This is a genomic window from Mycobacterium sp., assembly GCF_002863225.1.
GTDB lineage: Bacteria > Actinomycetota > Actinomycetes > Mycobacteriales > Mycobacteriaceae > Mycobacterium.
In genome coordinates, this window is record NZ_PKEK01000100.1 from 56973 (window position 1) to 106601 (window position 49629).

The window sequence follows — 49629 nt, forward strand, 5'->3', positions numbered from 1 at the left end:
TTCCTCGTCGTCGGGGTTGTCGTCTACCTCGAATACGACCTCGTACCAACGCTTGTTGGGCTGCACGCGTGTCTCGATGTCGCCGGTCGGGGTGGCACGCTTGACTTGGACGTTCTCCAGGCCGGGGTCGCGCCGGGAAATGAACAACTCCAGCGCCTCCGCCAACGCGATGCCACTGAGCGTGATGTCGGCGAGCGCTCTGCCTTGGTAGGTAGCCACGCCGGACATCTTGCAACGGAATGGCCGCGGACGCATTCTTTTCCGACGCGTGGCGCAGCCCCGCCGAAGACGATCGCCCCGACCGACCCCCGGCCTTGGCCGCAGTGGCGACGAAGGCGGGAGGCGCCGGTCGGGGCGAGGTCTACCTCAGGTCAGTACAGCGGAATCCAGATGCCGAAGTACCAGAATCCCCATCCGCCGAAAATCGGGTTGAAGACCGGTATCGCGTTGTAGCCGCTGTAGTTGAACCGACCGAAATCGCGCTGGGCGTAACCGAGGTCACGCGGCGGCCCATTCCAGCGGGTGTTCCAACCCCCGGGAGGAGGCGGTCCGTTCCACCCCCCTGGAGGCGGCGGCCCGTCCCAGTTCGGCGGTGGCGCTCCCGGCGGAGGCCCGCCGTTCCACCCGAATCCGTTTTGCCGCGGTGGCGGCGGTGCGCCACGATTGGGCGCACTGAAGCCATGCGGTGCGTCCCGCGGGCCACCCCAGTCGGGACCACCGCGGTCGTAGAACCCACGCTGTACGTAGGGAGGACCACCGGGTCCACCGGGTCCGCGTCCATTCCCGCCAGGTCCTCCGGGGCCATTCGGTCCACCGGGACCGCCAGGCCCACCCGGACCGTAGTTCGGACCGCCGGGGCCTCCCGTGCCGTTGTTCGCACCGCCGGGGCCACCCGGGCCGTTGTTGGGACCGCCGGGACCTCCCGGGCCGCCTCGTCCACCCGGTCCGTTCTGTCCACCGGGGCCACCCGGGCCATTGTTCGGCCCACCTGGTCCCCCGGGGCCGTTGTTGGGCCCGCCGGGACCGTTAGGCCCTCCCGGGCCGTTCTGTCCACCAGGACCGCCCGGCCCACCCGGGCCGCGTCCTCCGTTGGGACCACCTGGTCCGTTCGGTCCTCCGGGCCCGTTCTGGCCACCGGGAACACCGGGGCCACCAGGTCCACCCGGGCCGCCACCGCCTGGCCCACCGGGGCCGTTGTTGGCTCCACCAGGACCGCCCGGTTTCCCGGGGCCGCCTCCGCCCGGGCCGCCCGGGCCGCCACCACCCGGTCCACCGGGGCCGCGGGCACCACCCCCACCGCCGCCACCACCGGGCCCAGGACCAGGCCCGGGGCCGGGGCCGCCGGGCCCACCCGGACCTCCGGGTGGGTCTTGGGCGATCGGGCCGCAGTGGATGCAGGCCGGACCCGTCTTGAACGGCGCAGCATCGGCGAGGCCCGCACCGATGGTCAATTCCGATAAGCCGAGGGCTGCCGCGAAGGCCACTCCCGCCATTGCCTTCACATACATAGCTGTCGGTTCCTTCCGAGCTTGACGTACTGCGGCATGAGGCCGTTGCCTCGATCGCGCGGGACCTAGGGGCACGTCGCGTCTATCTCGAACGACTTGCTCAGCGCCTGTTGGGGATTGGCCGGATCCGCACCGGTGGCGGTGCCTTTGACCGTGTACGAGTTGCCGTTCTTGGTGGCCTGGGCGTTGCCCTGATTCGGTGCGCCCGCCGAGTAGCCCAGCGTGACGCCGGTCAGATTGCCCAGTCCGACCGCCTGCACAACGGGCGGGTCGGCGTTGCTGACGACAGCGCCGACGCCGGTCGACGGATCGCCTATCCCGATGCTGAGGTTGCCATTCACCTGGGTGCAACTGACCGGACCGGTGACGTTCTGAGCCTGGCCATCGACCACGACCTTGTTGCCACCTGGTGCCGGCGCGCCGCCGTTTGCGTTGTTGTCCGACTTGTTGCTCGAACAACCGACAAGCCCGGATGCGACGGCCGCCGCGGCAACCAGACCGACCACAATGCCCTTTGCCACTGAATTCCCTCCGCACTTCGCGATCGGCGCCCGAATGGGTGTCGCTCCCCCGGTGCCGCGTTGCCCTGCAATGACTCTGCTGATTCGAACCCTACGCTGAGCGCCGCGACGCAAGGGGCGCGCTGCGCTGCCATGAGTAGCTACCCGCGAACGCCGGGGTTAAACGCGCGCAGAACGGATTCAGCTCCCACTCCGGCGGGGCGCAGCATCCACGGTTGCCAAGTCGGTGAAACCGCTGATGTCGAAGACGCGCACCAGAAAAGGGTGGGCGATGACGCGGATCTTTTCGGCATGCGGAAAGAGCACGGTGACGCCGGCGCTGTCGAGGTATTCCACGCCGCTGAGATCAACGACCAGCTTGCCGCCGCCGGTGGTCTCGGTGACGGCCCTGCCGAGAGCCTCGGCAAACGGTTCCACCGTGCTCAGATCGATCTCCCCGACCGCCGTCAGCACGAGACTTCCGTCGGCGGAGCGCGCAGTGTCGAGAGTCAACGTCGCGGACATCAGACAATGCTCGCAGTCAAATGCACTGTGGTGCCGTCAGCTTCGGGATCGATGCGAACGTCCTGCATCAACGCTCGCATGAGCGCGATACCCCGGCCGCGGTAGGACTTGGTTGCCTGCAATGGCGGCTTCCAAGAACCGGTGTCGGTGATCGTGAGAATCAACTCGGCCGCAGTTACGTTCGCCCGCAACGTGATCGACCCGGCAGGGGTGTCGCGGTGACCATGTTCTATCGCGTTGGACACGGCCTCTCCGGCCGCGACGAGCACCGCATCGATCTGGTCCGCGTCCAGCGCGGCTCGGCGCAGCCAGTCGCGCAACGCACCCCGGACACCGGCGAGAAGGTTGGGGTCGGCCGGAAACTCGATCTCCAGCGGGCCGGGGTTTCGATACATCAGCAGAGCGACGTCGTCCTGGTAGCCACCGCTCGGTGCGAGCCCGTGCATGATCTGATTTGCCAGCTGCTCCAGGTCACCGTCGCGGCCGTCGTGCAGCAGCGAGCAGACGCGGTCGATTCCGTCGTCCAGGGAGCGGCCTCGACGCTCGACCAGGCCGTCCGTGTAGAAGAGCAATACGCTGCGGGCCGGCAGAACTATCCGGGCATCCGGCCGGGCCCGGTCAGGTCGCATTCCGAGGGGAATAGTGCGGCCGTCCTCGAGGATCTGAGTTGTGCCGTCGGCGTGCATCACGATGGGCGGCGGATGACCGGCAATCGAGTACACCAATTCACCGCTCTCGCGGTGCAGCACTGCGCACACGGCCGTTGTACAGAGAGCGCCGGGCAGACGGGCGGCGAAGCGATCCAGACCTGCGAGAGCCAAACGGGGACTTGGCCGTTCGAGCAACAGCGCACGACATGCGCTGCGTAGCTGGCCCATCACGGTCGCCGCGGCCAGACCGTGCCCGACGCAGTCGCCGACGATCAACCCGATGCGTCCGTCTTCCAGATCGACGATGTCGTACCAGTCGCCGCCTACCTGCAGGGGCCGGCTGGCGGCTTCGTAGCGCACCGCGAACCCTTGTGGAAGATGAGCCGGGCCGAGGATGGCATGCTGCAGCGCCAGCGCGGTTTCGCGCTGCTGGTCGAATTGGTGCACCCGCTGCAGACCCTGGCCGAGGCGGCCGGCTTGCATGGTCAGCAGCGTCTGATCTTCCAGCGTGAACGGGCGCTGCTCGGCCAGGTCGATCCAGACGACGAGCACACCCTCAGGATGTTGCAGCGCGATGCCGGCCGTTCCGGGCTCTGCGGTGTAGGGCCTGAGCAGGTCACCGTCCCGTAAGGAAGCCAGCGTTCGCCGCAGCTGATCGGGCAGGTCATCCCAACGGGTGGGCTCACCCACTGACACCATGTCGACGTATCCAGCGGAGTGTTCGGACGCCTGACGCTGGCTGGGAAATGTCACCGCGAGCACGCGACGCGCCCGCCACAGGCGGCGCAGTTCCTCGGTGGCGCCGCGGAGTGCGTCATCGACGGTGTCAGCCTCGGACAGTTGTCGGTTGAGCGCGTGCTCACGACCTGCCGCCAGAGCCAACGCGATTGCGGCGTGCCTGGCGAAGTCGCTGACGAGCTCGAGATAGTCCGGCCCGAACGCCGGCTGCTGCGGATTTCGGGCGACCGCGATGACGCCGAGCACCGCCTCGTCCGCCATCAGCGGGATGACGATCGCCGGCCGTTCGCCCACATCGGTGAAGCCCTCGATCGGGTACTGGAACGAGTCGGTGATCAGCGGGATTCCGCTGCGAGCGACACCACCGGTGGTCGAGCGATCCATCGGGACCTGCTGACCGATGACCTCGGAGGTGTACCGGCCCGCCGCGGCTGCGACGACCAGAGTGTCGATTTCCGCGACTGGGACGTCGGACTCGCGCGGGACTAGGAGAATCGCCTGCTCGGCTCCGGCCAATTCGAGTGCGCGGTTCACGATGAGCTGCAAGGGCCCGGTCTGCGGGTCCCCGGACAACAGTGCGGTGGTGATTTCACGACTCGCCGTTGTCCATTTCGCCGTTTCGCGTTCCCGCTCGAACAGTCGCGCATTGTCGATCGCCACGGCGGACGCGGACGCCAGGGCCCGCACCGCTCGGTCCTCGAAGTCGGAGAACGCATGCCCGGGCTGATCGTCAGCAAGGTACAAATTGCCGAATTCGGCGCCACGGACCGTGATGGGAATGGCGAGCAGGGTCCGAACCGACAGCGCCCCGAGATCCCACTCCGAGGCCCGCGGATCAGCAGCGATGTCGTCGACCCGCAGCCCGTCACCAACCGGCAGGTCGGCGAACAGGCACGCGGCATCCGCGTCGAGACCCGCGTGGATGAACGAGCCGAACCCGCCTTCGGCCCGAAGAATGCCGAGCGCCCCGATCCGAGCAGCGGTCAGTTCCATCGAGGCTTTGACGATGCGCTGCAACGTGCCGTGCAGATCGAGATCGGAGCCGATCGCCACGATGGCCTGGACCAGCTGCTCGATGTGGTCTTGGGCCGCCCGCAACTCGCTGGTCTGGTCAACCATCGGCTGACGCCGACCCGATCGCCGCGCTCATCTCAATGAGATTCATCTTCGCCAACCCTAATCACCTGGCAATTCCGGTCACCGTGGTTGCTGACGGCTGGTTCGTAACGCGTTCCCCTCAGACGCCGCCGAAGTGCGTGGTCGACGACGAGTCAGGGTTTGGCAGTTGACGGTGGTCCCGGCTGGGTTCGAACCAGCGACCTCCCGCGTGTGAGGCGGGCGCTCTTCCACTGAGCTACGAGACCGTATACCGAGAGGCGAACGACGTCGAAGGTTAACACGGACCGCATCTGGGCAGAACGTGCTGTCTGCGGTCAAATCACGGCGCGCCCATCGGCACTGAGGAATTTGTGCGGTCCCGCTCAGGTGGACTATCGTCGTGCTTCGCACCGGGCGACGATGTCGTCCGTGGCGCGCGGATGTAGCGCAGTTGGTAGCGCATCACCTTGCCAAGGTGAGGGTCGCGGGTTCGAATCCCGTCATCCGCTCGAAGGTGCAAAGGCATCAATCCAGCGGTGGAGTGGCCGAGTGGTGAGGCAACGGCCTGCAAAGCCGTGCACACGGGTTCGATTCCCGTCTCCACCTCCAGATTTGTTTCCCGGCGCGATTAGCTCAGCGGGAGAGCGCTTCCCTGACACGGAAGAGGTCACTGGTTCAATCCCAGTATCGCGCACCACGGTTCTTGCAGCTGAAGCTAGGTGGGTAGCTTGCCTAGTTATCCGAGACACGTCGGCCGAAGTATCCGGCCCTAGCCGCAAGCACGACGGCAACCCGCGCCTTCGACAAGGCGTATCACTGACGCGGCCCAACCTTGGCCGCACGCCGGAAATGACGCGGGTCTTATTAATGGCTCGTAAACGAATGCCAGGGACTGTTTCTGTGAGCACCATCGCGGCTATTCGATCTCAACGGGCCCGATCTTCCTTTCGGCAAGGCGGCAAACGAGCCACCTCACGACGCTGAAAGTCGGCCACATGAAAATCCTGAACAGGCGGGCAATTGCCGCCACCGTCGCGTTTGCCTTGATCGCGACTCCACTCACACCGGCGCACGCAGACCCGGACCAGCCGTGCGCCAGTTGCTCATCGGGCACGGGCCCGGCCGATCGTGGCGGAGCTCCTGGCGGAGGTTCGGGCACTGACGGGAAGCACACGATGGGCGGCGGCGGCAAAGGAGGCGGACAGGCACCCCCTGCGAAACAGCCCGCGCCCGGCAAGCGCTGAGCCAGCGGTCAGCCGCAGGCCGAATCCGGCCAATCCCATTGCCGCACAACCATTTTCGATAACTATCGGACGGTGGGCGCTGCTAGCGAATCGGTGTTACGGGCGCGCGTACGGTCTGCCACGCGTTATCGCCATCAGCAGGCCGTGCTACTTGACGGATAGCCTAGCCTGAAAGACCGTCTCAGGTGTTGAAGTCCGGCAGTGGCCCGGCGGGCTTGGTTTCCGCGGGCAACTCTTGGTCTTGTTCGGCCCCTTGCTCGATGACTTCTTCAGTGCGCCGAATGTCGTCTTCGGTCTGGTCGGCGCCGTCTGCTGGTGTGCTCATGCCGTGGTGTACCCGCGGCGAAGCGTTCCCAATATCGCGACGCTCAGACGCGGCCCGCGCATCGAAGTACCTCTGCATCGCCGGCCCGGTGTTGATCCGGACCTGCATCATCCGTCCATAGCCGCGCATCCACAGCTCCGCCGGGCTCGAAATGCCCCGCTGAGAAATCAACCTTCGAGCAGAATCTCCCGCCAATCAGCGCGAGACGGATAGTCACGGTCTGCGACACGCGAAACCGGTGAAACGGTCCGACTTACAGGACCCCTCTTCCAGCACGGCAGACCCATGCGGTTTCGGACACAGGGAAATTCCCTAGTTTCACGCCGTGAATGGTTCTAACAGAATCAAAAAGCGCTGAAAACAATCCTTAAAGTTTATTTGAGTTCAATATGCAAGAAGCATCAATGAGCTATAACTAAGCGAAGCCTGAGAATGCCGGTCTGACCTTGGGGGACTTGTTCAGACAACAGCGGCACCCGCTAGGCGACTCATCTCGGCTGGATCACACGCGATTTCACAATAGGGGGAACCAATGAAGAAAACGCTTCTCGGCGCCGCGCTCTGCGGGCTCGCCGTGGCATTCTCCGGTACTGCGAATGCCGACAGCAGTAGCAACGACTGGTGGTCCGGGTTGACCGCAATAGAGAATTGGTTCTCCGAGGTAAGTGCAGCCAGCAGCACCAACAACTGGTTGACGGCCTTGATTGACCTCGAAAACCTTTTCAACCCAGGCAACGGATCGTTACCCGCCCCGTCCGGCGGCGACGACGGAGCCGAATTCCTGTCAGGCTCGACCCACGCACTGGTGCTCGGCGCTACCGGCGTATCGACACCGAGCGCTGCCTACGTCAGTGACGCGTTGAACCTGTACCTGGAGCCGAACGGGTACGACGGCGATGCCGCTTCCGCATTGGCGTTGACCACGCCGGAGACATTCAGCTTCGAGTCAAGCGTGTCGCAGGGTGAGCAGATTCTGATCAACACCATCGTTGCCGACTACAACGCCGGTGATATGGGCTGTAACGCCGCCGGCATCTGCAGTGATCCGTTGACCATTTTCACGTACTCGCAGAGCAGCGCCATCGCGGCCCTGGCGGAACAGCAACTCTCCGTCGACAAGATCCCGGATGACGCACTCAGGTTTGTGATGCTCGGGGCCAACCCCCTTGGCGTTCCCAACGACCTCTTCCCCACCGAGATCTACGACATCAACGGTGACACCTGGGCCGAACCGGGCTCGCTGGGCACAAGCTGGCAGGACCTGCTGACCGGGTTGGCCTTGCATGAGGTTTACCTCGGGCTGACGCCGACCGAAATTGCGTCGGCCTCGACTATTGCCGACGGCATGACGACCCTCCACGAAATTCCGACGCTTACCGGCGGGGCATTCTGGGATGCGCTGATCGGTGCCTTCGGGGCAGGGGCCAGCTAGAGCAGGAAATTCCCGCGCTCATTTGCCCGGCCGTCGCATAAAGGGCCGATCGGGTAGCGAGAGTTGCGTCGTGGCGTGGCCAAACACAATGAGGCCGATCGCGTGGTCGCGTGTTGATCCAAGCACCCGTGTTGGTTCCGGGCAATTTCGGTGGGCGTCTCAAGACCCTGCGTGCTGACGCCGGTCGTTGCCAACGCCCATCGGCGACGTCTCGCGGCAGAGTCGGCAGACCCGGGTGGTCGCTTCTCGACGGCCGCTTGAGCGACCGCACGGCGTTGAGCAGGGACGACACTGTCGTGACGGAATGTATGTTCTGCCTCCGACCGCAGAACAATCGGTTTCGTCTCGTGCGCCCATAAACCAAGACGCACCGTCCAACTGGGCGGATCCGAGGTCCGCTTCTCCGGGATCACGGTCGTGTCGTCGCGACCCGACCGACAGGGAAAAAGATTTGCCAGAGCGGTGAAACCGTTTTGTCGGAACCATTTTGACACCAGAAAATTAATTGAGTTTGATGTGTATTCATATGTACTTGAGCATGAAATATGGGTTAGCTTAATAAGCACCAGGTTTGCTGCTTCGACTCCCGCAGCAGAGGTTTCGGCTGGTGGACACAATTTCCTAGGGGACGGCCCTTTGTCTCCTCGTCACCACGGGGGATTCAATGAAAAAAGTGATTCTCGGCGCTGCGATCTGTGGCGCCACACTTTACGGCGGCGCCGCAACATTTGCCGGCAGTGCCAACGCCGACACCGGCAGTGACTGGCTCTCGAGTCTGACCAACACCGTCGATGACTGGATGTCCGGCCTGACCGGATCCAGCGCGGCAAGTGTCCTCGCGCCCGACTTCGCCGCTTCCGCCGACGACGGCACCGATTTCCTGGCGAGCTCGGACCACGCGCTGATCCTGGGGCCTACCGGCATTCCGACACCGAATTCCGCCTACATCACAGACGCGGAAAACCTCTACCTCTACCCGAATGGGTACGAAGGCACCGCCGCGACGACTCTTGCCCTGACCACCCCAGAGACCAACGACTTTCAAACGAGCGTTCCCCAGGGGGAAGCCATTCTCATCGATGCGATTCAGGCGCAGTACAACGCCGGCGACATGGGCTGTGACGCCTCGGGCGTATGCAGCGATCCGCTGACCATCTTCACCTACTCGCAGAGCAGCGCCGTCGCCGCGTTGGCCGAACAGCAGCTCAGCGACGACAAGATTCCCGAGGATGCGCTGCGGTTCGTCATGCTTGGCGCCAATCCCACCGGCGTACCCAATGACCTGTTCCCGACCGAGATCTACAACATTCACGGCGACGCCTACGCCGAGCCCGGCGTCTTGGGTACGTCGTGGCAGGACGTCGTGTTCGGAATGGAACTTCACGAGGCCTACCTCGGCTTGACGCAGGCCGAACTCGATTCGGCAACAACGACAGTGGAAGGCCTGACAACAATCCACGAAATTCCGACGCTGACGTCGATGGAGCTTTGGGACGCGCTGCTCAGCGCGGCTGCCGCGGGGTCATTCTCGACTAGTTAGGTGGTCTCGCGGCCCCAGCCGGACGAGTCGACATTCACCTAGGCGTTGGCGGTGCCGGGGCGCCCATAGCGATGCGTTTATACGGCGCCCGGGCCGTGTCCGCCTGCTCCACAACGTGGCCAAAATGTCGAACCATTGAAACCTCGGGTCCAACATCCGGACTGCGCAACCGGCAAAAGATATCCGACAGCTCGCAGTGGCCCGATAGGCGCATGCGAAAGCGCCGGAAATCCTTCTATTGGCATCAATATGTGTCGAAAAAAGGCGTTCACGTTTGACGCCATTCGTATAACCCCCACAAACTTTGAGCGATACCTTAATCGCGGCTGAGAAATTCTCATCAACAGCCGACCGGGAAGAACAGCGCAGTTGCCCGCCTAACGGGGACGGGTTGGCGACGTCCGCTCTGATCATGAATACGAGGGGGAAAACATGAAGAAAGCAATTCTCGGCGCGGCGTTATGTGGCGCCGCCATAGCGCTCGCCAGTCCGGCAAGCGCCGATTCCAACAGCGACTTCTGGAACGCTGCCTCTGGCACCATCACCGATTGGCTACTCGGCGCGAGCAGCACTTCCGATGTTTCGGCCGAGGTTTCGTCGCTTGCGGCGCGCGATTCTGACTTTCTGGACGGCTCGACCAACGCTCTTATCCTGGGCGCCACCGGGATGCCGACGCCGACTTCGAGTTACATCAACGCGGCGGCATCGCTGTACATCTTCCCCAACGGGTATGAGGGCGACAACGGGTCGCTCACGGCATTGACGACGCCGCAGACCTTCGACTTCTTCCCGAGCGTGCAGGACGGCAAGGACGAACTCGTCAACGCGATCATGGAGCAGTACAAGGCTGGCGAGATGGGCTGCAACGCCGCGGGCATCTGCAGCGACCCGCTGACCATCTTCACCTATTCGCAGAGCGCCGCGATCGCGGCCCTCGCCCAACGTGATCTCGACGACATGAAAGTTCCCGACGACGCATTACGGTTCATCATGCTCGGCGCGAACCCGCTGGGCGTTCCGGACAACCTGTACCCGACGGAGATTTTCAACATTGACGGTGACGTCTGGGCGCAGCCGTTCACGCTCGGCTCAAACTGGCAGGAGATCCTGATGGGCTTCGCCCTTCACGAGGTCTATCTCGGCTTGACAGAAGAGCAAATCGGCTCGGCCTCAACGATAGTCGACGGAATGACGACTATTCACGAGATCCCAACGCTCACGTGGCCCGAGCTGATCGACGCGTTGTTCAACGTGTGGTTCGGGCAGTGATGACGACAGTCTGAGGCGCGGCGCTGACGGCCGAGTGTGCGGGGTGAAGCTCCATACTTCCGCCACTCGGCCGGCGCACCCTCGGTAACGTCGTCTCCATGCCGCTGTTCGGAGTGCAGCGTCGTCAATCGTGCGCCGGCGCGGCGCTGGCCGCGGTCCTGGTTTTGGTCGCAGGCTGCGCGACGGAACCCAAACACCAGCCGTCGAAAGCCGGCGCCGCGAGGAGTGGCACGACGTACACGGTCGAGCCGTTCGACTTCGACGGTGTCGCCGGCCTGTCGATGTCTGTCACACAGCGTCAGCTGGGCGGCTCGATGTGCCCCTGCGTCAAAGTGCACTACCCCGCCGACGGCTTGCACAACGACGAGGGAGTGACCGCGATCGACAAGGCGCCGCTGCGGGCAGGCGACACCGTGCTCGGCTTCAGCCTGGGGTCGCAGGTGATCTCGCTGTATCTGGCGAAACACACACCACCGCCCGGCGTCCGATTCGTCCTACTGGGCGACACATTCGCCCGAAACGACGAGCTGGTGGCCCGTCATCAGGGCATCCCGCCTGACATCGCCAACGCGGTCACGCTTGTGGTCCGTGAATATGACGGATGGAGCGACAAACCGACCCGCAAAGCCTCGCCCCACTTCGAACTCGCAATGCACAACGCAGAACTGGGCGCGGCAACTATTCATGACTATGTCCGCGCCCGCATCGAGGACGCGGCCAACGTGACGACGAGACGCGGCAACATCACCGCCGTACTGATCCCCACCCAGCATCTCCCGATCAACAAAGCGCTGCGAATGCTCGGCAACGGCACAAAGGCCGATCACCTCGACGCCGAACAGCGACCGCTCATCGACAGCGCCTACGACCGACCCATCCCCACACCGCAGCAGTTGGCCGACTCGACGGGCCAGCAAGTCAGCGGCTGAGCCGTCAACCCGCGATCTGCGCCTGAGCGACCGCGTTAGCGGTCTGGTCGGGGCAGTGCTGGCGGATCGTGGTGCCAGTCAGGACGCCGGCGTTGGTGGCGTTATAGCCGCGAGCCTCGAGGGTCGTCTCGATCGCGGCGAGGCTGGTGCCGCTCCGCAGCTCGGCGCAGATGTCGTAACGGGAGTCGATGGCGGCGGCCTGCGCAGGCGCGGCGAGCGTCAGCGTTGCGATCATCGCGGCTCCGGCCCCCAGAAGGGACGTGCGGATCAGGCTTTGCCTGCCGGCGTTGTTGTTACGACTCATGTCACCCTCGCTGTCTCGAGGTCACCGTTTCTGCGTTAGTGGCCGTTGCCGTCTACCAACGCGACTACCACCCCGATAGCTGCCCGATTCAGCGCAAAGGTGACCCAACTCACCGCGGGCGGACGATTCCAAGGAAGCGGCGGCGTCGAGCGCCTAAGCTGAGGCACGCCCGGAACCGGGCGGTGGGTTCACCGAGAGGCCTGCGATCATGCGATTTTTTCGCCGCCTGACCAGCACCTTGGCGGTTGCCTCCTTGCCGCTGGCGGGGGCGGCCCTGGCCACGTCCGCGATCAGCTCCGCGGGCTGCGATCCGAATTGGTCACGCAACGCGTGGACCGGCGAGTGCCATCCGCAGCCGGCGCCACCGAACTGGTACGTGGTGCGCCCCGCTTATGCACCGCCGTACGCACCGGTGGACGTACCACCGCCGCCTCCCCCGCCGCCCTGGGCTCAGAAAATGCAGCCCAGATGGGACGAGGGCAGCCAACGTTGGTTTTGGGCCGGGATCTGACGGCGCCGCAGCCTAATTCACAACTTCCGGATACCGCGCAACACCTTTGCGAACGGACCGCCGGCCGCGAGGCCGCGGCGAAGACTCGGCTGCAGCGTGCTCAGGTTCATCAGCACCGGATAGCTCAGCCCGTGATCGCGCCAGTCCGCGAGCTGCTCCACGATCTCGTCGTGAGTTCCCTGTAGGCAGGCATCTTTCAGCAAGGACAGTGGAACGTCCGCGGTGTATCTGAGCACCGATTCTTCGTCGAAGACCTGCGGGATGATGTCCTGAGAACCGGTGAAGTCGTCGCCGAGTGGGTGCGACACCCCGTGCCGCTTCCACAATTCCGCCGGAGCGTTCAGCGCGAACGTCTTCATCGCCGTCGACTCCAAGGCCTCGTCGATCTCCCCTCGGCTACGTCCAGTCACCGTGAAGAACATCATCGCGGCGCCGATCGACGCCGGATCCCGTCCGGCATCCGAGGCCGCCGTCCGAACCTCGTCCATGCCGCGCGCGTAGTCCGCGGGCGCGAACACCGCTGCGGGAAACCATGAGTCGGCGTAGCGCCCGGTGGCACGCAGCATGCGGGGCCCGTGCGAGGCGATCCAGATTTCGGGCCACCGGCCGCGATACGGCCACAGGTCGAACACCGCATTGCGCAGCGGGAAGAACGGCGAATCACGCGTGACGAGTTGCCCGCCGGAATTCCACAGCGCCCGGATGGTGGCCAACGCCTCTTCAAAGCGAGCCACCGGGCGTGACCACTCGACTCCGTAGGGCTCGTTGCCCTCGCGCTCGCCGGTACCGATGCCGAGGATGGCCCTGCCTCTGGTCAGCAGGTGCAGCGTCGCGGCAGCCTGCGCGGTGACCGCCGGGGTGCGCCGACCCGTGTCGGTCACTCCGATGCCAAGGCGCATGCGCCCCAGCCGATTTCGCGCCGCCAGATGCCCGAGCACAGTCCACGGTTCGAGGTTCGCGTCGACCTTGGGCGTCAGTCGTGCCGCACCGATGTATTTCGGTTGCGCCATCGAGCGGGGGAACAACGAATTCAAGTGGTCGGTGAGCCAGAACGAATCCGCGCGGGCCGCTACCGCGGACAGATAGCTGCTTCGCGTCACCGCCATCGGCGAAAACCGCATGGGCAGCGCCTGCGCCGCCAAACCGACCTTCACCGTTGACCCCCGACGGTCGTCGACCTACTGCTGCGCACCGCCCGATGCTCCCACCCCGTCTGTGCCGGGCTGAGGCTGGCCTGCGTTCACCCGCTGGAGGTATCGCGGGCAGTAAGCACTGGCGGCGATGGCGGTGAACTTGGCGGCGTTGACGGTGTTGGTTCCCGAATTCTGCTGCAGCACAAGCTGAACCACCTCCAGCTGTGACTTGCCCTGATCGAGCAAGCCGCAGGCCGCCTTGGCCGCTTCGACCGCATTTTTGGGATCGTTGAAACTGATGCCCGCTTTGGTCAGCGCGTCGACAAAACTTGCATCGACGTTCGGATCGGCATGGGCTGACACCGAGGCGCCGCCCAGTGCCACGGCGATGCCGAACAGGACGAACAGACGTCTCATCGATCCATCATCGTCCACGCTGGCGTCGTGACACTCAGCCCGCGGGCGCTAGCGCGGGATTCGGCGCAGACGGTTGGGCGGCGTGCAGGTGCTGTGGGCAGTACGCGCTCTCGGCGATCGCCGTGAACTGCGCGGCTCTGTTCGTGTCCAGACCCGGGTTCTGCCTACTCACGAGTTCGACCACGTCGAGTTGAGGCCGACCCTGATCCATCATTCCGCAGGCCGACTTGCCGGCCTTGATCGCGCCGCTCTCACTCTTGATGGTGATGCCCGCCTTGATGAGCGCATCGAGAAAGCTCGCGTCCAGCCCCGGGTCGGCGCCGGCCGGGCTGGGCTGCGCCAGCGCGGCCAGACTCAGCGCGGCAGCCCCCACCACCCACTTCACCCGAGGTGTCATCGGTACATCGTCGCGCATCCGGACGCCTTTGTCGCGATTACCGAATCGCCCCATCGACCGCGCTGCCCTGACAAGATCGGACAAATGGCCGACCGAATCGAAGTCCAGCGCACCATCAGCGCCCCGCCAGCCGACATCTTCGCCGTGCTCTGCGATCCCCAGGGTCACGTCGCCATCGACTCCTCCGGCATGCTGCAGGACGCCGATGGCACAGCGGTCGCCGCGGCCGGGGACAGTTTTGTCGTCCACATGGATCGGGAAGCGCTGAACGACTTTCCGGAACTCGGCAGATACGACGTCACCGTCACGATCCGCGATTTCGATAAGGATCAGCTGATCGCCTGGACGGTGCTGGGTCAGATCCGCCCGCAGATCGGCCATGTCTACGGCTACCGGCTCGAACCCGACCAGCAGGGCAACGGCACGCTCGTCACGTCGTTCTACGACTGGTCGGACATCGACGAAAAGTGGCGTGAGGCAGGCATTTTCCCGGTCATCTCGGAAGGCGCACTGCGGGCGTCGTTGGGCATCCTGGACCGCACGGTACGGCGCGGGTACCCGAAGGGCTGACCTCGTCGCGTCAACTCCGGGTTGACGCACGACTGCCGTCAACCTAGTGTTGACGCCATGGCGCAAGTTCAGCCCGTCCGCCTCGACGAGATGATCAACACGATCAAGAACGTGCACACCGACGTGCTCGACCAACTCAGCGACGCGGTGCTGACGGCCGAGCATCTCGGCGAGGTCGCCGACCACCTGATCGGTCATTTCGTGGACCAGGCGCGGCGGTCCGGCGCGTCATGGACCGACATCGGCAAGAGCATGGGCGTGACCAAGCAGGCCGCCCAGAAGCGCTTCGTGCTGCGCGCCGAGACCACGACCCTCGATCCGAACGGCGGCTTCGAGCGCTTCACCCCCCGCGCCCGCCAGTCCGTGATCGAGGCCCAGAAGGCGGCCCACGAGGCCGGCAACAACGAAATCACGCCCGATCACCTGATTCTCGGGATGTTGAGCGACCCCGACGCTCTGGTCACCAAGCTGATAAGGGCCCAGCGCGTCGACCCGGAATCGCTGCGCACGTCCATCACGCTGCCGCCCGCGGCCGACAAGATGCCGGCGCTGATCCCGTTCAGCGGCTCGGCACGCAAAGTTCTCGAGCTGACATTCCGCGAAGCACTTCGCTTGGGCCACAACTACATCGGGACCGAGCATCTGCTGCTCGCCTTGCTGGAGCTCGAGGACGGTGACGGTCCGCTACATCGGGCCGGCGTCGAGACAGATCTGGCCGCCGCGTTGCAGGCGCTGGCCGCCCGCACGAAACCCTGAGGGTTGTACAACCCGACAACGTGAGCTGCGCGGTGTGCCATCATGCGATGGTCGTCGAGGAGGAAAGATGCGCCGCTATCTGGTTGTCGTGATCACTGTCATCGCGGCCACGTTCATCGCGGTACCCCGCGCGTCCGCAGGCGACGCACCGATCGGTCATCTCGGTGACACGCTGCGGGTCGACACCGGAAAGATGGTCGCCGACGTCACGGTCAGCAGCGTGCAACCGGTAGACCCGCCACCGGGTTTCGGCTACAACCGAGTCGGCGTGCCGGTCAAGAGCTTCCCGAACAGCGCCGTGATGCGCGCCGACGTGGCGATCCACGCGGTGCGGATGCCGAACCCGTACCAGATGGCCACCGACTTCACCTTCGACGGCGTCACCCCGTTCGGCGACGCGTACAAATCCCGCGCGTCGGACGCCCCCGACGCACTCGACGCGGTGCTGACGAATGCACCCGCAGGTGCCATCGTTCGCGGCGGTGTCTATTGGGAGGCTTACCGCGATCCGGTCTCGACGGTGGTTCTGCTGGACAAGAAGACGGGCTACCACCTCGCACAGTGGAACCTGTAGCTCGTCTCGCCACCCCGGGTTCCATCGACGCTGTCGAGCTCGCGGCCGTCGCCGCAAAGACCTTCCCGCTGGCCTGCCCTCCGTCGGTCGCGCTCAACGACATCGCCGCCTTCATCGACGCCCAACTCTCCGATACACGTTTCGCCGAGTACCTCGCCGACCCGCGGCGGCTGATCTTCACCACCGCCGAGGAGGGCCGGATTACCGGGTACGCCATGCTGATCGAGGGTGGGCCCGACGACCCCGACGTCCAGCAGGCGGTGAGCATCCGGCCCGCGATCGAGCTCTCGAAGATGTACGTGCTTGCGGCCCAGCACGGCTCGGGCGCGGCGGCGGCGTTGATGCACGCCGCACTGACCGCGGCATCAGACCGCAGCGCCGGATGCGTATGGCTCGGTGTCAATCGGAAAAACCAACGCGCTCAACGGTTTTACACGAAGAGCGGCTTTACCGTCAGCGGCGGCAGGACTTTTCGGCTGGGCGACCACACCGAGAGCGACTATGTGATGGTTCGCCCGTGTTGAGGGCCGGCGCCGGCACTGAGCGCCAGCAGCCGCGAGGTGGCGCGCAGATATTTCTTACGGAAGCCGCCGCCCAGCATCTCCGGGCTGAAGACGCGGTCCAGCGCCTCGCCTGAGGCGAACACCGGAATGCCGGCGTCGTACAGCCGATCGGTGAGCGCCACCAGCCGCAGGGCCACGTTCTGATCCTCGACTGCGTGCACGCCGGTCAGGCAGACCGCCGTCACTCCGTCGATCAGCGACAGGTATCGAGAGGGGTGCATGGTGGCCAGATGGGCACAGAGCTCGTCGAAGTCGTCGAGGGTTGCGCCAGTCACCCTCACGGCGTGGCCGGCGACCTCCTCGTCGGACGGCGGTGGAGCCGCAGGCGGCAGGGAGCGGTGCCGGTAGTCGGTCCTTCGATCCGGACCACGTCGAAAATTGCTGCCAGCGTGCTGATTTCGCGCATGAAGTCCTGAGCGGCGAATCGCCCCTCACCGAGCTGCTCGGGCAACGTGTTGGAAGTGGCCGCCACCGAGACACCGCGCTCGACCAGCTGGGAGAGCAGCCGGGAGATCAGCGTGGTGTTGCCCGGATCGTCGAGCTCGAATTCGTCGATGCACAGCAGGATGTGATCGCCCAGCAGGTCCACGCATTCGGCAAAACCGAACACCCCGGACAGCTGGGTGAGCTCCATGAACGTCGCAAAGGCCTTCGGATGTTCCACACTTTCGGGTAGCCGGCGATAAGCGGCAGCCAGCAGGTGCGTTTTCCCCACGCCGAATCCGCCGTCGAGATACAGGCCGACACCCGGAAGCCGCTCGCGGCGACCGAACAACTTCTTGCGGCCGCCGCGCCGCTCGGCGGCGCGGTCGCAGAAGCGCCGGCAGGCATCGACAGCGGCCGTTTGAGTCGACTCCGACGGGTCCGGGTGATAGCTGGCGAAACTGGCGTCCGCGAACGTCGGCGGCGGTGTCAGCTGAGCAACCAGCCGCTCCGGTGACACCGTCGGCTGCCGGTCGACCAGCCGAGCAACCCCGTGCATGCCCGCACCCTAGCGACGTGCTGCAATCAATCGCATGGCCGACCAATCAGCTGACGACTCCAGCGCGGTCCAGATGCGTCTGCTCGGCTCCTCCCGCGACGTCGGCGCCGGCGACCTGCCGGCGCTGTACGCCTACCCGGCCGAGCACGCGGGCGTCTGGCTGCGGGCGAATTTCATCGCCAGCCTCGACGGCGCCGCGACCTTCGCCGGCAAGTCCGGCGAGCTGGGTGGTGACGGCGATCGGGCGGTGTTCGACGCCCTGCGGGAAGTGGCCGACGTGATCCTGGTCGGCGCCGGCACTGTCCGCACCGAGGGCTATGCCGGGGCGCGGCCGACCGTAACTCAGCGTCAGCGCCGACAGGAACGCGGCCAGAGCGAAGTGCCGCAGCTGGCGATCGTCTCCAATTCCGGCCGGCTGGACCGGGACATGCCGGTCTTCACCCGGACCGAGGTGGCACCGCTGGTGTGCACGTGCACAGCGGCGCTGGCGCAGACCCAGCAGACGTTGGCCGGCCTCGCCGACGTGGTCGACTGCTCGACCAACGACTCCAGCCAGGTCGACTCGGCCGCCGTACTCAAAGTGCTGGCCGACCGGGGCCTGCCGCGGGTGCTCACCGAGGGTGGCCCGAGGCTGTTCAGCTCGTTCGTCGACCATGATCTGCTCGACGAGTTGTGCCTGACGATCGCGCCGAGCCTGGTCGGTGGCAAGGCCGGACGAATCGCGACCGGATCCGAGCAGGTATTGACCGCGATGCGGCGCGCGCACATCCTCACCGACGACGACGGTTACCTCTACACGCGATACGTGCGGCGTCCTGCCGGCGCCTGACGGCCCGTCCGGCAATCGATTCGACCTGCCAATCGCTACTGTGGTCGGCATGACCAGGAGCGCCACGCTCGCCACGACGCTGATCGTGGTGACCGCACTGTTGACCGGTTGCGCGCCCGGTTTGGCCGCCAATCCGCGTTTCGCCACCAATGCCGGCGCCCGCCCGCAGGGCAAGGCGACCAAAACCACCACGCCCAACGGGCCGCCGCCGATCGCGAAGCCGAAGAACGAGTTGGCCTGGCACGACTGCACTTCCAAGGAATTCGTCCAAGCCGCCGCGCCGGCACCCGTCGGCGTCAAGCTGGACTGCGCGACATACGACGCCGACCTCGACCCGGTGAACGGTGCGGCCGGTTCGCTCAACATCGGTGTGGTTCGCGCCCGTTCGGCAGCGACGCCCGACGACGCCGGTCCGGTGGTGTTCACCACCGGTTCGGATCTGCCGTCGTCGCTGCAGCTGCCGGTGTGGTTGGCCCGTTCGGGCGCCGACGTGCTCAAGCGCCATCCCATCGTCGCCGTCGACCGGCGGGGCATGGGGACCTCGAGCCCGGTGGAGTGTCTCGAGCAGTTCGATCGCCAGGAAATCCACGACCAGGCGCAGTTCGAGGCCGGCAATGACCCGGTCGCCAATCTCGCGGACGTCGTGCAGACCTCGACGACGAGTTGCACCGACACCATCGCGCCCGGTGATTCGGCCTACGACAACACCCACGCAGCGACCGACATCGAACGGTTGCGCAGCATCTGGGACGTGCCGGCGCTGGCGCTGATCGGCGTCGGCAACGGGGCGCAGGTGGCGCTGTCGTATGCGGGCTCGCACGCGGACAAGGTCGCCAGGCTGGTCCTGGACTCCCCGGTGGCCCTGGGAGTGGGCGCCGAGGCCGCGGCCGAGCAGAAGGTCAAGGGGCAGCAGGCGGCCCTGGACGCCTTCGCTGCCCAGTGCGTGGCGGTGAATTGCCCGCTGGGGCCCGACCCGAAGGGCGCGGTGAGCGAGTTGCTGGCCGACGCCAAGGCCGGGCACGGCCCCGCTGGCGCGTCGGTCGCGTCGATCGTCAGCGCGATCAGCACCTCGCTCGGCTACCCCACCGGAGACCGGGTCGGGACCACCAACGATCTGGCCGCCGCGCTGGCCAGCGCCCGGTCGGGCGACACTAATCTGCTGGCCGGGCTGATCAACCGGGCCGAAGGCACCACCGGCACCGACGGCCAGTTCGTCAACACCTGCAGCGACGCGGTCAACCGGCCCACCCCTGATCGGATCCGCGAGCTGGTGGTCGCCTGGGCGAAGCTCTACCCCCAATTCGGAGTCGTCGGCGCGCTCAATCTGGTCAAATGCGTCTCGTGGCCCAGCACGACACCGCCTCAGCCGCCGAAGAAGCTCGCGTTCAACGTGCTGCTGATGGGCGTTCAGGACGACCCGATCGTCGGGTCGGAAGGCGTGTCCGCCACTGCCGCCACCATCATCAACGCCACCGCGGCCAGCAAGCGCGTGATGTGGCAGGGCATCGGCCACGGCGCCAGCATCTACTCGTCGTGCACGGTGCCGCCGTTGGTCGGCTACCTCGACAGCGGCACGTTGCCGGCCACCGACACCTACTGTCCAGCCTGATTCAGCCCGCCTTATAAAGTGCGCTCGTGACCCGCGCCACGACGATGCAGAGCGAGACGACGAGCGATGAGGAGGAGTGGCGCAAATGACCCGCGCCACGACGATGCAGAGCGAAACGGCGAGCGATGAGGAGGAGTGGCGCAGATGAGCCGCGCCACGACGATGCAGAGCGAGACGACGAGCGATGAGGAGGAGTGGCGCAAATGACCCGCGCCACGACGATGCAGAGCGAGACGACGAGCGATGAGGAGGAGTGGCGCCCGTGACTGACGTCGACTCCCAACGCGGCGGGGTGCGCAGTTGGGCGCAGACCATTTTCGCTCCGCGCACCACGGCCCCAAGCACCGCGACCGTGCTGCGCTCCGCGCTGTGGCCGGTGGCCATCCTGGCGGTCATCCACCGCACGATCGTGGTCACCACCAACGGCAACATCACCGACGACTTCAAGCCGGTCTACCGCGCGGTGCTGAATTTCCGGCGCGGCTGGGACATCTACAACGAGCACTTCGACTACGTCGACCCGCACTACCTGTACTTCCCCGGCGGCACGCTGATCATGGCGCCGTTCGGCTACCTGCCTTTCGCCGAGTCGCGTTACCTGTTCATCGCGATCAACAGCGCCGCGATCGTGCTGGCGGGGTACTTGCTGTTGCGGATGTTCAAGTTCAGTCTGACGTCGGTCGCGGCCCCGGCCCTGCTGCTGGCGATGTTCTGCACCGAATCAGTAACCAACACACTGGTATTCACCAACATCAACGGCTGCGTCCTGCTGGCGGAAGTGTTGTTCCTACGCTGGCTGCTCGACGGCCGGACAAGCCGGCAATGGTGGGCCGGACTCGTCGTCGGCCTGACCTTCACGCTGAAGCCCGCACTGGCGCCGCTGCTGTTGCTGCCATTGCTGAACCGTCAATGGCGGACCCTGGTGCCGGCCACCGTGGTACCGATCGTGGTCAATGCGGCCGCTTTTCCGTTGATCAGCCATCCGATGGATTTCTTCAACCGCACGCTGCCCTACATCCTGGGCGTCCGCGATTATTTCAACAGTTCGATCGAGGGCAACGGCGTCTACTTCGGGCTGCCGTTCTGGCTGATTCACCTGTTGCGAATCCTGTTCACGCTGTTGGCCGTTGGCAGCCTGTGGCTGCTGTACCGCTACTACCGGACCCGCGACCCGCTGTTCTGGTTCACCACATCCTCGGGTGTGCTGCTGCTGTGGTCGTGGTTGGTCCTGGCCCTGGCCCAGGGCTACTACTCGATGATGTTGTTCCCGTTCCTGATGACGGTGGTGCTGCGCAACTCGGTGATCCGAAACTGGCCGGCCTGGCTGGGCATCTACGGATTCCTGACCATGGACCGTTGGCTGCTGTTCAACTGGATGAACGTCGGTCGGCCGCTGGAGTACCTCAAGATCACCTATGGCTGGTCGCTGCTGCTGATCGTCGTGTTCAGCGTGCTGTATTTCCGCTACCGCGACGCCAAGGCCGAAAACCGCTTGGACGAGGGCATCGACCCGGTCTGGGTGACGTCTTCCCAACCTCGCGCTAGCTTGGTGACATGACCTCTTCACCGGCGCCGAAGGTGCAGCTCAGTGACGACGAATGGCGCAAGAAGCTCAACCCCCAGGAGTTCGACGTGCTGCGCCGCGCCGGCACCGAGCGACCGTTCGTCGGTGAATACACCGACACCAAAACCGAAGGCGTCTATCAATGCCGGGCCTGCGGAGCCGAGTTGTTCCGCAGCACTGAGAAATTCGAATCCCATTGCGGCTGGCCGTCGTTCTTCGACCCGGCGGACTCCGACGCGGTGATTCTGCGTCCCGACCACTCGCTGGGTGCCATCCGCGTCGAGGTGTTGTGCGCCAACTGCCACTCCCACCTGGGCCACGTTTTCGAGGGCGAGGGCTACCCGACCCCGACGGATCAGCGTTACTGCATCAACTCGATTTCGCTGCGCCTGGTCCCGGCCGGTTCCTGACCTTCGCCCGATCAGCGGATGCCCGCCAATCCCGATCCCGGGCTGCTCGACGACCCCGTCTGGCATGCCCTGACGGGACCACATCGCCGATTCGCGACAAGCGTCACCCAACCGGCGCGGGCCTACCGATACCCCGTCGATGTGGCGCCTTTCGGCGCCCTGCGCGACGCTGACGATGGCCAGGCCTGGGCGGAACTCGCCGAACTGTCCGGACCTGACGGCCGCGCGGCCCTCGAAGCTCCGGACGTGGTCGGCGTTCCACAGGGGTGGACGGTGGTCACGGTGTTTCCGATCGCGCAGATGATCGCGCCTTCGGTCGCCCTCGCCGCCGCTTCTTGGACGGATTCCGTTGTGCCGCTGGACAAGCGCGATGCCGCGGAAATGGTGAAGCTGGCCGAACTCACCCGGCCGGGTCCGTTTTCGCTCTCGACCGTAGAGTTGGGCGGCTACCTTGGTGTTCGGCGCGGCAGACAGTTGGTCGCGATGGCCGGACGGCGTATGCACCTCCCCGGCTGGATCGAGATCAGCGCGGTATGCACTCACCCGGACCATCGCGGCCAAGGCCTGTCCCGGTTGCTGATGGCCGGCGTCGAGGCGGCGATCCGGCAGGAAGGTCAGCGCGCGTTCCTGCACGTGCTGCACGAAAACACCCGCGCCATAAGCCTTTATCGCGGGCTGGGCTTCACCGTCCGCGCCGAGATGGCGATGACCGTGGTCCGCCCGGTGGGCTAGTCCACCCGGGTGGCGTGCACTTCCCAGAACGGGGCGTGCACGCGGCCGTCGGTCAGCCACGGCTCGATGGCACGGAAGCGTTCGGCCACGGCGTCCATCTGGTCCGCCCGCTCCGGGGCGCGCCGCCGCATCTCCTCGAAATTGTCCGAGCTCATATTGATCTGGTAGGTCGTCGGCCCCAGGTAGGTGATGTCCCATCCGGCGTTCGGTAGCACATCGCGAAAGTCGGACTCCGACAGCGACCGGGGCATGAAGAACCCGTTCACGTTGCCGACACCGAACTCGAACATGTACAGCCGAGCACCGGGTTTCGTTGCCCGGTGCAGCGCCCGCGCATACGACCGCTGCAGTTCTGGTTCCGTCGAAAAGGTATGGTAGAAGGCGCAATCGACCACGGTGTCGAACCGAGCGTCCAGCCCGTCGAGCTTGGTCGCATCGGCCAATTGGAAGTTCACCGAGACCCCGGCCTTTTGCGCGTTCTCCCGGGCCCGTTCCAGGGCGGTCTCCGAGCCGTCGATCCCGGTGGCCGAATAGCCTTGTGAGGCAAGGTAGATCGCGTGGTGGCCGGGCCCGGTGCCCGGGTCGAGAACTTCGCCTTTGATGGCACCCAGCGCAACCAGTTGTCGCACCACCGGCTGCGGGCCGCCGATGTCCCACGGTGTGGCGGCCGGCAGGCCGTGCGCGACACGTTGGTCGCGGTACATCTCCTCGAACCGGGCGGGGTCGGTCGGATCGAGCGTCGTCATCTGGCGCCGCTCATCCTCATCGCTACGCTCTGAATCGTCACCGGCGGTTGTCATGTCTCCCCCTTCGTCGCTGAGCTCAGGGCAGCGAATTCACCAACTGCTCGACCGGCACCCGCGGCCCGGTGAAGAACGGCGTCTCCTCGCGGGTGTGCCGCCGCGCGTCGGTGGCCCGCAACTCGCGCATCAGGTCGACGATGCGGTGCAACTCCGGCGCTTCGAACGCCAGCAGCCACTCATAGTCGCCGAGCGCGAAGGCCGGCACGGTGTTCGCCCGGACGTCCTTGTATTCGCGGGCCGCCATGCCGTGTTCGGCCAGCATGCGTCGACGCTCCTCGTCGGGCAGCAGATACCACTCGAGGGACCGCACGAACGGGTAGACGCAGATGTAGTTGCCGGGTTCTTCGCCGGCCAGAAACGCCGGGATGTGGCTCTTGTTGAACTCGGCCGGGCGGTGCAGGGCGACACTGCTCCACACCGGCGTCGACGCCCGGCCCAGCGCGGTGGTGCGGCGGAAGTCGGAGTAGGTGGCCTGCAACGCTTCGACGTGTTCGGCGTGCGTCCAGATCATGTAATCGGCATCAGCGCGCAGGCCGGCGACGTCGTAGAGGCCGCGGACCACGACACCGTGCTCCTCGCGCTGCTTGAAGAAGGTCGCGGTCTCGTCGACCAGTGCCGCGCGGTCGTCACCCAGTTCTCCGGCGCGCACCGAGAACACCGAGAACATCAGGTAACGGACGGTCGAGTTCAGGGCGTCGTAGTCCAGGCGTGCCATGAGAACTATCGTGCCACGGGCGTTTCGACCGCACGGACGGCGGCGGCAGCAGCCCGCCCGGCGCCCCCGACGCAGGCCGGAACCCCGATCCCGTCGAGGTAACTACCGGCCACCTGGCAGGTGGGCGGCAGTCCGGCCCGCAGCTCCGCGATCACGTCCCGATGACCCGGCCCGTACTGGGGCATCGCATCCGGCCAGCGCTGGATGTGAACGTCCACCGGCTCGACCGCGAGCCCGAACACGGTCGACAGGTCCTCGATGCTCCAGGCCAGCAACTCGTCGTCGGAAGCACGGACCGCCAGGTCGTCACCGAAGCGTCCGAACGACAGCCGCAACAATTCCACGTCGGTGCGCCGGCCCCATTTCCGTGACGACAACGTGATTGCCTTGGCGTGCAAACGTTCTCCGCTGGCCACCAGCACCCCGGAGTTCTGCGGGAAGTCGATGCCGCGAGGCACGGCCATCGCCAGCACCGCCGAGGAGGCACTCTCGATCCGCCCGGCGGCCGCCGCGGTGCGCGGCGCGACGCGCTCGACCAGTCGGGCGAGGCGTGCGGCCGGGACGGCGAAGATCACCGCATCGGCCGTCCACTCCCCGCCGAGCTCGTCCCGCAACGTCCAGCCCTGCGGTGCGGCGTCGATGCCGTCGATCGCGGCGTGCACCCAGTCGACTCGGCTGCGACGGACCAGCTCTTCGACCAGGACGGTGTAGCCCCCGCCCACGGCACCGAAAATCGGGCCCGCGGTGGTGCTCGCCAGAGCCTGCTGGACCGCGTCGGTCACGCTCGTGGCACCGGCGTCGAGACCGGCCGCCAGCGTCGGCGCCGCGGCGCGGAGGCCGATGGTCGCCGCCGATCCGGCGTAGACCCCGCTGAGCATCGGGTCCACCGACCGCGCGACGACCTGCTCGCCGAACCGGTCGAGGAGGAGTTCGGCAGCGGCAGGGTCGGCGCCGGGTTGCCAACTCAGCGGCCGATCAGCCTCGGCGGCGATCTTGGCGAGCGTGGCGTCGTTGACCAGACCGGCCATCGACTCCGCCGACGACGGGATGCCGATGAGCGTTCCGGTCGGCAGCGGATGTAACCGGTCCTGGCTGTAGATCAGCGGACGCGCGCCGGTGGTGCCCAGTTGCTCGTTCGCCAAGCCCAATTCGCCGAGCAATTCCGGTATTTCGGGCCTCCGCACCACGAATGCCTCGGCGCCGACATCGACGGCGACTCCGCCGACCCGCTCGGTGCGCAGCACACCGCCGAGCCGGTCTGACGGGTCGAACAGTGTGATGGTCGCGTCGTCACCGGCGTTCTGACGCAACCGGTAGGCCGCAGTCAGGCCGGAAATTCCGCCCCCGACAACACAATACGATCGCTTGGCCGAAGTCATAGCGAATGGATCAGCGCTACCAGGTCGGTGATGATGCCGGGGTTGGTTTCCGGCAGGACGCCGTGGCCGAGGTTGAAGACGTGTCCGGATGCACCGGCGTCCACAGCCCGTCTTCCGTCGTCGACCACTGCGCGGGCGGCGTGTTCGACCGTCGGCCACCCGGCCAGTAACACCGCAGGATCGAGGTTGCCCTGCAACGCTTTTCCGGCCTCGACCCGGCCGGCCGCATCGACCAGTGATGTCCGCCAGTCGACGCCGACCACCGTCGCCCCAGCCGTCGACATCGCACCGAGCAGCTCGGCGGTGCCGACCCCGAAGTGGGTCATCGGGACACCACGGTCGGCCAGCGCGGCGAACACCCGCGAACTGTGCGGCAGCACCAGCCGGCGGTAGTCGGCCAGCGACAGCACGCCGGCCCAGGAGTCGAACACCTGGATCGCGTCCACCCCGGCGTCGAGCTGCACCCGCAGGAAGCCGATGGTCAGGTCGGTGAGCTTCTCCATCAACGAATGCCAGCACTGCGGCTCGGACAGCATCATCGCCTTGGTCTTGGCGTGGTTGCGACTCGGACCACCCTCGACCAGGTAGGACGCCAGCGTGAACGGTGCGCCGGCGAAGCCGATCAGCGGCACCTGACCCAACTCGTGCACCAGCAGCGAGACCGCATCCGACACCGGTTGCACGCCGGCCGGATCGAGTGGTCGCAGAGCGTCTACGTCGGCCGCGGTGCGCACCGGCGCCGCGATCACCGGACCCACGTCGGGCACGATGTCCACGTCGACCCCCGCACCGCGCAGCGGAACAACGATGTCGGAGAACAGGATTGCGGCGTCCACATCGTGGCGGCGGACCGGCTGCAGAGTGATCTCGGAGATCAGCTCGGCGTTGAAGCAGGCTTCCATCATGGTGTTCTGCTTGCGCAGCGCGCGGTACTCGGGCAGCGAGCGGCCGGCCTGGCGCATGAACCACACCGGCACCCGACTGGGCTTGCGGCCCGCGGCCGCGGCCAGATACGGCGACTCGGGAAGCGTGCGACGGTCACTCATCAGCATCAATGCTGCCACGACCGGCTGAGTGACGGGTGCGGCGGGCAGCGCGGCGCCCCGTGCGTAACCTCGTCGTCGGTAATGACAATGCGCCAGTCGTCAGGAGCCCGGATGCCCGTCAGCCACCCAGCCGTCAGCTACGACGAGTTCCCCAGCCTTCGCGTCGAGCGCGCCGAACACGGAGTGCTGCATGTCATCCTCGACTCCCCCGGACTCAACTCCGTCGGGCCGCAGATGCACCGCGACCTTGCCGACATCTGGCCCGCGATCGGCCGCGACCCCGACGTACGCGCGGTGCTGGTCCGCGGTGAGGGCAAAGCCTTCTCCTCCGGAGGCAGCTTCGACCTGATCGACGAGACCATCGGCGAGCACGAAAGCCGGATTCGGATCATGCGCGAGGCCCGCGATCTGGTGCTCAACATCGTCAACCTGGACAAGCCGGTGATCTCGGCGATCCACGGCGCGGCGGTGGGCGCGGGTCTGGTGGTTGCGCTGCTCGCCGACATCTCGGTGGCCGGACGCACCGCCAAGATCATCGACGGGCACACCAAGCTGGGTGTGGCCGCCGGTGATCACGCCGCCATCTGCTGGCCGCTGCTGGTCGGAATGGCAAAAGCCAAGTACTACCTGCTGACCTGCGCGCCGCTGTCCGGTGAGGAAGCCGAACGGATCGGGCTGGTGTCGCTGTGCGTGGACGACGGCGAGGTGCTCGAGACCGCGACGCGCATCGCCAACGAGCTGGCACAGGGCGCGCAGTCGGCGATCCGATTCACCAAGCACAGCCTCAACCACTGGTACCGGACCGCCGCGCCGGCCTTCGAAACCTCACTCGGCCTGGAATTCTTGAGCTTCAGCGGACCCGACGTGCTTGAGGGTCTGGCCGCCCACCGGGAGAAGCGGCCGGCCCGCTTCACCAGCGATTGAGCGCCCGGACGATGTCGCTTTCCTGCGCTGTCGCCGCGCCCCGGCCTCACGAACGGCGCGCCTGTGGCCGCGTGTCGCCGGATAGGTCTAGCGTCAAACGCTGTGAAATGCCCGCAACGCTGCGAAGCGGAGCGAAGCGACCAGGAGGAGCGGCGCCCATGACAGCAGCCGAGCCTGCCCCGTTTCGCGAGGCCGTGGAGGCGATGAGCGGGGCGAGCGTCCGTTCCGAGATCGAGTTGGGACCCATCCGGCCGCCGCAGCGCCTGGCCCCCTACAGCTACGCGCTCGGCGCCGAGGTCAAACGTCCCGAGGTCGACATCGTCCCGGAGCGCTCCGACGGTGACGCGTTCGGCCGGCTGATCCTGCTGTACGACCCGGAGGGTGCCGACGCCTGGGACGGCACCATGCGGCTGGTCGCCTACATTCAGGCCGACCTGGATTCCAGCGAGGCCGTCGATCCACTGCTGCCCGAGGTCGCGTGGAGCTGGCTGGTCGAGGCGCTGGACGCGCGCGCCGAGCAGGTCACCGCGCTGGGCGGCACGGTCACCGCCACCACCTCGGTGCGCTACGGCGACATCTCCGGACCACCGCGGGCTCACCAGCTGGAGTTGCGCGCGTCCTGGACCGCACTCACCACCGACATCGGCACCCACGTCGAGGCGTTCTGCGAGGTACTCGAGCACGCCGCGGGGCTGCCGCCGGTCGGGGTGACGGATTTGGGCACCCGGTCCCGCGTTTGACATGGCCACCGAGCCGACAGAAGCACCCCAAGACACGCCCGACGCCGCGGAACCTGACGTCACGCCGCTGCTGCATCCCGCCGACGGGGTGCCCGACCTCTCGGTGACCGCTGACGAGATCCAAGCCGCCGCAACCCTATTGGCTCAAGGACACGGCCCCTTCGCGGTGGACGCCGAACGGGCCTCGGGATTTCGTTACTCGAATCGCGCGTATCTGATCCAGATCCGGCGGGCCGGTGCGGGAACCGTGCTGATTGATCCGGTGAGCCACGGCGGCGATTCCCTCACCGTGCTGCGACCGATCGCGGACGTGTTGGCGGACGACGAGTGGATTCTGCATGCCGCCGATCAGGATCTGCCGTGCCTGGCCGAAGTCGGCATGCAGCCGCCGGCGCTCTACGACACCGAGTTGGCCGGCAGGCTGGCCGGATTCGACCGGGTCAACCTGGCGGCGATGACGCAACGGCTCCTCGGCGTCGGTCTGGCCAAGGGCCACGGCGCGGCGGACTGGTCGCGGCGTCCACTACCGGCCGCGTGGCTGAATTACGCGGCCCTCGACGTCGAGGTACTGATCGACCTGCGTGCGGCGATCGCGGGGGTGCTGGCCGAGCAGAACAAGACCGGTTGGGCCGCAGAGGAATTCGACTTCCTACGTTCTGGCGCAAGCCAGGGTCCGCCGACGACCCGTCGGGACCGCTGGCGACGAACGTCGGGCATCCACAAGGTGCGCAATCAGCGGGGGCTGGCCGCAGTCCGTGAAATGTGGACGATACGAGACGAAATCGCCCAGCGACGCGACATCGCGCCGGGCCGCATCCTGCCCGACTCCGCGATCATCGAGGCGGCAACCGTCGACCCCAAGACCCTGGAAGATCTGGTCGCCCTGCCGATCTTCGGCGGGAAGCGGCAACGCCGCAGCGCCTCCACCTGGCTGGCTGCGCTCAGGTACGCCCGCGAAAACCCCGGTCCGCCAGAGGAAGCCGAGCCGCCCAACGGCCCGCCGGCACCCGCGCGCTGGGCACGCCGACGGCCCGAGGCCGCCGTACGACTGGACGCCTCGCGCGCGGCGCTGCGCGACCTGTCGGAGCGGGTATCGGTGCCGACGGAAAACTTGGTCACGCCCGATTTGATCCGGCGCCTGTGCTGGGACTGGGAAGAACCCGTCGGCGACGTCGCAACGGCGATCGACGAATTTCTCGCTGCCGGGCAGGCCCGAAACTGGCAGCGCAAGTTGGCCGTTCCCGTGCTGGCTGCGGCGCTGCAATCGCCGGCGCCTACTCCAGACGCTCAGTGATCGCGGCGCCGGACTCGTCGCCTTCGCGCGTCAACGCCGCAATCCACCCGGTGATGCGGCGCGAGACGTGCTGATCGGTCAGACCGGCATCGGCGAGAATCTCACCACGCGATGCGTGGCTGAAGAACTCTTGCGGCAGACCGAGATCACGGCACGGCACGTCGATTTCGGCGGCCCGCAACGCGGCTGACACCGCCGAGCCGACACCGCCGGCCACGCCGTTGTCCTCCAGCGTAACGACCACCTTGTGAGCGACCGCCAACTCCGCCAGCACCGTCGGCACGGGCAACGCCCAGCGCGGGTCGACCACGGTGACACCGATGCCCTGGTCACGCAGGCGCTCGGCAACCGCCAAGGCCATCGACGCGAACGTGCCCACCGACACCAGCAACACGTCGGCGCTGAGACTTTCGGCGGGCAGCGCGAGCACGTCCACCCCTGAACGCCGCTCGATCGCCGGAATATCTTCTCCGACATCGCCTTTCGGGAACCTGATCACCGTCGGACCGTCGTCGACGGCCAGCGCCTCGCCCAGTTCCTCGCGCAGCCGGGCACCGTCACGGGGGGCTGCCACCCGAATGCCGGGAACGATGCCCAACATAGACATGTCCCACATGCCGTTGTGGCTGGCGCCGTCGCTACCGGTGACCCCGGCCCGATCGAGCACTACCGTCACGGGCAACTTGTGCAGCGCAACGTCCATCATGATCTGATCGAACGCGCGGTTGAGGAAGGTCGCGTAAATCGCGACGACGGGATGCATGCCGCCCATCGCCAATCCAGCCGCGGACGTCATCGCGTGCTGCTCGGCGATGCCGACGTCGAACATCCTGTCCGGGAAGCGATCTCCGAATGCGCTGAGCCCCGTTGGGCCGGGCATGGCTGCGGTGATGGCGACGATGTCGCGGCGCTTGGTCGCTTGTTCGATCAGCGACTCGGAGAAGGTCGCCGTCCAACTCGGCCCCGGGACCATGGTGGCAAGCCCGGTCACTGGGTCGATCACTCCACACGAGTGCATCTGGTCGGCCTCGTCGTCCTCGGCCGGCCCGAAGCCCCGGCCTTTCTGCGTCACGACGTGCACCAGCACCGGCCCGTGGAATCCGCGCGCCCTGCGCAGCGCGGCCTCGACAGCGTGTTCGTCGTGGCCGTCGACCGGGCCCATGTATTTCAGTCCGAGGTCGGTGAAGAGCAGCTGCGGCGAAAGTGCATCCTTCACACCGGCTTTGACACTGTGCATGAACTGATACGCCAGGTCACCGAAGACCGGCATGCCCCGCACCGCGCTGCGGCCGCGCTCGAGCAGGTTCTCGTAGCCGGGCTGCAGTCGCAGCATGGCCAGGTGGTTGGCCAGTCCGCCGAACGTCGGCGCGTAGCTGCGACCGTTGTCGTTGACGACGATCACCACCGGTCGGCGGGCCGCCGCGATGTTGTTCAACGCCTCCCAGCACATGCCGCCGGTGAGCGCGCCGTCACCGACCACAGCGACCACATGCCGGTTGCGATGCCCGGTGAGTTCGAAGGCCTTTGCCAGTCCGTCGGCGTAAGACAGCGCGGCGCTGGCGTGGCTGGACTCGACCCAGTCGTGCTCGCTCTCCGATCGCGACGGATAGCCGGAGAGCCCGTTCTTCTTGCGCAGTGTCTCGAAGTCCGCGGCCCGACCGGTCAACATCTTGTGCACGTAAGCCTGATGGCCGGTGTCGAAGATGATCGGATCGTGCGGCGAATCGAACACCCGGTGCAGCGCCAGCGTCAGCTCCACGACACCCAGGTTCGGCCCGAGATGGCCGCCCGTCGCCGCGACCTTGTGGATCAGGAATTCGCGGATCTCAATAGTCAGATCCTGAAGTTCGGCCTGCGAAAGGTGCTGCAGATCGGCGGGGCCACGGATCTGTTCAAGCATCCGTCCAGTGTACGCAGAACCCCCGGGCAGGCGCGCGGACCAGCGCGGATACTGCCGCGGCGCGCACCGGTCGCGCTCAGAAACAACACAGACAAGCCTGCTAATCTACGCTCCGGTGTGCCGGGAAGCCTGGTCGGCGTTGTTTCGCGCTGTTCGGGTCTTCCTGCTATTACGGGCTATTCGGGAGTGCGGCATGACTTGCAGGGTCGGCGCCACCGCGCGTAGCGGACGGACGTCAGAGTTCGACCGCGTCGCCAGTGCGACGCGCTCACTGGCCTCGGTGCTCATATCTTGAGGGCCGCCACCCCGTCCATGCCGAGCCACGCGCACGCCCAACGGCTGGACCGCCGATGAGCAGCGCCCTCTTCCACGCGATCTACGCGTCTACCGTCTTCGTCGTTTGCTATGTGCTGATCACCACCGAGCGGTTCAACAAGACCAAGGTGGCGTTGGCGGGCGCGACGCTGATGTTCTTCCTGCCGCTGATCAGTTCTGAAGACGTCTTCTACTCCCGCGACACCGGAGTCAACTGGGACGTTCTGTTCCTGCTGCTCGGCATGATGATCATCGTCAGCGTTGTGCGTCAGACCGGCGCTTTCGAATACGTTGCGATCTGGTCTGCCAAGCGCGCCAAGGGATCACCACTGCGGATCATGATTCTGCTGATCCTGGTCACCGCGCTGGGCACAGCCGTTCTGGACAACGTGACCACAGTGCTGTTGATCGCACCGGTGACCTTGCTGGTGTGCGATCGTCTCGCGGTCAACCCTGCGCCTTACCTCGTCATCGAGGCGATCGCCGCCAACATCGCTGGTGCGGCCACCCTGGTCGGTGACCCGACCAGCATCATCATCGGTACCGGCGCACACCTGACCTTCATCGAGTTCAGCGCCAATATGGCGCCGGCGGTCCTGCTCGTGCTTGTCGCGCTGATCGCCATGCTGCCGCGGCTCTACCCGGGCTTTTGGGTCGTCGATCCGGATCGGGCCGCCGACGTCATGTCGCTCAACGAACGCGAAGCAATCCGTGATTCGAAGCTGCTGCTGCAGTGCGGGATCGTGTTGACCGTGGTTTTCACTGGATTTGTGCTGCACAAGCAGATCCACATGGAGCCGTCCATGGTGGCGATGGCCGGGGCCGGCATCCTGATCGTGATCTCGGGGTTGGAACGCGAGTTCTACCTTGCCAGCGTCGAATGGGAGACGCTGCTGTTCTTCGCCGGACTGTTCGTCATGGTGGGGGCCTTGGTGCGGACCGGCGTCATCAAGGAACTGGCGAAAGTGGCCAGCGGATTCGCCCACGGCGATGCCTGGACCGCGACGCTGTTGATCCTCACAATCTCCTTCACGCTCGGCAGCTTCATCAACAATGTTCCCTACGCGGCCGCAATGACGCCGATCGTCGCGCAGTTCGCCGACTCCATTCCCGGGCACGCGGGATCCGGTGTGCTGTGGTGGGCGCTGCTGCTGGGCACCGTGCTCGGCGGCAACCTCACTCCGGTCGGCGCCAGCGCCAACATCGTCGCGGTCGGGATCGCCAAACGCGCCGGCCATCCGGTGTCGTTCTGGGACTTCACCAAACGCGGAGCGGCAGTGACGGCCGTATCGTTCGTTCTTTCTCTCGGCTACCTGTGGCTGCGCTACTTCTGATCGTAAGGTGGCCTAGTGCGAGCAGAGGACCTCGACGAGCAATTCCCCATCGTGGATGTGGGTTCAGACGCCCTGGACGCGGCGCGCATGATCGCCGAGCACCACCTGCCGGGCCTGATCGTCACCGACGCGTCCCAGAAGCCGTACGCGGTGTTGCTGGCCTCTGAGGTGCTGCACCTGATTCTGCCGCGTTACGTACAGGACGACTTGATGCTGGCCGGTGTCATGGGTGACGCACTGGGCGACTACGCGCAGAACCTGGCCGGCAAGACGGTAGGCGAGGTCGTCTCCACGCCACCGAAAAAACTGCCCTCGGTCGATGCGCGTGACGGTGTCATCAAAGTGGCCGCCGAACTGGCTCGTCTTCGGTGCCCGCTGATCGCGGTGACCAAGAACGGAAAGCTGCACGGTGTGATCACGGCCTCACGACTGTTGGCCGCTGCGCTCAAATCCTGAGTTCGCTTTGGCGCCGACGCTGCACGTTTGCCTGGTCGTTTCGAACGCAACCTGAGAAAGCCCTTACGCCAGTCCCGTTAACCGATTCCTCGAAGCAGACGTATTGTTGCGGTGTGCGGGCAGAGGATCTCGACGAGAAGTTCCCGGTAGTAAAAATCGACTCGAATGCGCTGGATGCTGTCCGTTTGCTCGCTGAGCACCGGCTGAACGGATTGGTGGTCGTCACCGACACCTCCGAGACGCCGTTCGCGGTGCTGCCAGCTTCGCAGGTGGTGCGTTTCATCGTGCCGGGCTACGTCCAGGACGACCCCGGGCTGGCCAGCGTGGTCACCGAGACGATGGCCGATCACGCGGCGGAGAAGTTGAGCGGCAAGACCATTCGCGAATTGCTGCCCAAACAGCGCCAGCACATCCCGGTCGCCGAGGCCGACGACACCATCATCGAGGTGGCCGAGGTCATGGCGCGACTGCGCAGCCCGTTGGTCGCCGTGGTCAAGGATGGAAAGCTGCACGGCGTGATCACCGCGTCCCGGTTGCTGGCCGCCGCCCTGAAGGAATGACCGGGCCGCGCCCGCAACCTCAGCACCCGTCCGGCTAGGCCGCGTCGATGATTTACTACGCGATCGCGGTGTTCGTCATCGCCTACGCGCTCATCATCAGCGAGCGTTTCAACAAGACCGCGGTCGCGCTTGTCGGCGCGGGCCTCGTGGTCTGCCTGCCGGTGATGGACTCCGCCGACGTCTTCTACTCCCAGGACAGCGGAATCGACTGGGATGTCATATTTTTGATGTTCGGCATGATGATCATCGTCAGCATCATGCGCCAGACCGGGGCCTTCGAGTACGCGGCGATCTGGGCGGTCAGACGGGCCAACGGCTCTCCTCTGCGCATCATGATTTTATTGATGCTGGTAATGGCCCTGGCATCGGCGATCCTGCCCAACGTCGTATCGGTGCTGCTGATCGCGCCGGTGACCCTGCTGGTGTGCGAGCGCCTGGAGATCAACCCGGTGCCGCTGCTGATCGCGGAGGTCTTCGCCTCCAATATCGGCGGCGCCGCAACACTGGTCGGTGACCCACCGAACATCATCATCGGGGCTCGTAAAGGGTTGTCGTTCAATGCGTTTTTCGTGAACATGGCACCGGTCGTGCTGATCGTCATGCTTGTTCTGATCGCCTTCGTGCCCGTGCTGTTTCGCGGTCTCGGCACCGTCGATCCCGCGCGCGTCGCCGATGTCGTCTCGATGGACGACGATGACGTGCTGCACGATCGCGGACTCTTGATCAAGTCCGGTGTCGTACTCGTAGCCGTCCTTGCCGGGTTCGTCGTCTCCCCGAACATCCACCTGGCGCCGTCACTGGTGGCACTGCTGGGCGCCGGCGCCCTGATCCTGTGGTCGCGGACCGACCAGTCCGACTACCTGGCCAACGTCGAGTGGGACACCCTGCTGTTCATCGTCGGCCTGTTCGTCATGGTCGGCGCCCTGCTGAAAACCGGCTTCATTGGCACCGTTGGACGACTGGCGGCCAGCGCGATCGGCGGCAACATGCTGTTGGCGACGATGCTGATCCTCGTCGTGTCGACCGTGGCCTCCGGCCTGATCGACAACGTGCCTTATATCGCGACCATGACACCGATCGTCGACCACCTGGCCTCGACGATGCCCGGTCAGTCGCATCACGATGTGCTGTGGTGGTCGTTGGCGCTCGGCGGCGACCTGGGCGGCAACCTGACCGCTGTCGGGTCCACCGCCAACATCGTGATGATCGGCATCGCGATGCGTTCCGGCAATCCCATCTCGTTCTGGGAATTCACCCGTAAAGGCATCGCGGCCACCGCACTGTCCACTGTGGTCTGCGCGCTGTATCTGTGGCTGCGGTATTTCGTGTTCGGCTAGCGGGTGATCAACGCGACGCACTCGATGTGGTGTGTCAGCGGGAACGAGTCGAACACCGAAAGCTTCTGCACCGTGTATCCGTGCCGCTGGTAGAGCCCGACGTCACGGGCGAATGATGCTGCCTCACAACCAATGTGGATGATACGCGGCACTCCCGCCGCGGCCAGCAGGTCGATCACCTCGCGACCGGCACCGCCGCGCGGGGGATCCAGCACGGCCACATCGGCGCGACCGCGCTGCCCGGCCAATGCCCGCCGCACCGAGTCGCTGACCACCCGCACCTGCGGGTATTCGGCCAGCGTCGCCCGGGCCGAACGCGACGCGGCCCGCGCGCTGTCGACGGTGAGTACCTGACCCGACTCCCCCACCGCGTCAGCCAGCACCGCGGCGAAAAGCCCTGCGCCGCCGTACAGATCCCACGTCGTCATGCCCGGATCGGGTCGGGCCCAGTCACTCACGAGCTCGCTGTAGGTGCGGGCCGCGTCGCGATGAGCCTGCCAAAAACCCGTCACCGGCACCTCCCAGCGATGCCGGCCGACCCGCTGCACACCCCGAAGTCCGCCCTCGACCACGTCGGTGACGTTGCGGTGGCCTTGGCGCACGGTTCGTGCCACATGTCGCCGGCCGTCGTCGTCGACGACGACGTGCAGATGCGCGCCGGGTGCCCACGCGGTGTCGGTCAGCCCGTCCGTCAATCCCGGCGGCAGCTGACCGCAATTGAGTTCGGCGACCAGATCATCGCTGCGGTACCGGTGGAATCCCGGGCGCCCATCGGGGCCCACATCGAGCCGGATCCGTGTGCGCCAGCCGGTGGACCCGGTCGATCCCAGCGGCAGGACTTCACCGCTCCACTGGTAATTACCCAGCCGCGCAAGCTGATTGGACACCACCGCGGCTTTCAGCGCACGCGCAGCGACCGGGTCGACGAACGCGAGGTCGCAGCAACCGGCTCCGTCGACGCCCGCGATCGGGCACAGCGACGCGGTGCGGTCGGCGGACGGATCGATCACCTCGATGGTTTCGGCGTGCCAATACGAACCTCGGTCGGAGGTGACCCGCACCCGCACCTGCTCACCGGGCAATGCGTAACGGACGAACACCACCCGGCCGTCGTGGCGCGCCACGCAGCTACCGCCGTTGGCCGGCGCACCCACGGTCAGCGTCAACTCGCCCAGCGCCGGCGGTGGCGCCGCAGTGGTCTCCGAGGTCAATCGAAGATCCCTCGACGCGCATCGCCGGGGGCCGCGTGCGGTTGCATCGTCTTGATCCGCTCCGACGAACTGAGTTGCCAGGGAACCGATGTCACCATCACCCCGGGCATGAACAGCAGCCGCCCCTTCAACCGCAACGCACTCTGGTTGTGCAGCACGTGCTCCCACCAGTGCCCGACCACGTATTCGGGCAGGAACACCGTCACCACGCTGCGCGGCGACTCCTTACTGACTCGCTTCACGTAATCCAGTATCGGACGGGTGATTTCGCGGTACGGCGAGGCGATGACCTTCAATGGCACGCTGAGCTTGCTGTCCTCCCAGCGGCGAACCAACTTGCGGGTGTCGGCGTCGTCGACGCTGACCGTGATTGCCTCCAGCACATCGGGTCTCGTCGCCCGCGCGTAGGCCAGCGCCCGCAGTGTCGGCAGGTGCAGCTTCGAGACCAGGACGATGGCGTGATTCTTGCTGGGCAGCACCACGTCATGGCCGTCGGCGAGCTGGTCGATTTCCCGGCTGACCGTGTCGTAGTGCTTCCGGATCATCTTCATCAGCGCGAAGAGCAGCACCATCGCTACGATCGCGATCCAGGCTCCGGCGAGGAATTTGGTGACCATCACGACCAGCAGCACAGTGCCGGTCGCCACGAATCCGATTGTGTTGACGACCCGGGACCGCATCATCCCCCTACGGACGACGGGGTCGGTTTCGTTGCGTAACAAGCGAGTCCAGTGCCGGACCATGCCGATTTGACTCAGGGTGAACGAAATGAAAACCCCGACGATGTACAGCTGGATCAGCGCGGTGACTTGCGCCCGGAACGCGATGATCGCGGCGAGAGCCGCGACGGCGAGGAACACGATGCCGTTGGAGAACGCCAGCCGATCGCCGCGGGTGTGCAACTGGCGGGGCAGATAGCTGTCCTGCGCGAGCACCGAGCCGAGCACCGGGAATCCGTTGAACGCGGTGTTGGCGGCCAGTACCAGGATCAGCGCGGTCACGACGGCTATCAGCAGGAAGCCGATGTGGAAGCTGCCGAAAACGGCTTGCGCGATCTGAGTGACGAGCGTCTTCTGCTGGTAGTCGCTCGGCGTGCCGGTGAGCTGTGCGGCGGGGTTGTCGACGATCTGCACGCGCGTCTCTTTGGCCAACAGGATGATGCCCACCAGCAGGCTGACGGCGATCGCGCCGAGCATCAGCAGTGTCGTCGCCGCATTGCGCGACTTGGGCTTTCGAAAAGCCGGCACCCCGTTGCTGATTGCCTCGACACCGGTCAGCGCCGCGCAGCCGGACGAGAACGACCGCGCCACCAGGAATGCCAGCGCGAAGCCGGTAATCGAACCGTGCTCGGCGTGCATCGTGAACCCGGCGGACTCGGCACGCAGCGGCTCGCCCATCACGTAGATCCGGATCAAACCCCAAACGAGCATCGCGCCGACGCCGACGATGAACGCATACGTGGGAATGGCAAAGGCCACACCGGATTCACGGATACCGCGCAGGTTGAGCGCCATCACGATCAAGATCGCGCTCACGCAGAAGAACACTTTGTGGCTGGCCACGAACGGGATCGCGGATCCGATGTTCGACATGGCCGACGCCGTCGAAACAGCAACCGTGAGAACGTAATCCACCATCAACGCGCTGGCCACGGTCAGTCCCGCGTTGGCCCCGAGGTTGGTGGTCACCACCTCGTAGTCACCACCACCGGATGGATAGGCGTGCACGTTCTGCCGGTAGCTGGCCACCACCACCAACATCACTGCCGCCACCGCGACGCCGATCCACGGCGTCAGCGAGTACGCCGCCAGACCAGCCACCGACAGCATCAGGAAGACCTCTTCGGGGGCGTACGCGACCGAGGAGAGCGCGTCGGAGGCGAACACCGGCAGCGCGATCCGTTTGGGCAGCAGGGTGTGGCTCAGCCGGTCGCTGCGAAACGGCCGGCCCAGAAGCAGTCGGCGCGTCGCAGTCGAAAGTTTGGACACGAGAGCCAAGAGTAAGCGCAACCGTGCCTGCCGGTACGGTTCGGTAGACGAGAATGTCTCCCAAACCGGCTGGCCACTGCGGCTGACCGGGCCGAGAGGACGCATGCGTGCGAGTCGTTGTGATGGGCTGCGGCCGGGTGGGATCGTCGGTCGCCGACGGACTGTCCCGGATCGGCCACGAGGTCGCGGTGATCGACAGCGACGACACCGCGTTCACCCGGCTGAGCCCTGAGTTCGCCGGCGAACGGGTACTGGGCCTGGGATTCGACCGGGATGTGCTGCTGAAGGCCGGTATCGAGGGAGCCGACGCGTTCGCCGCGGTGTCGTCCGGCGACAACTCGAACATCATTTCGGCGCGGCTGGCCCGGGAGACGTTCGGAGTACGCCGCGTGGTTGCCCGGATCTACGACGCCAAGCGCGCCGAGGTCTACGAACGCCTCGGCATTCCCACCATCGCCACCGTGCCGTGGACCACCGACCGCCTGCTGCACGCGCTCACCCGGGAGAGCGAGACGGCCAAGTGGCGGGACCCCAGCGGCACCGTCGCCGTCCTCGAGGTGGCCCTGCACGAGGACTGGGTCGGCCGGCTGGCCACCGACCTGGAGTCCGCGACCGGCGCGCGGGTGGCGTTCGTCATTCGGTTCGGCACCGGGATACTCCCCGAGCCCAAAACGGTCATCCAGTCCGGCGACGAGATCTACATCGCCGCGATCTCCGGACACGCCGCCGAGGCACTGGCCATTGCGGCGCTGCCACCGAGCGAGGACTCCGAGTCATGAGACGCGCCGAAGCCGGGGTTGAGGAGTGGCGCCCATGAGAGTCGCGATTGCGGGAGCCGGCGCGGTGGGCCGCTCAGTGGCCCGCGAGCTGATCGACAACCATCACGACGTGACGTTGATCGAGCGCAAGCCCGAGCACATCGACGAGGACGCGATTCCCGCCGCGCACTGGCGCCTGGGCGACGCGTGCGAGGTGAGCGTGCTGGAGTCGGTGCAGTTGCACGAGTTCGACGTGGTGGTGGCCGCCACCGGTGACGACAAGGCCAACGTGGTGCTCAGCCTGTTGGCCAAAACGGAATTCGCGGTCCCCCGCGTGGTGGCCCGGGTCAACGATCCCCGCAACGAATGGCTGTTCACCGACGCGTGGGGCGTCGACGTGGCGGTGTCCACCCCTCGGATGTTGGCGTCGCTGATCGAGGAAGCCGTGGCGGTCGGAGATCTGGTCCGGCTGATGGAATTCCGGCGGGGTCAGGCCAATCTGGTCGAGATCACGCTTCCGGACAACACGCCATGGGGCGGAAAGCCGGTGCGCAAGCTGCAGCTGCCGCGAGACGTCGCGCTGGTGACGATTCTGCGTGGACCCCGGGTAATCGTCCCCGAGGACGACGAACCCTTGGAGGGCGGCGACGAGCTGCTGTTCGTCGCGGTCACCGAGGCGGAAGAGGCACTGCGTCAGCATCTGCTGCCGTCGCCGTGACTGCGCTGGCGTCCAGCGCGCGCTGCGCCGTTCGGATCGCCAGGAATGTCACCACCGCCGCCACCGCGGTCAGCGGCCAGCCCATCGCGATCCGCGCCACGACCAGCCAGCCGGTGTGGTCGCTGTCGTAGAGCACCCGCTGCACCACGAAGCGGGCCGCAAAGACCACCGCCCAGGTCAGAGTGGCGACGTCGAACGCGTAGACCGCGCGGCGCACACCGCGCCAGCCACGGTCGTGGCCGTGCAGCCAGCTCCAGATGTAGCCGACGACCGGTCGCCGCAGCAGGATCGACACCGCAAACACCGCCGCGTAGAGCAGTGACGTCCAAATACCCAGCAGGAAATAGCCTTTCGACTCCCCCATCACGTAGGCGATCAGCACGCAGACGGCCACGCCGATCAGCCCGGAGACGGCCGGCTGCACCGAGTCGCGCCGGGCCAGGCGCCAGACCAGGATCAACGCGGCGACGCCGAGGGCGGCGGCCGACGCCACCGCAAGCCCGAGCAGCCGCGAGGTGCCGACGAACACCAGCACCGGCAGCGACGAGTAGACGATTCCCGAGACGCCGCCCAGTTGCTGCATCATCCGCTCGGCCGGCGTGAGCCGGTCGGCGGCTAGTTCACCGTCGACGGCACCAGCCGTATCGCCGGCGTCCTCCGCACGGCTCACCGCTGAATCTCGTAGTGCGGGTTGTAGATTGCCTTGCTGCCGTTTTCCAGTTTGCCCAGCCGGCCCTGCACCCGCAGCGTGCGTCCCGATTCGATGCCGGGAATCCGACGCTGCCCCAACCAGACCAGCTCGATGGTGTCGGTGCCGTCGAAGAGTTCGGCCCGAACCCCGTCGGCGCAGCCCTTGCCGTTGCACTCGACACTGCGCAGTGTTCCTACCACCGTGACCTCTTGGCCGCGCTGGCAGTCGATCGCCCGCTGCGCGCCAGTCGTCACCGCCTCGTCGCGCAGTTCCTCGGCGTCACGCTGCTCGGGGTCCTCCGTCAGCCGACGAGTCAGCCGGCGCAGATAACCTTCCGCGGCCATGGCCTCTCCTGAGCGTCGTGAATTGCAGATCCTGTATTCCAACGGACACCGTAGACCGATTGGTTCCCCAACGCCACGCGGCGTCCGGGCAGTATCAAGGGGTGCGGATCGACCTGGACGGCGTGCGCGCCGTCGTGCTGCCGGGAACGGGTTCTGACGACAGCTACATCACCCGGGCCTTCGGTGATCCGCTGCGCACGGCGGGTGCGCAGCTGATTGCACCGAGACCTCAACCCGACCGGCTGATCGCCGGATACCTCGACGATCTGGATGACGCCGCGCGAGGCGCTCCGATTCTGGTGGGAGGCGTGTCGATCGGTGCGGCGGTGTCCCTCGCCTGGGCGTTACAGCACCCCGAGCACACCGTCGCCGTGCTGGCCGCGCTGCCGGCCTGGACCGGTCCGCCCGACGGGGCGACTGCCGCGATCGCCGCGCAGGTGTCGGCGCGCCAGCTGCGCCACGACGGGTTGGACGACACGACCGCGCAGATGCGCGCGACCAGCCCGCCCTGGTTGGCCGACGAGTTGGCCCGGTCCTGGCGCGGCCAGTGGCCGCATCTGCCCGCTGCCATGGAGGAAGCCGCCGGGTACGTCGCCCCGACCGAGACCGAACTCCGGCGCTTGGCGGTGCCGCTCGGTGTGGCAGCGGCCGAGGACGACCCGATTCACCCCGTCGACGTCGGGCGACGGTGGGCGGCTGCGGCGCCACGGGGGGCGTTACGCACCGTCACCCTCGACCAGATCGGCGCGGACGCCTCCGCGCTGGGCGCGGCCTGCCTGGCGGCACTGCGGTCGGTGTAGTCGCCGCTGAGCCGCTGCGGGCGGCCTTCGGCCCGGCTAGTTGCCGGTGCCGCGCAGCTGCTGCATCGCCGATCCCGAGGCACTGCGCCGCTCAGGCGCGGACGACTCCTCGGCGGCGACGTCGGCGTCGGCGTCCGGCGCCGCGACGGGCTGCGCACCGGCGGAACCCTGAGCGGCAGCGGCTTCGCGCAGCTGCGAGGCCATCGGCTCAGGCAGCTGCACCGGCAGTGGCGTACGCACCGGTAACGGAGTGTCACCACGGCGAATTACCGTATCCAGCAACGCGTTTCGCGCCTCTTCGGTCAGTGCGTCGATACTCTCGATCGAGCCGTTGACCACGCAGCGAATCATCCAGCGGTAACCGTCGACCCCGATGAACCGCACCACACCCGATGCGGTGCCGACCACCTCGCGGCCCCAGCGACCGTCCTGGATGGTCACCGACGCACCGTCGCCACGCAGCGACTCGGCCAGTTCACCGGCCACCTCGCGCCACAGCCCGCCGGTCTTGGGGGCCGCGTAGGCGGCGATGGTGAAGCGACCGTTCGCGGTCACGATCCACACCGCACTCGGGACCCCGACCTCGGTCAACTCGACCTGCAGTTGCGCCGCCGGCGGCAACGGCACCAGCACCGAACCCAGGTCGAGCCGACCCTCGGTCGCGACCACGGACTCGTCGAAATCCTCGATGTCGAACGGGCCGTCGAGGTCACCATCGACCACCGTGCCGACGGATGCGTCCGGCTTACTTTGAGTAGCAACGGTTTCCGGCTCGCCCGCCGGTTCGTCCTTCGATTTACGCCTGCCAAATGCCATCAGCTGCGCCGCCCCTCCTGCTCTTCAGGATCGCACTGCCCTGTTTATCGTCATCGGCGGTCAAAGGCTTGCATGTCCGCCAGAGGAGCCGTGGCCGCCGGCGCCACGGGAGGTATCGGCCAACCCGGCCTCGTCGAACGACGACACCTCGACCAAGTCGACCAGCTCGACGCGCTGAACCAGCAATTGGGCGATACGGTCGCCGCGGTTCACCACGATCGGCGTGGTGGGGTCGAGATTGATCAGTGAGACCTTGATCTCTCCACGGTAACCCGCGTCGACGGTGCCCGGACTGTTGACGATCGAAAGTCCAACCCTCGCAGCCAATCCGGACCTCGGGTGCACCAGGCCCACCATCCCGACCGGAATGGCCACCGCAATCCCTGTCCCGACCAGTGCCCGGTGTCCGGGCGCGAGTTCGAGGTCTTCGGCGCTGTAGAGATCTACGCCGGCATCACCGTGATGGGCCCGGGCGGGCAGCGGAAGCCCGGGGTCGAGACGAACAACCGCCAGACTGGTCGACACGGGGGCACAGACTACCCTCGACCGAGTGTCAGGGACGCCAGTCACGCCGCAAGGCGTGCGGTACAGCGAGCGGTTGTGGGTGCCGTGGTGGTGGTGGCCGCTGGGTTTCGCGTTCGCCGGGCTCATCGCCTTCGAGGTGAACATGGGCGTGCGGAGCCTGCCGCAGTGGCTACCGTTCGCCGTGTTATTCGTCGTCGCCGCGGGGACCTTACTGTGGCTCGGCCGCATCGAGGTCCGCGTCATCTCGGGTGCCGGTGAGGTCGAGTTGTGGGCCGGTGAGGCGCATTTGCCGGTCACCGTGATCGCCCGCTCCGCCGACATCCCCCAGACCGCGAAATCCGCGGCGCTGGGACGGCAGCTGGATCCGGCCGCCTTCGTCTTGCACCGAGGCTGGGTGGGTCCGATGGTGCTGGTGGTGTTGGACGATGCAGACGATCCGACGCCCTACTGGCTGGTGAGTACCCGCCATCCGGACCGGGTGTTGTCGGCGTTGCGCAGCTAGTCGGCGACAGCCCGACGGTCAACGTCAGGCCGCGCAGTCCGTACAGATCATCACGCCGCCCTTTTCGCTGGCGAGACGGCTGCGGTGCTGCACGAGAAAGCAGCTCGAGCAGGTGAACTCGTCGGCCTGCTTCGGGATCACGCGAACGGACAGCTCCTCGCCGGACAGGTCGGCCCCCGGCAACTCGAACGACTCGGCGGATTCGGACTCGTCGACGTCCACCACCGCCGACGCCGCCTCGTTTCGCCGAGCCTTGAGTTCCTCGAGTGAGTCCTCTGAAACGTCGTCGGATTCGGTACGCCGTGGGGCGTCGTAATCGGTTGCCATCGTCTGTCCCCTCGTAACACTGCAAGCAACGTTTTGTACCAGCGTCGAACGCATCTACCAAATGATTCGTGCCCGTATACAAGAGTGTTCAGCTGTGATTTACGTCACAGGGCAAAATTGGCCGCGCTACCTCGGACTAAACCCCGCGCCTTAGAGTGCGTACGTGGTCGCGCAAATCACCGAAGGTACTGCCTTCGACAAGCACGGTCGCCCCTTTCGGCGCCGTAACGCCCGCCCCGCCATCGCCCTGCTCGTGGTGCTGTTGGTGGCCAGCGCGGTGGTGTGGACGATCGCACTCACCCGCCCGGCCGAAGTGCACGAGGCGACGGTCTGCAACCCGCCACCGGAGCAGACCGACCCGGCACTGCCGCATCTGGGCAGCGCGGTGTCGCGGAGCACCATGGTCAATGTCGCCCCGGCAAAATTGGCCGACACCAAAATTCGCGTGCTGAACGCCAGCGGGCGGGGCGGCCAGGCCGCCGACGTCTCGGGCGCACTGCGCGACCTCGGATTCGCGCAGCCGACCGCCGCGAACGACCCCGTCTACGCCAAGACGCGGTTGACCTGTCAGGGACAGATCCGGTTCGGCGAAGCCGGCCAGGCCAGCGCGGCCGCGGTGTGGCTGGTGGCCCCGTGTGCCGAGTTGTACCGCGACGACCGCTCCGACGACTCCGTGGACCTGGCGATCGGTACCGAGTTCGGCGCCCTGGCACACAGCGACGACATCGCCGCGGTCCTCGCGGGGCTGCGACCGGGCAACGTCGAACCGGCCGATTCCTCGCTGCTGTCGAAGATTCACGCCGGCCCCTGCTGACCGGTCACTCCGGTATGGGTGCCTGACCGCCGAACTCGTCGAGCACGGCGAGGAGCTGGTCGGCGACACCGGGCGCCGCCGCGACCACCAGAGCCGCATCGCGGTCCGGATCGGCCGGCAGCGGCAACAGCACCTGCGCACCGGCTTCCGCGGCGATCAGCGCTCCCGCCGCCAGATCCCACACCTTGAGGCCGTGCTCGTAGTACGCGTCGAGCCGGCCCGCCGCGACCGCGCACAAATCCAGTGCCGCGGAACCGATTCGGCGCACATCGCGAACCTTGGGCAGGACGTTGGACACCAGCGACGCCTGCGCGGTACGACGGCGCCGCGAATAGGCGAACCCCGTGCCCACCAGGGCCAGCGACAGGTCGTCGACTGCGCTGCACCGCAGCGGCCGGGTGCCGTCGGCATCGGTGACGTGCGCGCCGAGTCCGACTCCGGCTGAGTACAGCCGCCCGCCGACCACATCGGCGACCGCGCCGGCCACCGAGACGCCGTCCACCTGGGCCGCCACCGACACCGCGTACGCCGGGATCCCGTAGACGAAGTTCACCGTGCCGTCGATGGGGTCCAGCACCCAGGTGACACCCCCGGGGTTCTCGTTCGCCGGATCGGTCGGTCCGCCGATTTCTTCACCGAGAACGGCATCGCCAGATCGCCGTCGGGCCAGCAGATCACGCAGCAGACCTTCGGTTTCGGTGTCGACGACCGTGACCGGGTCGGTCGGCGTCGTCTTGGATCGCACCGCGTCGTCGCTGTCGGTCCCGGCATCCGCGCCGAACACTTCGTCACGACGCCGCCGGACGAACTCGGCCGCCTCGGCGGCCAGCGCCTCGGCCACCGCGCGCAGTCGAGCCGGCTCGTTCTCGGGTGTGCTCACCGATCCATCGCATCACAGCGACTCGCTACCCGACGACCAACTAGGGTTTTCTCGACGCCCACGTCCCGCCGAGGAGATTCGATGACCCCTGCCGACTCGATCAGCCCACCACCGCCGACCGGCGGGTCGGTGACACCGGCCGCCCGTGGTTTCGGCATCGACGTGGGCGGCAGCGGCATCAAAGGCGGCATCGTCGACCTGGCAACCGGTGAACTCGTCGGCGATCGCTACAAGCTGCTCACGCCCCAGCCGGCGACGCCGTCCGCGGTCGCCGAAACGATCGCCGCCGTGGTCAAGGAATTCGACTGGACCGGCCCGCTGGGCGTGACCTATCCCGGTGTGGTCACCAACGGCATCGTGCGCACTGCGGCGAACGTCGACAAGAAATGGATCGGGACCAATGCGCGCGACATCATCAGCGCCGGCCTAAACGGCCAGGAAGTCGTCGTGCTCAACGATGCCGACGCCGCCGGACTGGCCGAGGAACGCTACGGCGCCGGCAAGGACACCAGCGGCGTGGTGGTTCTGCTCACCTTCGGGACGGGCATCGGGTCAGCGGTGATTCACAACGGGATTTTGCTGCCCAACACGGAGTTCGGGCATTTGGAGGTCGGCGGCAAAGAGGCCGAACACCGAGCCGCGTCCTCGGTCCGGGATCGAAAGGGCTGGAGCTTCGAAAAATGGGCGAAGCAGGTGACGAGAGTTCTGATCGCGATCGAGAACGCGATGTGCCCCGAACTGTTCATCGCGGGCGGTGGTGTGAGCCGTAAAGCCGACAAATGGGTCCCGCTGCTGAAGAACCGCACCCCGGTGGTCGCCGCCGCCCTGCAGAATTCCGCCGGAATCGTCGGCGCCGCGATGGCGGCGACGCGCGACGTGACGCACTGATTTGCGCGCTGTGGCGGGGGTATAGCCGCGCTGTCGTTACAATGGTCAACGGCAGCCGCCCGAGGAGATAGCGGCGAATATCCATACTGATAATCGACGCCGACATTCGACATAGCTGACATCGTCCGATTGAGCATGCCTGCAGCATCAGACGAGAGTTCTACCGAAGGGGTTTACGTGGCAGCGACCAAAGCACAACCGGCAACCGATGAGCCGGTGAAGCGCACCGCCGCCAAAGCACCCGCCAAGCGATCGCCGGCCAAGGCCACCAATGGGGCTACCACCAAGACCGCCAAAGCTCCGGCGAAGGCCGCCAAAGCCACCACCGCCAACAAAACCGGCACCGCGACCAAGGGTGCCGCCGCCAAGGCCGGTCCGGCCCGCGGCCGCCCGAAGAAGGCCACCACGAAAGGCGCCGACGACGCCGAGGCGACGGGTGCCGACGTCGAGGCCGAAGAACTCGAGACCGACGCCGATCTCGACAGTGGTCCCGTCGAAGAAATCGACCTCGCCGAGGAAGACCTGAATCTCGAAGACCTCGAAGACGAATCGTCCGAGGACTCCGACGACGAAGACAGCCCGGCCGCCGGCACCACCGCGGCCGTCGCCAAGGAGCCGGCCAAGCCCGCCGGAGAAGAAACCGACGAAGAAGAAATCGTCGAGCCGACCGAAAAGGACAAAGCCTCAGGCGATTTCGTCTGGGACGAAGACGAGTCCGAAGCGCTCCGACAGGCCCGCAAGGACGCCGAACTGACGGCATCCGCGGATTCGGTTCGCGCGTACCTCAAGCAAATCGGCAAGGTGGCACTGCTCAACGCCGAAGAAGAGGTCGAGCTGGCCAAGCGGATCGAGGCGGGCCTGTACTGCACGCAGCTGATGACGGAGCTGACCGAAAAGGGTGAGAAGCTCCCGGCCGCGCAGCGTCGCGACTACCAGTGGATCTGCCGCGACGGTGATCGCGCCAAGAACCATCTGCTGGAGGCGAACCTGCGACTGGTGGTCTCGCTGGCCAAGCGCTACACCGGCCGCGGCATGGCGTTCCTCGACCTGATCCAGGAGGGCAACCTCGGCCTCATCCGGGCGGTCGAAAAGTTCGATTACACAAAGGGTTACAAGTTCTCCACCTATGCGACCTGGTGGATCCGCCAGGCCATCACCCGCGCCATGGCCGACCAGGCCCGCACCATCCGCATCCCGGTGCACATGGTCGAGGTGATCAACAAGCTCGGCCGCATCCAGCGCGAGCTGCTGCAGGACCTGGGCCGCGAGCCCACGCCCGAAGAGCTTGCCAAGGAAATGGACATCACCCCGGAGAAGGTGCTGGAGATCCAGCAGTACGCCCGGGAGCCGATCTCGCTCGACCAGACCATCGGTGACGAGGGCGACAGCCAGCTCGGTGACTTCATCGAAGACAGCGAGGCCGTGGTGGCCGTCGACGCGGTGTCGTTCACACTGCTGCAAGACCAGTTGCAGTCGGTGCTGGAGACGCTGTCCGAGCGCGAAGCCGGCGTCGTACGGCTGCGCTTCGGCCTCACCGACGGCCAGCCTCGCACCCTCGACGAGATCGGCCAGGTATACGGCGTGACTCGCGAGCGCATCCGCCAGATCGAGTCCAAGACGATGTCGAAGCTGCGGCACCCCAGCCGCTCGCAGGTGCTGCGCGACTACCTGGACTAGTCGCCTGACGTACAGGTCGCGCAGATAATTCAGATGCGCTGACGCCCGCGTCTGCTTTACGTTGGCCCGATGTCATCCAGGCGCATCCTCGTCTCGTCCGGCACCGAATACGAAGCGGCCGTCGGGTATTCGCGTGCGGTGCGAATTGGCCCTTGGGTCGCGGTCTCCGGGACGACTACTTCCAGGCCATCCGATGACATCGCCAAGCAAACACGAGAAGTGTTGCAACGCATCGCTAATGCACTGGAAGAAGCTGGCGCTGCGCTGACCGACGTCATCCGCACCCGCATCTACGTCACCGACATCGCGCGCTGGCGCGAGGTCGCGGCGGCACACGCCGAGGTGTTCGGCGAGATCCGGCCGGCCGCCACCATGGTCGAGGTGGCCGCGCTGATCGAGCCCGGGCTGCTCGTCGAGATCGAGGCAGACGCCTACGCGCCGAGCTCCGGGAAGTCGCCGTCGTCGCCGGGCCGGTAGCTGGTGGCGTCAATCACAGCCCCAATCGGCAACGGGCCGTAGAGGTGCGGGAACACCATCGACTCCGGATCCGTTGCTACTCCTAGTTCCCAACGAATGGGTGAGGTCAGATGAGACGGATCTATGTGCAGCAGGACCAGGTCCTGCCGGCCGCGATAAAGGCGGTTGGCGGGCAGATGGATAGCGTCCCGGCGAGTGGTGGACTTCGGATCTGGCGTGGTTCACGCGTTGCGATCAACGAGTCATGTTGAACGCTAGGTGATTTGGGGTTGTTTGGCAAGTGCTGCAGCGGCGTGTTTGG

50 protein-coding genes, 4 tRNA genes and 3 pseudogenes (1 of these 57 cut by a window edge) are annotated in these 49629 nt (G+C 66.2%); 31 read left to right on the forward strand and 26 right to left on the reverse strand.

Going from position 1 to position 49629, the window contains the following annotated elements; all coding sequences use genetic code 11:
• From CYU59_RS27195 to CYU59_RS27220, 6 genes are all read right to left on the reverse strand, one after another.
• A protein-coding gene (locus CYU59_RS27195) for a hypothetical protein (RefSeq protein ID WP_293004387.1) crosses the window boundary here: on the reverse strand, window positions 1–219 show its 5' portion. The gene continues 144 nt to the left of window position 1, outside the view; 219 of the gene's 363 nt are visible here — the first part of the coding sequence; it begins with the start codon at window positions 217–219; the stop codon falls past the left edge of the window.
• 152 nt (window positions 220–371) lie between these two features.
• Window positions 372–1493: an MAP_0585 family protein gene (locus tag CYU59_RS27200; RefSeq protein ID WP_293004388.1), complete on the reverse strand. Its 1122-nt coding sequence runs from the start codon at window positions 1491–1493 to the stop codon at window positions 372–374.
• 80 nt (window positions 1494–1573) lie between these two features.
• Window positions 1574–2029 (reverse strand): lipoprotein LpqH, encoded by a 456-nt coding sequence (locus CYU59_RS27205; RefSeq protein WP_293004389.1) that lies wholly within the window; start codon window positions 2027–2029, stop codon window positions 1574–1576.
• A gap of 180 nt (window positions 2030–2209) precedes the next feature.
• The gene (locus CYU59_RS27210; protein ID WP_293004390.1) at window positions 2210–2533 is read right to left on the reverse strand and encodes an STAS domain-containing protein; all 324 of its coding nucleotides are present in this window, start codon (window positions 2531–2533) and stop codon (window positions 2210–2212) included.
• Window positions 2533–5040, reverse strand: a complete 2508-nt coding sequence (locus tag CYU59_RS27215) for a SpoIIE family protein phosphatase (RefSeq protein WP_293004391.1) — start codon at window positions 5038–5040, stop codon at window positions 2533–2535. Before CYU59_RS27215 ends, CYU59_RS27210 begins: the two co-directional genes overlap by 1 nt.
• A 173-nt stretch (window positions 5041–5213) precedes the next feature.
• Window positions 5214–5285 (reverse strand) — tRNA-Val (locus CYU59_RS27220).
• Window positions 5286–5455: 170 nt separating this feature from the next.
• On the opposite strand from CYU59_RS27220, the gene CYU59_RS27225 reads away from it, so the two are divergent.
• From CYU59_RS27225 to CYU59_RS27235, 3 genes are all read left to right on the forward strand, one after another.
• Window positions 5456–5528: transfer RNA gene (locus tag CYU59_RS27225), tRNA-Gly, on the forward strand.
• 26 nt (window positions 5529–5554) lie between these two features.
• Window positions 5555–5628 (forward strand) — tRNA-Cys (locus tag CYU59_RS27230).
• A 13-nt stretch (window positions 5629–5641) separates the two neighbouring features.
• A tRNA-Val gene (locus tag CYU59_RS27235) sits at window positions 5642–5716 on the forward strand.
• 728 nt (window positions 5717–6444) lie between these two features.
• Here the strand turns inward: CYU59_RS27235 and CYU59_RS27240 are convergent.
• Window positions 6445–6717 (reverse strand): hypothetical protein, encoded by a 273-nt coding sequence (locus CYU59_RS27240; RefSeq protein WP_293004392.1) that lies wholly within the window; start codon window positions 6715–6717, stop codon window positions 6445–6447.
• Window positions 6718–7120: 403 nt separating this feature from the next.
• On the opposite strand from CYU59_RS27240, the gene CYU59_RS27245 reads away from it, so the two are divergent.
• The 4 genes from CYU59_RS27245 (at window position 7121) to CYU59_RS27260 (ending at window position 11758) form a co-directional block, all read left to right on the forward strand.
• On the forward strand, window positions 7121–8020 hold the full coding sequence (locus CYU59_RS27245) for a PE-PPE domain-containing protein (RefSeq protein ID WP_293004393.1): 900 nt from the start codon (window positions 7121–7123) through the stop codon (window positions 8018–8020).
• Between the two features lie 664 nt (window positions 8021–8684).
• Window positions 8685–9560 carry a PE-PPE domain-containing protein gene (locus CYU59_RS27250; protein WP_293004394.1) on the forward strand — a complete coding sequence of 292 codons (876 nt, stop codon included), beginning with the start codon at window positions 8685–8687 and terminating at the stop codon, window positions 9558–9560.
• Between the two features lie 432 nt (window positions 9561–9992).
• A complete protein-coding gene (locus CYU59_RS27255) occupies window positions 9993–10829 on the forward strand; it encodes a PE-PPE domain-containing protein (protein ID WP_293004395.1) in 837 nt (278 codons plus the stop codon).
• A 98-nt stretch (window positions 10830–10927) separates the two neighbouring features.
• Window positions 10928–11758: a PE-PPE domain-containing protein gene (locus CYU59_RS27260; RefSeq protein WP_293004396.1), complete on the forward strand. Its 831-nt coding sequence runs from the start codon at window positions 10928–10930 to the stop codon at window positions 11756–11758.
• A gap of 4 nt (window positions 11759–11762) precedes the next feature.
• Here the strand turns inward: CYU59_RS27260 and CYU59_RS27265 are convergent, their stop codons facing one another.
• The 4 genes from CYU59_RS27265 to CYU59_RS27280 all read right to left on the reverse strand — a co-directional run bounded on the left by CYU59_RS27265 (window position 11763) and on the right by CYU59_RS27280 (window position 14538).
• Entirely contained in the window at window positions 11763–12062 is a 300-nt protein-coding gene (locus tag CYU59_RS27265) for a DUF732 domain-containing protein (protein WP_293004397.1), read from the reverse strand.
• A 528-nt stretch (window positions 12063–12590) separates the two neighbouring features.
• Window positions 12591–13694: an LLM class flavin-dependent oxidoreductase gene (locus CYU59_RS27270; protein WP_293004438.1), complete on the reverse strand. Its 1104-nt coding sequence runs from the start codon at window positions 13692–13694 to the stop codon at window positions 12591–12593.
• A 57-nt stretch (window positions 13695–13751) separates the two neighbouring features.
• Window positions 13752–14123, reverse strand: coding sequence for a DUF732 domain-containing protein (locus CYU59_RS27275; protein ID WP_293004398.1), 372 nt, complete (start codon window positions 14121–14123; stop codon window positions 13752–13754).
• 34 nt (window positions 14124–14157) lie between these two features.
• The gene (locus CYU59_RS27280) at window positions 14158–14538 is read right to left on the reverse strand and encodes a DUF732 domain-containing protein (RefSeq protein WP_293004399.1); all 381 of its coding nucleotides are present in this window, start codon (window positions 14536–14538) and stop codon (window positions 14158–14160) included.
• Window positions 14539–14604: 66 nt separating this feature from the next.
• On the opposite strand from CYU59_RS27280, the gene CYU59_RS27285 reads away from it, so the two are divergent.
• The 4 genes from CYU59_RS27285 to CYU59_RS27300 all read left to right on the forward strand — a co-directional run bounded on the left by CYU59_RS27285 (window position 14605) and on the right by CYU59_RS27300 (window position 16944).
• Window positions 14605–15090 (forward strand): polyketide cyclase, encoded by a 486-nt coding sequence (locus CYU59_RS27285; protein WP_293004400.1) that lies wholly within the window; start codon window positions 14605–14607, stop codon window positions 15088–15090.
• Between the two features lie 57 nt (window positions 15091–15147).
• Window positions 15148–15846 (forward strand): Clp protease N-terminal domain-containing protein, encoded by a 699-nt coding sequence (locus CYU59_RS27290; RefSeq protein WP_293004401.1) that lies wholly within the window; start codon window positions 15148–15150, stop codon window positions 15844–15846.
• 67 nt (window positions 15847–15913) lie between these two features.
• The gene (locus tag CYU59_RS27295) at window positions 15914–16420 is read left to right on the forward strand and encodes a hypothetical protein (RefSeq protein WP_293004402.1); all 507 of its coding nucleotides are present in this window, start codon (window positions 15914–15916) and stop codon (window positions 16418–16420) included.
• Window positions 16408–16944 carry a GNAT family N-acetyltransferase gene (locus tag CYU59_RS27300; protein WP_293004403.1) on the forward strand — a complete coding sequence of 179 codons (537 nt, stop codon included), beginning with the start codon at window positions 16408–16410 and terminating at the stop codon, window positions 16942–16944. Before CYU59_RS27295 ends, CYU59_RS27300 begins: the two co-directional genes overlap by 13 nt.
• On the opposite strand, the pseudogene zapE reads toward CYU59_RS27300, so the two are convergent.
• A pseudogene (zapE, locus tag CYU59_RS27305) lies at window positions 16920–17965 on the reverse strand (cell division protein ZapE). The gene CYU59_RS27300 and the pseudogene zapE overlap by 25 nt on opposite strands.
• A 34-nt stretch (window positions 17966–17999) precedes the next feature.
• Between zapE and CYU59_RS27310 the strand changes: the two are divergent.
• From CYU59_RS27310 to CYU59_RS27330, 5 genes are all read left to right on the forward strand, one after another.
• On the forward strand, window positions 18000–18794 hold the full coding sequence (locus CYU59_RS27310; protein WP_293004404.1) for a pyrimidine reductase family protein: 795 nt from the start codon (window positions 18000–18002) through the stop codon (window positions 18792–18794).
• 49 nt (window positions 18795–18843) lie between these two features.
• Window positions 18844–20403 carry an alpha/beta hydrolase gene (locus CYU59_RS27315; protein WP_293004405.1) on the forward strand — a complete coding sequence of 520 codons (1560 nt, stop codon included), beginning with the start codon at window positions 18844–18846 and terminating at the stop codon, window positions 20401–20403.
• Between the two features lie 253 nt (window positions 20404–20656).
• Window positions 20657–21961, forward strand: a complete 1305-nt coding sequence (aftC, locus tag CYU59_RS27320; RefSeq protein ID WP_293004406.1) for an arabinofuranan 3-O-arabinosyltransferase — start codon at window positions 20657–20659, stop codon at window positions 21959–21961.
• Entirely contained in the window at window positions 21958–22377 is a 420-nt protein-coding gene (gene msrB, locus CYU59_RS27325) for a peptide-methionine (R)-S-oxide reductase MsrB (protein WP_293004407.1), read from the forward strand. Before aftC ends, msrB begins: the two co-directional genes overlap by 4 nt.
• Before the next feature lie 18 nt (window positions 22378–22395).
• Window positions 22396–23109, forward strand: a complete 714-nt coding sequence (locus CYU59_RS27330; RefSeq protein WP_293004408.1) for a GNAT family N-acetyltransferase — start codon at window positions 22396–22398, stop codon at window positions 23107–23109.
• Here the strand turns inward: CYU59_RS27330 and CYU59_RS27335 are convergent.
• From CYU59_RS27335 to hemE, 4 genes are all read right to left on the reverse strand, one after another.
• Window positions 23106–23855 (reverse strand): class I SAM-dependent methyltransferase, encoded by a 750-nt coding sequence (locus tag CYU59_RS27335; RefSeq protein ID WP_293004439.1) that lies wholly within the window; start codon window positions 23853–23855, stop codon window positions 23106–23108. The two genes, CYU59_RS27330 and CYU59_RS27335, sit on opposite strands and share 4 nt — an antisense overlap.
• 76 nt (window positions 23856–23931) lie before the next feature.
• Complete coding sequence (hemQ, locus tag CYU59_RS27340) at window positions 23932–24627, reverse strand: hydrogen peroxide-dependent heme synthase (RefSeq protein WP_293004409.1); 696 nt, start codon at window positions 24625–24627, stop codon at window positions 23932–23934.
• A 5-nt stretch (window positions 24628–24632) separates the two neighbouring features.
• Window positions 24633–26006 (reverse strand): protoporphyrinogen oxidase, encoded by a 1374-nt coding sequence (locus CYU59_RS27345; protein ID WP_293004410.1) that lies wholly within the window; start codon window positions 26004–26006, stop codon window positions 24633–24635.
• Complete coding sequence (gene hemE / locus CYU59_RS27350) at window positions 26003–27052, reverse strand: uroporphyrinogen decarboxylase (protein ID WP_293004411.1); 1050 nt, start codon at window positions 27050–27052, stop codon at window positions 26003–26005. The genes CYU59_RS27345 and hemE overlap by 4 nt, the downstream gene beginning before the upstream one ends.
• A 111-nt stretch (window positions 27053–27163) precedes the next feature.
• On the opposite strand from hemE, the gene CYU59_RS27355 reads away from it, so the two are divergent.
• From CYU59_RS27355 to CYU59_RS27365, 3 genes and pseudogenes are all read left to right on the forward strand, one after another.
• Window positions 27164–27976 carry an enoyl-CoA hydratase/isomerase family protein gene (locus CYU59_RS27355; protein WP_293004412.1) on the forward strand — a complete coding sequence of 271 codons (813 nt, stop codon included), beginning with the start codon at window positions 27164–27166 and terminating at the stop codon, window positions 27974–27976.
• Window positions 27977–28078: 102 nt separating this feature from the next.
• Window positions 28079–28716 (forward strand): annotated as a pseudogene (locus CYU59_RS27360) (DUF3000 domain-containing protein).
• 1 nt (window position 28717) lies between these two features.
• The gene (locus CYU59_RS27365) at window positions 28718–30010 is read left to right on the forward strand and encodes a ribonuclease D (RefSeq protein ID WP_293004413.1); all 1293 of its coding nucleotides are present in this window, start codon (window positions 28718–28720) and stop codon (window positions 30008–30010) included.
• Here the strand turns inward: CYU59_RS27365 and dxs are convergent.
• Complete coding sequence (dxs, locus tag CYU59_RS27370; RefSeq protein ID WP_293004414.1) at window positions 29991–31910, reverse strand: 1-deoxy-D-xylulose-5-phosphate synthase; 1920 nt, start codon at window positions 31908–31910, stop codon at window positions 29991–29993. The genes CYU59_RS27365 and dxs overlap by 20 nt on opposite strands.
• A 350-nt stretch (window positions 31911–32260) precedes the next feature.
• Here dxs and CYU59_RS27375 point away from each other — a divergent pair, with 350 nt between their 5' ends.
• The 4 genes from CYU59_RS27375 (at window position 32261) to CYU59_RS27390 (ending at window position 35912) form a co-directional block, all read left to right on the forward strand.
• A complete protein-coding gene (locus tag CYU59_RS27375; RefSeq protein WP_293004415.1) occupies window positions 32261–33559 on the forward strand; it encodes an ArsB/NhaD family transporter in 1299 nt (432 codons plus the stop codon).
• Between the two features lie 15 nt (window positions 33560–33574).
• A complete protein-coding gene (locus CYU59_RS27380) occupies window positions 33575–34015 on the forward strand; it encodes a CBS domain-containing protein (protein WP_293004416.1) in 441 nt (146 codons plus the stop codon).
• A 113-nt stretch (window positions 34016–34128) separates the two neighbouring features.
• Window positions 34129–34575 (forward strand): CBS domain-containing protein, encoded by a 447-nt coding sequence (locus CYU59_RS27385; RefSeq protein ID WP_293004417.1) that lies wholly within the window; start codon window positions 34129–34131, stop codon window positions 34573–34575.
• A gap of 47 nt (window positions 34576–34622) precedes the next feature.
• A complete protein-coding gene (locus CYU59_RS27390) occupies window positions 34623–35912 on the forward strand; it encodes an ArsB/NhaD family transporter (RefSeq protein WP_293004418.1) in 1290 nt (429 codons plus the stop codon).
• Here the strand turns inward: CYU59_RS27390 and CYU59_RS27395 are convergent.
• Both CYU59_RS27395 and CYU59_RS27400 read right to left on the reverse strand, forming a co-directional pair.
• Window positions 35909–37123 (reverse strand): TRAM domain-containing protein, encoded by a 1215-nt coding sequence (locus CYU59_RS27395; RefSeq protein WP_293004419.1) that lies wholly within the window; start codon window positions 37121–37123, stop codon window positions 35909–35911. The genes CYU59_RS27390 and CYU59_RS27395 overlap by 4 nt on opposite strands.
• Window positions 37120–39111, reverse strand: coding sequence for an APC family permease (locus tag CYU59_RS27400; RefSeq protein ID WP_293004420.1), 1992 nt, complete (start codon window positions 39109–39111; stop codon window positions 37120–37122). Before CYU59_RS27400 ends, CYU59_RS27395 begins: the two co-directional genes overlap by 4 nt.
• A gap of 107 nt (window positions 39112–39218) precedes the next feature.
• Between CYU59_RS27400 and CYU59_RS27405 the strand changes: the two genes are divergently transcribed.
• A complete protein-coding gene (locus CYU59_RS27405) occupies window positions 39219–39890 on the forward strand; it encodes a TrkA family potassium uptake protein (protein ID WP_293004421.1) in 672 nt (223 codons plus the stop codon).
• A 34-nt stretch (window positions 39891–39924) separates the two neighbouring features.
• Entirely contained in the window at window positions 39925–40587 is a 663-nt protein-coding gene (locus CYU59_RS27410) for a TrkA family potassium uptake protein (protein ID WP_293004422.1), read from the forward strand.
• On the opposite strand, the gene CYU59_RS27415 is transcribed toward CYU59_RS27410, so the two are convergent.
• Both CYU59_RS27415 and CYU59_RS27420 read right to left on the reverse strand, forming a co-directional pair.
• A complete protein-coding gene (locus tag CYU59_RS27415) occupies window positions 40538–41173 on the reverse strand; it encodes a DUF3159 domain-containing protein (RefSeq protein WP_293004440.1) in 636 nt (211 codons plus the stop codon). The genes CYU59_RS27410 and CYU59_RS27415 overlap by 50 nt on opposite strands.
• Window positions 41174–41253: 80 nt before the next feature.
• The gene (locus CYU59_RS27420) at window positions 41254–41622 is read right to left on the reverse strand and encodes an OB-fold nucleic acid binding domain-containing protein (protein ID WP_293004423.1); all 369 of its coding nucleotides are present in this window, start codon (window positions 41620–41622) and stop codon (window positions 41254–41256) included.
• A gap of 101 nt (window positions 41623–41723) precedes the next feature.
• On the opposite strand from CYU59_RS27420, the gene CYU59_RS27425 reads away from it, so the two are divergent.
• Window positions 41724–42422: an alpha/beta hydrolase gene (locus tag CYU59_RS27425; protein ID WP_293004424.1), complete on the forward strand. Its 699-nt coding sequence runs from the start codon at window positions 41724–41726 to the stop codon at window positions 42420–42422.
• Window positions 42423–42458: 36 nt separating this feature from the next.
• Here CYU59_RS27425 and CYU59_RS27430 read toward each other — a convergent pair whose 3' ends face one another.
• Together CYU59_RS27430 and dut are read right to left on the reverse strand one after the other, a co-directional pair.
• Entirely contained in the window at window positions 42459–43238 is a 780-nt protein-coding gene (locus CYU59_RS27430) for a DUF3710 domain-containing protein (protein WP_293004425.1), read from the reverse strand.
• Window positions 43239–43298: 60 nt separating this feature from the next.
• On the reverse strand, window positions 43299–43763 hold the full coding sequence (gene dut / locus CYU59_RS27435) for a dUTP diphosphatase (protein ID WP_293004426.1): 465 nt from the start codon (window positions 43761–43763) through the stop codon (window positions 43299–43301).
• A gap of 25 nt (window positions 43764–43788) precedes the next feature.
• On the opposite strand from dut, the gene CYU59_RS27440 reads away from it, so the two are divergent.
• The gene (locus tag CYU59_RS27440; RefSeq protein WP_293004427.1) at window positions 43789–44265 is read left to right on the forward strand and encodes a DUF3093 domain-containing protein; all 477 of its coding nucleotides are present in this window, start codon (window positions 43789–43791) and stop codon (window positions 44263–44265) included.
• Window positions 44266–44289: 24 nt separating this feature from the next.
• On the opposite strand, the gene CYU59_RS27445 is transcribed toward CYU59_RS27440, so the two are convergent.
• Entirely contained in the window at window positions 44290–44592 is a 303-nt protein-coding gene (locus tag CYU59_RS27445) for a DUF4193 domain-containing protein (RefSeq protein WP_293004428.1), read from the reverse strand.
• A gap of 163 nt (window positions 44593–44755) precedes the next feature.
• Between CYU59_RS27445 and cei the strand changes: the two genes are divergently transcribed.
• Entirely contained in the window at window positions 44756–45406 is a 651-nt protein-coding gene (gene cei / locus CYU59_RS27450; RefSeq protein ID WP_293004429.1) for an envelope integrity protein Cei, read from the forward strand.
• Between the two features lie 4 nt (window positions 45407–45410).
• On the opposite strand, the gene CYU59_RS27455 is transcribed toward cei, so the two are convergent.
• The gene (locus CYU59_RS27455) at window positions 45411–46286 is read right to left on the reverse strand and encodes an inositol monophosphatase family protein (RefSeq protein WP_293004430.1); all 876 of its coding nucleotides are present in this window, start codon (window positions 46284–46286) and stop codon (window positions 45411–45413) included.
• 81 nt (window positions 46287–46367) lie between these two features.
• Between CYU59_RS27455 and ppgK the strand changes: the two genes are divergently transcribed.
• The 3 genes from ppgK (at window position 46368) to CYU59_RS27470 (ending at window position 49328) form a co-directional block, all read left to right on the forward strand.
• Window positions 46368–47174 carry a polyphosphate--glucose phosphotransferase gene (gene ppgK, locus CYU59_RS27460; protein ID WP_293004431.1) on the forward strand — a complete coding sequence of 269 codons (807 nt, stop codon included), beginning with the start codon at window positions 46368–46370 and terminating at the stop codon, window positions 47172–47174.
• 135 nt (window positions 47175–47309) lie between these two features.
• Window positions 47310–48851 carry an RNA polymerase sigma factor gene (locus CYU59_RS27465; protein WP_293004432.1) on the forward strand — a complete coding sequence of 514 codons (1542 nt, stop codon included), beginning with the start codon at window positions 47310–47312 and terminating at the stop codon, window positions 48849–48851.
• Between the two features lie 69 nt (window positions 48852–48920).
• Entirely contained in the window at window positions 48921–49328 is a 408-nt protein-coding gene (locus tag CYU59_RS27470) for a RidA family protein (RefSeq protein WP_293004433.1), read from the forward strand.
• Here CYU59_RS27470 and CYU59_RS27475 read toward each other — a convergent pair.
• Window positions 49283–49516 (reverse strand): annotated as a pseudogene (locus CYU59_RS27475) (DUF952 domain-containing protein); the annotation flags it as partial. The gene CYU59_RS27470 and the pseudogene CYU59_RS27475 overlap by 46 nt on opposite strands.
• Window positions 49517–49629 lie beyond the last annotated feature (113 nt).

What these genes read in the sequence shown, in the direction of transcription:
- CYU59_RS27200 (WP_293004388.1), bottom strand. Translation starts at nt 1,493, where the DNA reads ATGGCGGGAGTGGCCTTCGCGGCAGCCCTCGGCTTATCGGAATTGACC.
- CYU59_RS27210 (WP_293004390.1), bottom strand. Translation starts at nt 2,533, where the DNA reads ATGTCCGCGACGTTGACTCTCGACACTGCGCGCTCCGCCGACGGAAGT.
- CYU59_RS27215 (WP_293004391.1), bottom strand. Translation starts at nt 5,040, where the DNA reads ATGGTTGACCAGACCAGCGAGTTGCGGGCGGCCCAAGACCACATCGAG.
- CYU59_RS27240 (WP_293004392.1), bottom strand. Translation starts at nt 6,717, where the DNA reads ATGCGCGGCTATGGACGGATGATGCAGGTCCGGATCAACACCGGGCCG.
- CYU59_RS27245 (WP_293004393.1), top strand. Translation starts at nt 7,121, where the DNA reads ATGAAGAAAACGCTTCTCGGCGCCGCGCTCTGCGGGCTCGCCGTGGCA.
- CYU59_RS27250 (WP_293004394.1), top strand. Translation starts at nt 8,685, where the DNA reads ATGAAAAAAGTGATTCTCGGCGCTGCGATCTGTGGCGCCACACTTTAC.
- CYU59_RS27255 (WP_293004395.1), top strand. Translation starts at nt 9,993, where the DNA reads ATGAAGAAAGCAATTCTCGGCGCGGCGTTATGTGGCGCCGCCATAGCG.
- CYU59_RS27260 (WP_293004396.1), top strand. Translation starts at nt 10,928, where the DNA reads ATGCCGCTGTTCGGAGTGCAGCGTCGTCAATCGTGCGCCGGCGCGGCG.
- CYU59_RS27265 (WP_293004397.1), bottom strand. Translation starts at nt 12,062, where the DNA reads ATGAGTCGTAACAACAACGCCGGCAGGCAAAGCCTGATCCGCACGTCC.
- CYU59_RS27270 (WP_293004438.1), bottom strand. Translation starts at nt 13,694, where the DNA reads ATGCGGTTTTCGCCGATGGCGGTGACGCGAAGCAGCTATCTGTCCGCG.
- CYU59_RS27275 (WP_293004398.1), bottom strand. Translation starts at nt 14,123, where the DNA reads ATGAGACGTCTGTTCGTCCTGTTCGGCATCGCCGTGGCACTGGGCGGC.
- CYU59_RS27280 (WP_293004399.1), bottom strand. Translation starts at nt 14,538, where the DNA reads ATGCGCGACGATGTACCGATGACACCTCGGGTGAAGTGGGTGGTGGGG.
- CYU59_RS27285 (WP_293004400.1), top strand. Translation starts at nt 14,605, where the DNA reads ATGGCCGACCGAATCGAAGTCCAGCGCACCATCAGCGCCCCGCCAGCC.
- CYU59_RS27290 (WP_293004401.1), top strand. Translation starts at nt 15,148, where the DNA reads ATGGCGCAAGTTCAGCCCGTCCGCCTCGACGAGATGATCAACACGATC.
- CYU59_RS27295 (WP_293004402.1), top strand. Translation starts at nt 15,914, where the DNA reads ATGCGCCGCTATCTGGTTGTCGTGATCACTGTCATCGCGGCCACGTTC.
- CYU59_RS27310 (WP_293004404.1), top strand. Translation starts at nt 18,000, where the DNA reads ATGGCCGACCAATCAGCTGACGACTCCAGCGCGGTCCAGATGCGTCTG.
- CYU59_RS27315 (WP_293004405.1), top strand. Translation starts at nt 18,844, where the DNA reads ATGACCAGGAGCGCCACGCTCGCCACGACGCTGATCGTGGTGACCGCA.
- msrB (WP_293004407.1), top strand. Translation starts at nt 21,958, where the DNA reads ATGACCTCTTCACCGGCGCCGAAGGTGCAGCTCAGTGACGACGAATGG.
- CYU59_RS27330 (WP_293004408.1), top strand. Translation starts at nt 22,396, where the DNA reads ATGCCCGCCAATCCCGATCCCGGGCTGCTCGACGACCCCGTCTGGCAT.
- CYU59_RS27335 (WP_293004439.1), bottom strand. Translation starts at nt 23,855, where the DNA reads ATGACGACGCTCGATCCGACCGACCCCGCCCGGTTCGAGGAGATGTAC.
- hemQ (WP_293004409.1), bottom strand. Translation starts at nt 24,627, where the DNA reads ATGGCACGCCTGGACTACGACGCCCTGAACTCGACCGTCCGTTACCTG.
- CYU59_RS27345 (WP_293004410.1), bottom strand. Translation starts at nt 26,006, where the DNA reads ATGACTTCGGCCAAGCGATCGTATTGTGTTGTCGGGGGCGGAATTTCC.
- hemE (WP_293004411.1), bottom strand. Translation starts at nt 27,052, where the DNA reads ATGAGTGACCGTCGCACGCTTCCCGAGTCGCCGTATCTGGCCGCGGCC.
- CYU59_RS27355 (WP_293004412.1), top strand. Translation starts at nt 27,164, where the DNA reads ATGCCCGTCAGCCACCCAGCCGTCAGCTACGACGAGTTCCCCAGCCTT.
- CYU59_RS27365 (WP_293004413.1), top strand. Translation starts at nt 28,718, where the DNA reads ATGGCCACCGAGCCGACAGAAGCACCCCAAGACACGCCCGACGCCGCG.
- dxs (WP_293004414.1), bottom strand. Translation starts at nt 31,910, where the DNA reads ATGCTTGAACAGATCCGTGGCCCCGCCGATCTGCAGCACCTTTCGCAG.
- CYU59_RS27375 (WP_293004415.1), top strand. Translation starts at nt 32,261, where the DNA reads ATGAGCAGCGCCCTCTTCCACGCGATCTACGCGTCTACCGTCTTCGTC.
- CYU59_RS27390 (WP_293004418.1), top strand. Translation starts at nt 34,623, where the DNA reads ATGATTTACTACGCGATCGCGGTGTTCGTCATCGCCTACGCGCTCATC.
- CYU59_RS27410 (WP_293004422.1), top strand. Translation starts at nt 39,925, where the DNA reads ATGAGAGTCGCGATTGCGGGAGCCGGCGCGGTGGGCCGCTCAGTGGCC.
- CYU59_RS27415 (WP_293004440.1), bottom strand. Translation starts at nt 41,173, where the DNA reads ATGATGCAGCAACTGGGCGGCGTCTCGGGAATCGTCTACTCGTCGCTG.
- CYU59_RS27420 (WP_293004423.1), bottom strand. Translation starts at nt 41,622, where the DNA reads ATGGCCGCGGAAGGTTATCTGCGCCGGCTGACTCGTCGGCTGACGGAG.
- CYU59_RS27430 (WP_293004425.1), bottom strand. Translation starts at nt 43,238, where the DNA reads ATGGCATTTGGCAGGCGTAAATCGAAGGACGAACCGGCGGGCGAGCCG.
- CYU59_RS27445 (WP_293004428.1), bottom strand. Translation starts at nt 44,592, where the DNA reads ATGGCAACCGATTACGACGCCCCACGGCGTACCGAATCCGACGACGTT.
- ppgK (WP_293004431.1), top strand. Translation starts at nt 46,368, where the DNA reads ATGACCCCTGCCGACTCGATCAGCCCACCACCGCCGACCGGCGGGTCG.
- CYU59_RS27465 (WP_293004432.1), top strand. Translation starts at nt 47,310, where the DNA reads ATGCCTGCAGCATCAGACGAGAGTTCTACCGAAGGGGTTTACGTGGCA.
- CYU59_RS27470 (WP_293004433.1), top strand. Translation starts at nt 48,921, where the DNA reads ATGTCATCCAGGCGCATCCTCGTCTCGTCCGGCACCGAATACGAAGCG.